This window comes from Gordonia sp. Z-3 (assembly GCF_036233855.1).
Classification (GTDB): domain Bacteria; phylum Actinomycetota; class Actinomycetes; order Mycobacteriales; family Mycobacteriaceae; genus Gordonia; species Gordonia tangerina.
Window position 1 is genome coordinate 1 of the sequence record NZ_JAZARS010000015.1, and the last position, 57,671, is coordinate 57,671.

Here is a 57,671-nt window from a genome sequence, read left to right on the forward strand (position 1 = left end):
GCCGGCAACGACCCGATGCTGGTGTGTGGTGAATACGGCCACGGCCGCACCACCGCCTTCACCTCCGACCTCGCCCCACACTGGGCCCCACCGGAATTCCTGCACTGGAACCACTACCCAACCCTGTTCAACGCCATCCTCACCTGGACCTCACGACAGGACGAGACGTCGAGCACACCCGGCGACCCTGCCGGAACGACATCGAAGGAGTCGGCACGATGAACTTTCACGGACTGCTCACTGTCAACGATTCCGGTCGGTTGTCGACCGCGTTGACCAAGCTGGACGAAAATGACCTGATGCCGGGAGAAGTCACGATCTCCGTCGACTACTCGACGATCAACTACAAAGACGCCATGGCGATCTCGGGACGAGCCGTGGTGATCCAGAGCTTTCCTCTCGTACCCGGGATCGACCTGGCCGGAACTGTCGAAGAGTCCAGTTATCCGGGCATCGCTCGTGGTGACCGGGTGGTCGTCAACGGCTGGGAACTGGGCCAGACTCACCACGGTGGCTACGCACAGTTCGCGCGCGTACCAGGGGAATGGGTGGTGCGCCTTCCGGACCGGTTGTCGACGATGGAAGCCATGGCGATCGGCACCGCCGGATACACCGCGATGCTGTGCATTCTGGCTCTCGAGCACGGCGGCATCGAGCCCTCATCAGGGACCGTGCTGGTCACCGGCGCCAGTGGCGGCGTGGGCTCGATTGCCGTCGCTCTCCTGTCGCGACTCGGCTATCGCGTCACCGCATCGACCGGCCGGATCGAGGAGTCCACCTACCTTCGATCGCTCGGCGCTTCCAAGATCATCGACCGCGCCGAACTCTCCTCTCCCGCAACCGATCCCCTGGGAACTCAGCGATGGTCGGGGGCAATCGATTCCGTCGGCAGTCACACGCTCGTCAATGTGCTGTCCCAGACGCACGATCGCGGGGTGGTGGCGGCCTGCGGCCTGGCCCAGGGCACGGACCTACCCGGAACAGTTCTTCCCTTCATTCTGCGCAATGTCACGTTGGCCGGTATCGACTCCGTCCATGCGCCGCGAGAGCTGCGGGAGTTGGCGTGGTCGCGACTGGCGGATGACCTGGACCGCGAAAAGCTGACCCAGACGATGCAGACAGTCGGTCTGGGTGACGTTCCAGGAATGGTCGAGACGCTGCTGGCCGGGCGGATTCGAGGACGAACAGTGGTCGATGTCAACGCAATTCCCCGGTCGACAACCGGCACCGGAGTCGTGACATCGTGATCGTGCAGATCAACGCATACAACGATGTTCATGTCATCGAACCAGAGGTCGAGGCGGTGTGCGTGATCACCCACCGTGCCCTTCTGCCGTATCTGCCGGGCATCCTTCGCCTGACCGGGATCGGGTACCTCGAGGACCAGACCGTCCGGCTGGACCCGGAATGGTCAGGTTGGAGCGCAGTCGACCGAGGGAAGCGGACAGAGCTCCCCCGCAGCGCATCCATCCACGTTCAGGCTGCCTACTGAGTCCCGAGGACCAACTGGCTCTCCATACCCGGGGGTTGCGCAGCGGTTGGATAAGCGCCACCCACAGTTGGCGATTGTCGAGTGAGACCCATCGCACCGGCGCCAAGGCGCACTAGGCCCCCAGTGCCTCACGCAAATCCATCCAGGCGTAGCGAATCGGCGACCTGGTCCGGCGAACGCTCGACCAGGTCGGGCGAACGCTCGATGTACACGCGACTGGCGCAGAACCACCGGCGACGACCGCATCTCCTGCCGAAGATGGAAACCTCGACCCGCGGGAGCATCTATAGTATTGCCGCACACCGACACGAAGCAGGTCGGTGACACCCGGACGATCGCGGTGCGGCCGGTAGCCGAACCCCCGTGATGGCCTTCGCCACCGTTGCCGTTGCCGGAATGACTGTCGAAACAGTGATCGTCAGTACCTCCACACGCCTCAGCAGGTACTGACAGACCCTCCCCAGATACGCCGCTTCGTCCGTACGCTCGTATCGGCCGCCACCCCCGTGCAGCAACGCGCGGGTGACGCCGCCCTCCGCACAGCCGCCGAGACTGAGCGATCGAAGAACATCCGGGCGGATCGAGGACGACAATGGCGCAGCACAATCACCCGAGCAGAGGAGTCCACAGTGATCGGACTTGAATTCGTGGTTGTTGTGGGCGCCGTCATCCTGGCATGTGGCGTGCTCTCCCGCCGCACCGGTGTGGCCGGCCCGGTACTGCTGCTCCTCGCTGGAATCGCGGTTGGATTCGCGCCGTCGTTGCGCGACGTTCACCTCTCGCCCGAGGTGATGCTGCTGGTCTTCCTACCGGTTCTGCTCTACTGGGAGGCTCTCACGACCTCGCTGCGGGAGATCCGGGCGACGTTTCGTGGGGTGGTGCTGACCAGCACCGTGCTGGTGGTCGTCACCGCCGCCGCCGTGGCTGCGGCGGCCCACGCGCTGGGGCTGACGTGGGGCGCGGCGTGGGTGCTGGGGGCAGCGCTGGCACCCACCGACGCCACTGCCGTGGGTGTGCTCGCACGGTCTCTGCCGCGGCGGCAACTCACCGTCATCCGCGCCGAAACCTTGATCAACGACGGCACGGCATTGGTGCTCTACGGCGTTGCTGTCGGCGTCACCGTCGGCGAAGAGACCCTGGCGCCCGTTCACATCGCCGGCCTGTTCGGCGTGTCCTACATCGGTGGGATTGTGATCGGCGCGGTCGTCGGCGCACTTGCCATCGTGACGCGGAGCCGGCTGCACGACACCATGCTCAACAACGTCGCCGTCATTCTAACCCCGTTTTGCCACCTATCTTTTCGCCGAACTCATCGACGCCTCCGGGGTGCTGGCAGTGGTGGTGGCAGGCCTGATAGGCAGTCAGTACGGCCCCCGGGTGGGCTCGGCGGTAGCCCGCCAACGCAGCACCAGTTTCTGGACCGTGACCACCTACCTGATCAACGCATCGCTGTTCGTCCTGGTCGGGATGGAGCTGAACTCGGTCGTGCGAAGTCTCGATGGGTCACAGCTGCGGACCGGGATCATCGGGGTCGTTGTCGTGTTTGCCGTGCTGGTGGTGGTCCGCTACCTCTTTCTCGTTGCTGCCGCCTACACCATTCGACTACTGGACCGTGGTCCGTCCCAACGTTTGCGGCGTGTCACCAACAGAGCGCGTGTCGTCTCGACGATGGCGGGGTTTCGCGGCGCCGTCTCCCTCGCTGTGGCTCTGTCCGTGCCGGAAACGCTGTCATCGGGCGACGCGTTCCCCGACCGTGACCTCATCATCTTCATAACCGTCGGCGTGGTGGCGACAACACTGGTGGTGCAGGGCTTGCTGTTCGCGCCCACCATCCGTTGGGCGAGGCTGCCGGTCGACGACGGCGTGGCAAGCGAGCAACAGCTCGCCGAGATCACCGCGTGCGAAGACGCCATTGCCGCGATCTCGCCGACCGCCGAACAACTCGGCGTCGACACGGCCGTCGCCGACCGCGTTCGCACCGAATACGACGAACATCTCACCGTGCTCCGCGCTCGCGGAAACCCTTCGGACGCCGCCGACGACGCAACCGTCCAGTTCGACGACGAGTACGCAGAACTCCGACTCACGCTCATCGGGTACAAGCGGCGCACCATGATCCGGCTTCGCGACCAAGGCGACATCGACGACACGGTCTTGCGCCGAGTGCAGGCTCGACTCGATGTCGAAGAATTGCGGCTCGGTGGAGTTGACATCGAATAGTGTTACTGGATAGCGGTTCTCGACCATTTCGATATGCCGACCCAGGCCGCGCTGGTTGAGACGTGTGCAGCGATGACAGAAATTCGGTGGCCACCGGCCGAACCGAGACACCCGACAGAGCCGAGTCACTACGATATGTTCATGCACCTTCCTGTTCTGCACGCGACCACACCCCCAGGCGCAATCCACGTCGAATCGCGGTTTTGATGAGCCCCCGCGCCGACGACCACGCCACTTCTGTCGAAGCAGCCTATGCAGCGCTGCGCGACGCGATGACCGACGGTGACACGGCGACACTGGACGATCTGCTCGACCGCGAGTTCACGTTGACCCACATGACGGGTCTGGTACAGCCGCGTCGAGAATGGTTACAGGAGATCGACAGTGGGTCGATGACCTATCACACGATCTCGGACGTCGACATCACCGCCCGAGAAGACACTCTGGGTCTGCCGCAGCTGACGGTACGAACACTGACCGATGCGACCATCTGGGGCACGCGACACACGTGGCGCCTCGTCCTGGAGGTACATTTCGCCCCTCTTCGCGAGGGCTGGCTCATCACCAATGTGGTTGCCTCGACCTGGTGACGGTCTGATCCATCGGGCCCTCGGATGCGATCAACCGGACCGCAGGCCGGATGCACGCAGCCAGCGACACACGGCAAGCCGGGCATCGGCCACTCGTTCACCCTGAACCGCCAGCGGTTCTCCGACGGTCGATGATTCCGGCAGCGCCCGCGTGTACTCGTCGACAGCGGAACCGAGTCCGCTCACTGCGTAGGTGACCACCGGGTGGACGGTCAACCCCTGCAACGCGACACCGTCGATGAAGGTATGCATGATCATCGGTGGGCGCACATTCCAGATCGGGCTGGCCAGGATGACAGTGCAATACTCGGAGAGATCAGGAAGCTCTCCGGCGATGGCCGGACGTGCGTCGTCATGCTGTTCGCGAACGTTTCGCTCGACCGTCGCGTCGTAGTCCGCGGAATAGTCGACCTCGGGCACGATCTCGTAGAGATCGACGGACGACATGCTCGCGATCATCCGCGCCAAGACCTCGGTGTTGCCCACTTCGAGCTGTGTCCGGCCGCCGTAATAGTAGTTCTCCCCTGCTCGAGAAAAATACGCCAACAACACTTTTCCCGCCGGTCGCGGGTCCGTCGATGACGGGTTCGACCCCGAGGCCGGTGTCGGGGTCGATGAACAGCCACCTACGCTCGCGGTAACCGGCACCACCGCAGCAAGTGCGGCGATCTCCAACAATGACCGACGGCTCAGTACCTCATGCACTGTCCCGACACTATCCGCTTGTCACAACGTGTGGGAGGCACAATCCTTACCCCCTTTGAGACGGAACGCCCTCACACAAGCGACACGCTGCACTATTTACACGGAACCACACCACCCGTTCAACGTCGTTCGAAACGCCATGCGAGATCTGATCACTCGAGACCGAGGTGGCACCATAGCATTTCTGGCATGTCGTCGACGCCGAACCGCGCAGCCGGAGATCATGTCGTCTCCGATACCGGCATGCAGCTGGTGGCCCGGGCATTGCGGTTCAGCGATGACGCGGCCATGAATGAGTTGTGGACCCGATTCGACGGGCTCGGTGCGCTCGCGCAGGTTTCCGAACGAGTCGGCCTCCGGCAGATGGGACATCTGTCGGCAACAGCGCCCATCGCCGCAGACGGATTCGGCCAAGGAATACGGCTACTCGCCCCCGCGGCCACAGCCGCCAGTGGAGTCCACGTGGGACGAGACGGTGACGCTGGTCGGTTGATCGACAAGGAGAAAGGAGCGCGACGCGAATGCGAGGAGGTCGTCGTCCATCGCTATCGCGGCTCCACCGATTGGAGCGCGGAGGCACGCTCGACGACGGTGACCGTCACGTCGTCGTGGCCGAATGTAGCGGCCGTCCCGCGGGCCGGCGATCCATCCACCGATACGACGGAAGACCCGCCGGTCCCCACACGGTCCCGCGACACTCAGGAATCAACGGCAAGCGACGACGAATCGACGACGAATCGATAGCGCACGTCCGAGGCCAGAACCCGCTCGAACGCCTCGTTGATCTGCTCGGCCGCCACAAGTTCGACCTCGGCGGTGATCTCGTGTTCTGCGGCGAAGTCCAACATCTCCTGGGTTTCGCGAATCCCGGCGAACTGCGAGCCGGCAATCACCCGGCCGTTCTCCATCAGTCCGAAGGCGCTGTACGACAACGGTTCGGTGGTGACGCCCACATTTGCCAGGATGCCTTCTCGCCGGAGCATGCCGAGGTATGCGTTCACGTCGATCGGCGCACTCACGGTGTTCAGCACGATGTCGAATCGATTGGCGAGAGCGCTGAACGGCGAGCCATCGCCTGTGGCGACGTAGTCGTCGGCACCGAGCGCGTTCGCCGCATCGCGCTTCGACTCCGAGCGCGACAGCACAGTAACCTCGGCACCCATGGCCTTGGCCATCTTGACTCCGAGGTGGCCAAGACCACCGAGGCCCACCACGGCTACTCTCTTGCCCGGGCCTGCGTGCCAGCGCTTGAGCGGAGCGTACACGGTGATGCCGGCGCAGAGCAGCGGCGCAGTCAGTGCCGGGTCCAGGCTATCCGGCACGCTCAGGACATAGTTCTCGTTCGCGACTATCATCTGCGAGAAGCCGCCTTGCGTGTAGCTGCCATCGCGGTCCGCACTGCCGAAGACAAGGGTGTGCCCCTTGAGGCAGTACTGCTCTTCGCCGTCGCGGCAGTTCTCGCATTCCCCACACGAATCCACCATGCAACCGATACCGACGCGATCACCCACGCTGTGTTTGGACACGGACGAGCCCACTTCAGTGACGACACCGACAATTTCGTGGCCGGGAACCAGAGGTTCTACCGGCAGCGGACCGAAATCGCCCTGCGCAAAGTGGATGTCTGAGTGGCAGATACCGCAGAACATGATATCGAGCTTCACATCATGCGGTCCGACGTCGCGGCGGTCGAGTTGCACCGGGATCAGCTGCTCACCGGCAGTGGGAGCACCGTATGCGTTGGTCACGGTCATGTATATCTCTCATTCACTTGATCTGATTGGCCTACACACGAAGACGAGGACCGTCGAAAAGTGCATCGGCGACCCTCGTCCTGCGATTGGAAATGTCTGTCAGGGATTCACCAAGACCTTCAGCGACTTCCGAGAATCCATCGTCTGGTAGCCTTGGGCGATGTCGGCGAGGTTCACCCGGTCATCGAAGACCCGTCCCGGGCTGATCTCGCCATTCAGCACGCGCGGGATCGCTGCATCGATGTACGCCCGGACCGGAGCCGGCCCACCGGTGACGGCGGCGTTCTTGCCGAAGATCGACCCGAAGCCAACGGGAGCCTCCTCATATTGCGGGACCCCGACGCGCGAAATGATGCCGCCGGGGCGAATTACCCCGTAGGCCTGCTCGTAGGCCGGCATGTGCCCCACCGCCTCGATGACGACATGGCTGCCCTCGCCCCCGGTCAGGTCCATCACCTTGGCAACACCTTCGTCACCACGTTCGGCAACCACGTCCGTGGCGCCGAAATCGATGCCGAGGTCGGTGCGGTCGGTGTGTCGCCCCATCAGAATGATGCGTTCGGCACCGAGTTGCTTGGAGGCAAGCACCGCGGACAGGCCGACTGCGCCGTCCCCGATCACAGTGACGGTCTTGCCGGCCTCGACCTTTCCGAGGTGCGCGCCGTGATAGCCGGTGAGGTACACGTCCGACAGGGTCAGCAAGCTAGGGATGAGTTCGCTGTTTTCGGTCACCTCCGGCACCGGCACCAGGCTGCCGTTCGCCTGCGGCACCCGGATCAGTTCTGCCTGAGCGCCTGGCACATCGGCAGTTCCGTACCAGCCACCGTTGACGCAAGCGGTCTGAAAACCTTCTCGACAAAACACGCATGTGTTGTCCTGGAACGCGAAGGTGCCGATGACCAGCGTCCCCTTGGGTACCGTGACATCGGCACCGGTCTCCTCGACGATACCGATGAACTCGTGCCCCATGGGCACTCCGTCGGCCGTCGCATCCATCGAGTGGTATGGGTGCAGATCTGACCCGCACACACACGTCTGGACCACGCGAACGATGGCGTCGGTGGACTCGTGCAGTTTCGGGTCGGCCACCGTCTCGATCCGGACGTCGCCGGGGCCGTACATGTATGTTGCTCGCAACTATTGCTCCTCATTTGTCTGAAGTCGTCAACGGTCTCGGGTGGTCGGTCGCGGATCTTTCTGTCCGCGGCCGAGGACGGTCTCACGCCTCCGGGATGTCTCGACCGAATGCTTCGAGGGTCACCTGTTCCGGCTCTGGTCCGCCCCGGATTCCCGTCTCGAGTGAATCGATCTGCGACAGTTCCGCCTCGGAGAGTTCGAAGTCGAAGATGTCGAGGTTCTCGGCGATCCGGGCCGGCGTCACCGACTTGGGAATGGCTTGGCGGCCTTGCTGAAGGTGCCACCGCAACATCACCTGTGCCGCCGTCTTGCCATGGTTCGCAGCGATCTTCCCGATCGTCGGATCGTCCAACGTCGATCCCTTGGAACCATCGCGGTAGAAGGTGATACCGCCGATCGGCGACCAGGCCTGCGACAGCACACCATGTTCGGTGTCGGTGGCCAACACGTCGCGTTGCTGGAAGTACGGGTGCACCTCGACCTGGTTGATGGCGGGCACCACCGACGTCGCCTCCAGCAGTCGGGACAGATGATCCGGCATGAAGTTGCTGACGCCGATGGCGCGTACACGTCCGTCTGCGTAGAGCTTTTCCAATGCGCGGTAGGCGTCGATGGTTCGCTGGAATTCCCCGGGCAGGGCCTGATGGAGGATGAGCAGGTCGATCTGCTCGACGCCGAGTTTGCCGGCACTCTTGTCGAAGGCGTGCAGCGTTTCCTCGTAGCCGTAATCGCTGATCCAGATCTTGGTCTCGATGAAGACCTCGGACCGGTCGAGTCCGGATTCGGCGATCGCGGTGCCCACCCCTCGCTCATTCATGTAGGCGGCCGCGGTGTCGATGTGGCGGTATCCCACCTCCAACGCGGACCGCACGGCCGAAGCGGTTTCTTCCGGCGGCGTCTGGAACACGCCGAAACCCAGCGCGGGGATCTCGACGCCATTATTCAGAGTCATTGTTGGAACACTCATGGCGACCACGTTATGGGTCGACGGGCACGTGTGGGAGTGCTCGTCATAACAGGTAATGGCAGTACCCCCGTCATGGTGCGCGATCGCCCAGATAGGCACGTGGCCGGCTCCGACCTGCGCGCGACTCATCAGCCGGTAGTCTCGGATAGCTGGAAGCAGGTGAGATGACAGGCTCGGAAGCGCACGACCACACGAACCCGCAAGCGCGGCCGCGGCCGACCATGGCCGACATTGCGGCGCATGTCGGCGTATCTCGGCAACTCGTGTCGCTGGTCATGCGCGGCCAGCCGGGCGCGAGCCCCAGCACCAGACAGAAGATCGTCGCTGCCGCCAAAGAACTCGAATATCATCCCGATGGCGCGGCCCGCCTGCTGCGGCGCACCCGCAGCGGCCTGCTGGGTGTGCTGTTCACCGGCCAGCACCCGTTCGAACTCGCCCTCGTGGAGAACATGTATCCGGCCGTCGCCGAATCCGGTTACGCCATCACACTGGGGACGATTGCGCCCACCCACGAGGTGGCCGAAGCGCTCGACGAGATGCTGAGCTCGCGCATCGAAGCGCTGATCCTGGTGGGACCACAGCTCCCGCCGCAACGCTTGACATCCCTTGCCGCACAGATGCCCATCGTCGAGGTAGGACGACATCGCGGTACCACCGGAATCGACGCCGTCTACTCCGACGGAGAAGCCGGGATGCGGTTGGCGGTGGATCATCTGGTCGGACTTGGTCATCGACGCATCGCCCACGTCGACGGCGGCACGATGCCCGGCGCCGCCGATCGTCGCCGAGGGTACATCGATGCCATGACCGCGCAGGGGCGCGCCGCCGAAATTCAGATCATCGACGGCGACTACAGCGAGATGTCGGGGTATTCAGCTGCGCAGCAGATCCTGGAGTGGTCCCGGCGTCCGACCGCCGTGATCGCAGCCAATGACCGTTGTGCCCTCGGTGTGCTCGGCACGCTGGTGCGAGCCGGCATATCGGTCCCCGGGGAGATCTCGGTAATCGGGTACGACGATGACCGGACCTCACGGCTACCATTCGTCGATCTGACCACGGTGCGTCAGGACGCCGCAGAGATCGCGCAACGCGCTGTCGGGGCCGTCGTCGAACGGCTTGCCGGGCAACGCACGGACACCGTCGAGATAGTGGTGAGTCCCGCTCTCTGTGTCCGTGGCAGCACGGGTCCCGTCCCGGGCGTCGGACCTGAATCCTAGCTCCGATCCAAGTATGTCCGGACAAACTCTTGACATCCCCAGTGATGTGGGTCATAGTCATTAGCACGTGCTAATAGCACGAGCCAGCCAGTCGCTCACGAACCGTCACGATGAGCGATTCGGCACCTCGCCACACCACAAAACGCACGCCGTCGGGCGGCATCGCCGCGGGGCTTCAGTGCGTAGACAGGATCGACGATGTTCGACACCCCACAATCGACCGGAAGCCGAACCACCGCTCCCTCGTCGACGTCCCACCCGACCCTGCCGGCCGATCATCCCGGCCCCCACTCGAAGCGTCTCGGTTACATCGCCGTCATCGCCACCTTCGGGGGGCTGCTGTTCGGCTACGACACCGGCGTTATCAATGGCGCGCTGGAACCCATGCGTGAGGACCTGGGCCTCACCGCAACCATGGAGGGGTTCGTGGTGAGTGTGCTGAACTTCGGCGCCGCCATCGGCGCGTTGATCGGCGGCCGCATGGCCGACAGCCAGGGTCGTCGACGCAACATCCTGATGCTGGCGACCATCTTCATGGTCGGCACACTGGGTTGTGTACTCGCCCCAAGCTGGGAGACGCTCGGCATCTTCCGATTCATCCTCGGATTGGCGGTAGGCGGAGCGTCGGCCACGGTGCCCGTCTACCTCGCCGAGATGGCTCCGGTGGAACGGCGCGGCAGCATCGTCACCCGCAACGAGGTCATGATCGTCTCCGGCCAGTTCGCCGCCTTCGTCATCAATGCGATCATCTTAAACATCTGGGGCGAACATGACTCGGTCTGGCGGTACATGCTGCTGGTCGCGCTGGCTCCGGCGATCGGACTGTTCGTCGGCATGCTCCGAATGCCGGAGAGCCCGCGGTGGCTCTCGTCGAAGGGCCGCGACGACGAGGCCCTGGAGGTGCTACGCCAGGTCCGCTCCCCGGAGCGCGCCGAGGCCGAACTCGCCGAAGTCCAGGCTCTCGCGCTGGAGGAGAAGGAATCGCAGACCGGCGGGTGGTCCGATCTGGCCACACCGTGAATCCGTCGACTGATCATCGTCGGGATCGGGATCGGGGTGTTCTCCCAACTGAGTGGCATCAACGTCATCATGTATTACGGCACACAGCTTCTCGAGAACGCAGGCTTCTCGAGCAACGGTGCGATTCTGGCGAACACAGCCAACGGACTCTTCAGCGTCCTGGGCGTCACCGTGGGCATCTTGATGATGAACAAGTTCAACCGCCGCGCGATGATCATCACCGGCTACACGCTGACCACAACATTCCACCTACTCGTCGGCATCTTCGCACTCGCCATGCCCGACAACTCGCTCAAGCCCTACGTCATCATGGGGCTGGTCATCGGATTCGTCTTCTCGATGCAGGCGTTGATCGGGCCGCTCACCTGGCTGCTGTTGTCGGAGATCTTCCCACTCAAGATCCGCTCGTTTGCCATGGGGGTCAGCGTGTTCACCCTGTGGATCGCTAATTCCATTGTGGCGTTTGGCTTCCCGCCCACTGTCGACGCACTCGGCATCTCGTCGACCTTCTTCGTGTTCGCAGCACTAGGCGTCCTCGCCATCATTTTCATGTGGCGTATGGCTCCCGAGACCCGCGGCCGTACCCTCGAGCAGTTCGAGGACGACTTCCGAATCCAGCACTCCTGACCACCGTTGCGACTCCGAAAGCAGCTGCCATGTCCGTTCTTGTAGCCGTCCCCGACAGCGCCGAAGGCCTCGCCGCACTCACCGCCGCAGGCGAGGAAGCCACGCTCCTCGGCACCGACCTCGTGATCATCAACGTCGGGCTGTCCGCGCTCCCAAAGACTCTGATACCCACCGATGTCGTCGTCGAACTGATCGAACGTAGCGGCGCCGGACAGCGAGACCCGTTCGACACGGTTCTCGACGAGGTCCGCCGGCGACGGGTCCATCGCCTCGTCATCGGCGTGCGCCGGCGCTCTCCGACCGGTAAAGCCTTGCTGGGCAGCCTGAGTCAACGACTGTTACTCCAAGCACCGGTGCCGGTACTTGCCGTCAAGATCAACGAAGAATACGCGACCGAGATCTAATGAAGAGTAACGGCGCCGACGATCATCCGGGCCAGCGTGCCGCCAACGCCGAGAGCGTGCCCTCGATTCCCGCGCCGTTCTTCTTGTCGTAGCCGAGCAGGTCGATGATCTTGGGCACCTTGATCGTCGAGTAGTCGAAGGTCTCGGTGACCCGCGTCTGAGAGGGCGACACCGCCTCGAACTCCCACCGCCACCTGTGCCCCATCGGGTGTTGCCATTCCACCAGCTCGTCCTCGGTGAACGAGGTGACCGTCGAGGTGATCTTGTAGGGCACGCCGTATTGCTTCATCCCGACGCTGAATCGCGCGCCGGGGCCGAGCCTGTCGGGCCCCGTCACCGGCGTGTCCCGAACGGTGCCCGACCCGTCGAGTTGCGGATGACGGTGCGGATCGGCCACCAACGCGAACACCTCGGCAGCGGAGGCGTGCACGATGACCTGGCGGGACACCGTGTGCGGCCCGCGGTCGACGCTGGTGACGGAATGTTGTGCCATGGGTCCAACGTACGCCGATCGCCGCTTTTCAGGCTGTCGCAGCCGCGGCGTCGCGGCCCTGTAGAGCCGAGACCACCAGATTGTTCTTCTCACTCGCCGTGCCGGAGTCCACCGCAGCGATCCACTTCTCCGTGGACGTCACGGCGGCGAAATTCGACTGGAACAGCACCATGAGCGTGTCGTGCAGAGTCTGCGCGGAGACTGTTCCGGCCTCGTTGGCGAGGTGGATGGCACCGGTTGCGTCCGAAAGGATCTCGGCAGTGAACCCCAGCCCCTCGGCCTCTACCGCGGTTGCGAGATCACAGTTGTTGGCCATGTGGCCGACGATCGTGATCGTGTCGATGTGGCGCTGACGCAGCCAATCGTCGGCGTCGGTACCGGCGAAGACACTGCCGTACAACTTGTGCACGCGTTTGGCCGCCGCGCCCGCCCGCCGGTCGATCTCCGGGTGCAGCTGCCAACCATCGGTTCCTTCGACGAACACCGGTGCGCCGTAGGGCATCTGATGTTGAACGAGCACCACCGGGACCTCGTGGTCGGTCGCGGTGTCGATCGCCGTGACGATGTTGGCCAGCGTGTCGTCGCGCGGCGGGTACTGGATCTCAAGCGGACCGTCGAAGTAGTCCTGTTGGACGTCGACGACGATGAGTGCGCGGCGCGGTCATGATGCTTCCTCCTGTGTCAGCGGGTGAACGGTGTTGATTCTTCGCTCCACCCCTTGCCCGCGCGAGTGGCACGAATGCATACTTTCGATGAGTTCAGGCCAATGAGGAAGGTGACGGTCATGCGGATTGCGATCCACGCTTTCGACGGAATCACCATGTTCCACCTGGCCGCGCCCTTGATGGTGTTCGGCGAGATCGACCGCCTGGGCATCGCCACCGATTGGTCAACGACACTGTGGTCGGATCACGCCGGTTCTATTCGCACTGCCGAGGGGTATTCGATCGGAGATGTGGGTGGTCCCGAGACCACCGACGATGCCGACATCGTGATCATGCCGTCGTGGCCGCTGTCGTTACCCGGCCTCGAACCCACATTGCGGCGAACGATCACCGACGCCCATGATCGCGGAGCCACCGTCGTCGGCCTGTGCCTGGGCGCCTTTCCCGTCGCCGATGCCGGGCTGCTCGACGGCCGTGGCGCGGTCACCCACTGGGAGGCGATGGACCTGCTGGCACAACGACGTCCGGGTCCTCAGGTCGACTCGTCGGTGCTCTACATCGATCACGGCGACGTTCTCACCTCCGCAGGCACCGCGTCGGCGATCGACGCCTGTGTGCATCTGGTCCGCACCCATCTGGGATCGGCTGCGGCCGCACGGGTGGCGCGGTCACTGGTGGTGGCCCCGCACCGCGAGGGCGGTCAGGCGCAATACATCGAGCGGCCATTGTCTCGGCCGGCGCACAACAGTGCGATCGGCGATGTCCTCGATTGGGCAATGGCCCGGCTCGACGGTCCACTGACCGTCGACATCCTGGCCGCGCAGGCGCGGATGAGTCGGCGCAGCTTTGTCCGGCACTTCCGCGACGCCACCGGAACCACCCCGGCACGTTGGATCCTGGAGCGCCGTCTCGAGGAGGCACGCAAGCTCCTCGAGACCACCGACTGGACCGTCGAAGCCGTTGCCGCCGCCTGCGGATTCGGCAGCGGCGTCACACTGCGACAGAAGTTCGCCGGCGCCTACCAGGTCACGCCGCGCGCGTACCGCAAGCAGTTCGCGGTGGGTGAGTCCTGATCACGCGCACCGGCATGTCTCACCGACGCACCACGAAGTGCACCACCAACGCCACAAACACGATCGAACAGCCGATCGCACTCAACGCCAGCGCGAGCACGATGCCGCTGTTGTCCGGGAAGGTGCCCAGCCCGGGGTGGGCGGCCAGCACCGCCCCCGACAATGCGCTTCCGCCGGCACCGCCGACGGTTCGCAACACCTGATTGAAACTGACCGCACTGCCGAGCTCCTCGGTGACGACGGTGCGCGCGATCAACGCGGGCATCGCGGCGTACGCGGTGCCGAGGCCGACGCCGAACAGGAACATCCCGATCAGGATCTCCCACAGCGCGTCGTGCGCGAACAACATCAGAAACGCCGCGACGGCCATGGTCGCGGTGCCCACCCGCAGCAGGGTGGGTAGGCCGACGCGCGCGGCGAGCAGTCGGACCACCCGATTCGCGCCGAAACTCCCCACCGACAGCGGCAGCATCACAAAACCCGCCCACAGCAGCGGCAGGGCGATGCCGTAGCCGGTGTCGGTGGGTGCCTGCGCGATGAGACTGGCGACGGACAACCCGATGTAGAGGGCCGCACCGAGTCCGATCGCGGTGCCGTTGGCGAGGATCACGTCGGTGTGTCGGAAGATGCGCAGGTTGATCATCGGATGCGGAGTGCGCAGTTCCACCACTCCCCAGCCGACGAGCACCGCGACACCGACGGCGAACGCCCCGATGGTCCGCACACTCAGCCACCCCCAATCGGGACCTTCACTGACGGCGAGCAACACCGCGGACAGGCCTGCGCCGAGAAGTACCGCGCCGGGCACGTCGAACCGTTGCCGGGGAGCACGTTCGTCGGGCCCGGAGGGCACCACCGCCCAGACCGTCACCATCGCGGTGACGAGGAAGATCGCGGCGGCGACGAACGCCATGCGGAACCCGAATCCGGACGCGAGCACACCGGTCAGCGGGTAGCCGACGCCCAGCCCCGTGGCCACCGTCACCGACAGCGCCGAGATCCCCGGCCGCACCAGGTCGTCGGAGAGATAACGGCGTGCGAGCGCGATCGTGACAGGCACGATGCCGTACGACAGTCCCTGCAGTGCGCGGCCGGCCAGGAACACCGCGAACGTCGGCGCGACCGCGGCCATCACCGATCCGAGCAGGATCACCGCGAGCGCACAGATCAGCAGACGTTTCTTGTGCGGGCCGTCGCTGAGCCGTCCCATCACGGGCGTGGTCACCGCGCCGACCAGCAGGTTGATGGTCAACATCCACTGCGCGGTCCCGACGGCGACGTCATATTCTTCAGCGACGCTGGGCACCAGCAGCATGCCGAGCGAACTGACCACGGCCGTGGTCAGTGCTGCGTAGACGAGGCCGGGAAGCAGTCGCGTCGAGGTTCCGGCCATCCGGCCACCCTATCGAGTAGGCGGCCGTCGGCACCGGGTGGAGTCTGCGAACTCCGGCCCTCAGGCCTTCTCAAGACGGGTGACCAACCCGCGGTCCGCGTCCACCCGCACCCGGTCGCCGGTGACGAGTACCTGGGTGGCGATGAGGGTGTTGACGACGCAGGGCAGCCCGTACTCGCGGGCCACCACAGCTCCGTGTGAGACCGAACTGCCGATGTCGGTGACGAGAGCGGCGATGACGGTGAAGTACGGCGTCCATCCGACGTCGGTGACCGGAGCGACCAGGATCTCGCCGCGCTGGACGTCGCGTGCCTGCGCGATGGTCTTCGCGACACGCACCACGCCCTCGGCCACCCCGCGCCCGGCGGGGCGGCCGACAATCGCATCGTCACCCACCAGCCGTGGCGGTGGCGCGATGCGCGCGGTGGGCCGCCCGATCGACACGTCGTCGATTTCCAGCGCGTCTTGGTAGGCCAGGGCCGCGCGACGCTGCTGCGCGCGTGTGACGAGGCCGTCGATGTTCTCTACGCCGACGATGCGGTGCAGTTCGGCGCGGTCGAAGAAGAAGACGAGGTCGGCGTCGGGCAATCGCCCTGCCGCGGCGAGGACCTCACCGAGGTGCCGATAGCCGAGTTTGAGCGAGTGGGCCATCAGCGCCATCCTCGACTTCGTCTCCTCACGTCCGCGGGCACCGGCCTTCGCCCATCTGGCGAGCAGTCGGATCGTTGCGGATGTGGGCGCGTCGACCTGCACTCGGGTCGGGGCGCGCTCTGCGCGATCGTGCGTGGCACGCAGCATGGCCTGCATCATCGTCCCCAGTCCGGCGGGGTCCTCCGCCCAGGACGGGTCGCGCATGCACAACTCGCGGTAGCCGCGGTGTCCGTGACGACTCAGGAAGTGACGCAACGCCGATGCGGCCTCATCGTCGCCGGCGCGCACAGCGGTGACGGCACGCTCGGGCGTGACCGAGAGGAACGCGTCCGCCGCCATGGGGTCGGCGGCAATCAACCGGACCACCGCATCGAGTTCGCCGAGCATGAGCGCGCTCTCGACATCGCTGGCGCCGGCCATCAGCTGCGCGGCCTCGGTCCGCCCGTCCTCCTCGGTCTGCCCCTGTTGTAGCGCCCGCCGGATCAGCACGCTCTCCAGGATGTTGGCGGCCACTGCGGCCCGCGACGAGGAGCGCACATGGGTCAGCGTGACATCGCAGTAGCGCTCGACGCCGGACTCCAACTGTTGCAGGATGCTTCGCGGATCGTTGCCAGTTGGTATCTCGAACTCAGCGATCTGGGCACCCAGGTGCCGGACCGCCGGCCCGACGGACAGGGCATGGGCGCTGAGTCGAATGGTGTTGCCGAGCTTTCGGCGGAATGGTTGCGGCGGTTTCGGTTTCAACTCGTCGATCACCCGCCCACAGATCGACGTGGAGAACTGTTCGAGGGAATTGCCGAGGATGCCCGAGCTCAGAGCCGTGCCCTCGGTGAGGTTGAGAAACATGTGCCCCGAGAAGTAGCCGACCTGCAGCCACGGCCGTTCGTAGCCGGGCTGGGCTCGCGCGACCACTTGGATCTGCTGCATCGCACGGTCGATGGCGTACCCGGACACCGCCGCGGTGAGCGGGCAGAATGCGCCGGGCATCATCTCGCCGATGTTGCAGCGCGTGTAGACGTGATCGGCTCCGGCAACCGGCGAGTCCATCTCGCCGAGATCGCCGGGCAGGGTGGTGATGGGCCGGGCCTGCAGCCACCACAACCGTCCGTCGTGGTCGATCGCCCATTCGAGGTCCATCGGCTCACCCCAGTGGTGTGCGGCACGCAGTGCGCCGGTGCGGATGTCGGCGATCTCGGTGGATGACAGAACCGGTTGCGCCCCAGCGAGTTCGTGCACTATCGGTGTACCAGTATCGTCGAGGATGGTGTGGTCGGGTGATGCCGAGCCGTCGACCAATGACTCACCCAGACCCCCGACGGCGTCGATCACCACCAAATCACGACGTCCGGTGGTCGGGTCCGCGGTGAATACGACACCGGCTGCGCGCGCGTCGACCATCTGTTGGACAACCACATTCATAATGGCGTCCTGATCGGCGCGGTACGCGGTGGCCCGCCGCGAATGCACGGAGGCGGCACACTGTTGGACCGCCGCGACGAAGTCGTCGACCGAATCGACGCCCAGCACGGTGTCATACTGCCCGGCGAAGGACTGCTCGACGCCGTCCTCGCCGACCGCGGACGAGCGCACCGCCACCGGGACCTGACCAGCCGCAACCATCTGCGAGAACCGTTGCACAGCGGTATCTGCGGAGGCTTGAGCAGTGACCTCGGCAATGACGAACCCCGGCGGCACCGGTAGTCCGACGCGGCCGAGTTCGGCGAGTCCGGCGGCCTTTCCGCCGTAGCGGACGTCGGCGACGTCCGCGAGTTCAATCGTGATCGGCGACATGGTCAGGTCAACGCGTCGACGATCTCGGCCAACGCATCGGGGTCGATCGGCCCCGGTTGATAGAGGCAGATCCGATCGGATACCCCATCGGCGCGGTCGCGGATGTGCGTGGCGATCTGGGTCGGGGTGCCGCAGGCTGCGATGGTGTGCAGTATGTCGTCGTCGATCAACGTGGCCATGTCCCGCCAGCGTCCCTGCTTGGACATCGCGTTGAGTTCCGGCTGCAGTTCGCCCCAGCCGTGGGCGTCCAGGACTGGCCGGTAGGCGGGGGTAGAACCGTAGAAGGCCAACAGCATTCGAGTCGAGGTATGGTCGTCTCCGACCGAGACGATGATCTCCGGCACCACCTCGAAATCGTCGTCCGCGCGTCCGGCGGCGGACAGGCCGGCGCGGACGGCCGGCATCGTCACCTCGTGGAGGAATCGCTTGGTGCCGAACGGCATCACGAGTAAGCCGTCGGCCACCTCGGCAGTCATCCGGGTCATCCGCGGGCCCGGCGCCCCGAGATAGATCGGTGGCGGACCGTACGGGTTCGGCCCGGGCACAAAGGTCGGGGTCATCAGGGTGTGCCGGTGATACTCGCCGCGGTAGTCGAGTCGTTCATCGTTCTGCCACGTGACGAAGATTGCGCGCAGCGCTCCCACCATGTCCTTCATCCGCGCCACCGGGTGGTCGAACTCGGTGCCGTAGCGCTTCTCGATCTGGGCGCGCACCTGGGTGCCCAGGCCCAGGACGAACCGACCCTCACTCAGTAGTTGCAGGTCGTTGGCCTGGTGAGCGAGTTGGATCGGGTTGCGGGGCAGTCCGATCGCGACGTTGGACATCACATCGAGACCGCGCACCCCAGACGCCAGCACCAGCGGGGTGAACACGTCGTGCGGGCCTTCGAAAGTGAAGACGCCTGACGCGCCGGCCTCCTGCAGAGCTCGTGCGCGGTCGACGGCGTCGGTGGGCCCGAACAGGGCTGTCATGACCTTCATCGGCTGCCTACTTCGCTCCGTCGGTCCAGTCGGTGAAGCCCGACGGATGATGTGGCCCGAGGACACCGTGTTCGAATGGTCCCGCACCATGACACTTCCGACCGTCGGGTTCGGTGCACACTGCTTCGGCGACGTGGTCGATGAGGCTGAACGGAGCCTTGGCCATCACCTCGGGATCGGTCAGGTCGAAGCTGACGCGTTCGACGAAGGACTCGCCTTTCCAGGTGCCGTGCGCCCAGGTCGCGTCACCACCGTACCCCGCACCAAAAGCGATGGGTGCGAACAGCTTCGATTCGATGTCGAGCTGAAACCGATCACCGTCGCGGTTCTGGAACTCGACGTGCGCACCGTAGGGAATCCGAGTGCCCGACGTGTAGTGGACGGAGACGCGTACCCCGTCGAGCTGTTCGACTCGGCCGTCACGCCATCGTCGGGTGCAGTCGTAGAGGCTGCGATGACCGTCCGGGTCCTCCTGCAGGATCAGGAACAACTGATAGTCGTCGAACGCCAAAGGCAGGTACAACCACCACATCCCGCGGAAGGATGTGTCGGGACGTCCACCCGGTTCGGCCTCGCCGACCGGACGGATCCCCCACGAACGGTCGCGGCTGGCCACGCTGGCATCGTGCTCGACGATCAGCCGTTCACCGTCGACGTCGATCCACCCCTCCCAGCTACCGAGTTGGGCAAACCGGCACGCCTGCAGGGTCACTCGACGGTCGGTCAGCATGTCGTGTGGACGCTCGAGCGCAGCGGAGAACAAACCGCGCCACGTGAGGTCCGCGGCGATACCCTCCGTCTCGTCCATCGTCAGATGTATCTGCTGTAGGGGTTCGATGACGTCGAGGCGGTAGTCGTTGACGTGTTGATTCAGCCGATCGTCGTCGATGGCGTCGCTCAGATGCACCGCGGTCTGCGTATCGCCGTGCCGGACGACGAAATAGGCGTCCTTGACACCGAGCCGCGGGTAGTAGCCGATGCCGGTGAGCGCCATGAACCGCCCGCCACGGTCGAGCACGTTGAAATACGAGCGGTCGTAGAAATTTCGATCGGACGTGGCCGGCCAGGAGACCGGAGTCGGCGTCTGATGGATCGGATACTCGTCGAGCGGGCTCAGCTTCACCGACACTCCCTCAAATACGATGCACACTGTATTGGAACTAAGGTGGAACTCATGACAGCAGAAAGCGTCAGCCGAGGCAAGGGGTCTGAGACAAGCGCGCCCGCCTCATCCCCACCGGGCCGTCCCCGCGACAGCCGCATCGACGCGGCGATCGTCACGGCGACACGGGAGTTGCTGCTCGAGTCGGGCTATTCGGCCCTGTCACTGTCGGCGATCGCCGCACGAGCCGGAACCACCACCGCCGCCATCTACCGACGCTGGGCCGGCAAAGCCCAACTCGTGCACGAGGCGGTCCTGCCCACCGACTCGATCCCGACCCCTCTCAGCTCCGGCGACATCCACGCCGACATCCGATCTGTGGTCGACACCGTCCGCACGATGTTCGACCGGCCCGAGGTGCGCATGGCGCTACCCGGCCTGATCGCCGACACCGTCGCCGACCCCCAGGTCCACACCATGATGATCACCCGGCTGGCCGGCAACCTCGGCGCATTCGAAACGCACTTCGGCCAGGAACGCCGCGCCGACGACCACCTCCCCATGCTCGCCGAAGTGGTGGCAGGCACCGCGATCTTCCGCATCCTCATCCGCCGCGACGCCGCACTCGACGAGGAGTGGGTCGACGCGATGACGGAGATGATCACCGAGCGGTGGCCGGCGGGGGTGAAACGGTGAGGAACAGGTCGGATCTCAGCATCGCCGCGTCACGTTCAACGACTTGATCTGTGGGCTCGGGTTCTGAGTTTCACCTCAGACCTTCGGTTCCCACGGGTTGACGCACCGGACGCCGAGCGGCTCGAGATGCTTGGTATTGCGTGTCGCCACGGTCATCTGGGTGGCATGGGCGATAGCAGCGATGACAGCATCTTCGAACGGAGCATGCTCGGGCACCCGATAGGTCGCCAAGACCCGTGCTGCGGGCAGATCGAACGGCAACACACGGTCGGCGAATGCAGGCAGGACCCGTTCCTCGAACCAACGGCGCAATACTTCTCCCTGCGCTGGGTCGGATCGCTCCTTGGTGACCACGCCACACTCGAGTTCTGCCATGGTCATCGCCGTCACGAACTGGTCGGTCACCGATACGGACGCCGCCCAGATCTCGACCTGTCGGTTGCGTCCCCGGACCCTCAGCGCGGATACCACGTTGGTATCCAAGACGTACTTCACAACTCGGCAGATCGGACAGTCAGACCGAGGCGTTCGGGCTCGAAATCGATGTCCGCACCCTCATCGGAACTCAGCAGGTCGACGAGCGTGACCGGCTCCCGCTCAAGCGCTTCGGCGAGGATCTCGCGAGCCTCCGCCTCTACCGACCTGCGATGCTGCTCGGCACGCGCCCGCAGGGCGGCCTTGGTCCCCGCGGGTAAATTGCGGATGAGGATCTGTTCCATTTTTTTGCCACCTCCGATATCAGGCACATGATATCGACGGTGTGCGCTTGGACGACACCCGCACATTCTTGTTTGTATGACAAACAAGAATGTGCGACCCTCATCACATGACCACGTCACGTCGCGGTAGTCGCGAAGCCGGCAAGGCCACCCGCGACTCCCTGCTGCGCGCGGCGGCCGAGGTATTCACTGAGCAGGGAGAGACGGCGTCGGTCGCCCAGATCTGCCACCGAGCTGACGCCTATCCGAACCAGGTCACGTACTACTTCGGATCCAAAGAGCAGTTGTTCACCGAAGTCGCGTGCACCGCGGTACTGCGCGCCGGCCGTGCCGCAGAAGATGCCGCCGGCGCGGCCACGACGGTTGGCGATTACACCCACGCCCTCATCTCGACGTTGCTCGGTGAGCAGGCGCGCAAGGTCGAGTTGTTCACGACCGCGATGTCGATGGCGTCGCGTCGTTCCGACCTTCGACCGCAGATCGCGGACACGTTGCAGGTGTTGCACGAGCGCGGCGCCGAAGCGTTGATGCGGACTCTGGTGCGGACAGGGTGGGAGCTGCGGGCACCGATCGACGTGGAGGCAAAAGCGTTCTGGTCGGCCATCTTCGGGCTCGTCATCCAGCAGGCGGCCGTCGGCGATCACCTCGGGGATCGGCTCGAGGACGCGGTCGCGATCGTGTTCACCAACCTGCAGATCCCGGATCGGGTGTTGGCGCATGCCATTTGACGTGGTCTCGATACGGTCACTCACTCCGTTCGCGACCTACTCCTTGGATCGAGTAGGGACCGAGCTTGCGAGGGCCTGTATCGAGATCGACCAGCGGGGGGTCACTTACTCCGTCGCGACCGAGCTTACGAAGGCCTGCATCGAGACCGACCAGCGAAAAGAACAGCAGTCGGAACAAACGAGCATACGCCTCCCCCGTCGCTGGTCGAGTAGCCGTCGAGCCCCTAGGCGAGACGGCGTATCGAGACCAGTTGCGCCGCTTCGAAAGGACAACCCATGACACACTCCACCGAGACCACCACTCAACCGCAACCGCATCTCACACACACCGTCCTCAACCAGTCCGCTCCGCGTGTCGACATCAACGAGTTCGACATGAATACCGTTCTTGTCGAAGCGATCCGACGCCACGACGCGGGCTGGGCGGAAGATGAGCTCCGGGCGATCGGCGCGCACGTGGGCAGTGCGCAGTTTCAGCACGACGCGCACCTGGCCAACACCATCACCCCGGTGCTGCACACCCACGACCGCTGGGGCAACCGGATTGACGAGGTCGAATACCACCCCGCCTACCACCGGATCATCGAGGCGTCGGTGGCCCACGGCTCGCACACACGCTGCTGGGCCGACCCGCAGCCCGGCTCACACGTCGCCCGTGCCGCGGGTTTCATGTTGTTCGGGCAGATCGAACCCGGTCACGCCTGTCCGGTGTCGATGACCCACGCGGTGATTCCGTCACTGGAGCTGCAGCCCGACGTCGCCGCGCACTGGGTGCCGAAAGCACTGTCACGCAGCTACTCCCCCGATCTGTCGGCCACCAAGGAATCGGCAGTCTTCGGCATGTCGATGACGGAGAAGCAGGGTGGCTCCGATGTGCGCGCGAACACGACGGTTGCCACACCGGTCGGCCGTGGCGGGCCGGGCGCCGACTATCTGCTCACCGGACACAAATGGTTCTGCTCGGCACCGATGTCGGATGCGTTCCTGGTCCTCGCGCAGGCGCAAGGCCCCGGCGGCGAGGGACTCTCGTGCTTCCTGCTGCCCCGCGTTCTGCCCGACGGCACCCGCAACGTCTTCCGCATCCAGCGACTGAAAGACAAGCTCGGCAACAAGTCGAACGCGTCGTCGGAGATCGAACTCGACGGCACCGTCGCGGTGATGGTCGGCGAACCGGGCCGTGGCGTGCGCACCATCATCGAGATGGTTGCGCAGACCCGTCTGGACTGCGTCCTCGGCAGTGCCGCCGGAATGCGACAGTCTGTGGCCGAGGCGGTGTGGCACGCTCGCCACCGGGCCGCCTTCGGCGCGACGCTGGCCGATCAGCCGGCGATGACCGCCGTGCTCGCCGACCTCGCCCTGGAATCGGAAGCCGCCACCATCACCGCCATGCGCCTGGCTCGCGCCCATGACGAGGACGCCACCGATCAGGAGAAGGCGTTCCGTCGCCTTGCCACCGCGGTCGCCAAGTACTGGATCTGCAAGCGTGGACCCCACCACTCCTACGAGGCGCTGGAGTGTCTCGGCGGCAACGGCTACACCGAGGCATTCCCCCTGGCCATGCGCTACCGCGAGCAACCGGTCATGGCCGTCTGGGAAGGCTCCGGGAATGTCATCGCACTCGACGTGCTGCGGGCCATGACCCGCGAGCCGGAGTCGATCGCGGCGTTCGACGCCGAGATCAACATCGCACTGGGAGCCAACCGCACCCTGGACCTGCACCTCGAACGGCTGCGTGATCAGCTGGGTGAACTGGTTCGCGCCGACGCGGCAACGGCGCAACGACGCGCCCGCGGAGTTGTTGAATCCATGGCCTTGGCGCTGGAAGCCTCCCTGCTGGTGCGGTTCTCCCCGGCCGAGGTGTCCGATGCGTTCATCGCCGCGCGGCTGGGCGGCAACCGCGCGTTCGAGTACGGCGCGCTGCCCGACGGCGCGGATCTCGCGGCGATCCTGGAACGGCACTGAGCGCGGTGGCCGTCGTGGACTCGACTGTCGCGCAGTAACGCGGCGCCAACCCCTCACCACCCGCGCCAGCGATGTACGTTCTACAATCGCAACTTGAAGAACGTGTCCCTTTCATGGGGGTCTGACGGAGTCGCGTTCGTTGTCAGCAGTGCACAGGGGCGGGACGCGAACGGTGTTTGTCGATGAGAATCGGTCTGCAGGCGTGGGGAATCTTGGGGAGGCGACCCACGCCGCGCGGACCAAAGCGTACGAGGATCCTCGATATGTCATGGATCAGATCGAGATCTCCGAACGGCTACCCCGATATGGAATAGCGGGCCTGACGCTGGCCATCGGCCTGTTGGGTGTCCTGGCGGTGACGTCGCCGGATGGTGCGGCGGGGAGCCCGGTTCGGATGGGCGCGCTCATCGCCATCAGCGCCACCACGGTGCCGGTCGCGATCCTCATCGCGCGCATCGATCTGCGAACCATTTGGTTGTCGGAGACGATGCCTATGCGAGGCGCCAACACCGCCTTCGTCATCTACGCCGACCTCGGACTGACCGCGGCGCTGGCCACGTTCCAGACGCCGGTCATGGCACTGCAGGGCACGGCGCTGTTCGCGGTCATCGGCGGCTACGTCGCGCACTTTCTCCGCATCCAGGCGATGGTCTGTCATGTCGTCTTCTCGACCGCCGTGATCGTCACCATCGGCGTGAGAGCGCTACTCGACGACACGCTGCCCGGATCGACCGCGCTCTACGGGATCATGGTGTCGTTGCTCGCGGCCAATGGCACCGTGGGCCTGATAGCCATCTACAGCGCGGAGTCGAAACGCGCTCTACGCCTTCAGATCGAGTCGGCCAACACCGACCCGCTGACCGGCGTGCTCAATCGGCGCGGGTTCCGTTACATAGCGAAAACGGCAGCCCGGCAGACGACGCGGCCCTTCACGATCGTCGTGGTGGACATCGACAACTACAAGGCCATCAACGATCGCCACGGGCATGCCGTTGGCGACGACGTTCTCGAACGGTTGGCAGCTGTGCTCGTGGATGCCGTTGGGAACACAGGGGTGGTCGGGCGCCTCGGCGGCGACGAGTTCGCGATCGCCGGCTCCCTGGACCGCGTTTCGGCCAACGGACTGGCCAATCGCATCCGGGCCGCCCAGATCGGCCTGCCCTGCGAGCCTCGCATCACCGTGAGCGTCGGCGCGGTCGTCTATGAGGGCAAGCACCGCCCCGCCACCGACGGCGCGCTCGTGGACCTGGCCCTGAAGACTGCCGACCGCGCGCTTTTCGAGGCGAAGAACGCTGGGCGGGACACGTACCGAGTGGTGTGCGGCGACCCTTCGTGACGCCCGAGGACGTCCGGAGCGCTAGCGGCGGATCGTCACGAAGGGCAGCCCATCCGGGCCAAACCGGCTCATCCCAATCGGGGGTGTAGGAGTTGGGGTCTGAAGCCGCCGGTCTCGAGCAGGCTTCGGGCGATGTAGTTGGTCAGGTTGCGGAACCCGAGTGCGGAGCCGCGCAGGTGTTCGAGCCGTCCGTTGAGCGCCTCGGTCGGCCCGGTGCTGGTGCCGGGTCGTTCGAAGTAGGCGAGCACGTCAGCGGCTCGCTTCTTCAGGGTCCGGCCCAGGGTGGTGAGCTCGGTGAGCACCTTGGGGACGCCGGCGCTGAGGTCGGTGATCAGCTTCTCCATGAGCTCGCGGCCACGTTGCCGGTCCTCGTGGCGATAGGCGGCGATCATGCGCTGGTAGACACCCCAGGTCGCCTCGACCTCGACGTGAGCGTCATCAACGAACAGCGCGCATAGCCTGTCGCTCTGCTTGTCGGTGAGCAGGTCCGCGCCGGTGTGCAGCGTGCGCCGCGACTTGTAGAGCGGGTCGTCCCTGAACCCACGGTGCCCGTGGATCGCGAGTTGGACCCGGCGCCGGCACCTGTCGAGGGCGTCACCGGCCAGGCGCACGACGTGGAAGGGATCCATCACCGTGACCGCGTCCGGGATCTCCTCTGCAGCGGCGGTCTTGAACCCGGTGAAGCCGTCCATCGCGACCACCTCGACCGCGTCACGGAAGGCGTCGTCGCGGTCGGCGAGCCAGGTCTTGAACGCCGCCTTCGACGGCCCTCGACCATGTCCAGCAGCCTTGCTGGGCCGGCGCCATCGCGGACCGGGGTGAGGTCGATGATCACGGTGACGTACTTGTCGCCACGCCTGGTGTGGCGCCAGACGTGCTCATCGACGCCAATGACCTTCACGCCCTCAAACCGCGTGGGGTCGTTGATCAGCAGCCGCTTGCCTTCAGCCAGGACCGCGTTGTTGGCGGTGTCCCACGCGACCCCGAGTCCCTCGGCGACACGGGCGACGGTGAGGTGTGCGACCACGATCCCTTCCAGCGCCCACCGCAGCCCGGTGCGCGAGAGCTTCGCGCGTGGCTCCGCCGCGGCGCTGGTGTCTTGGCGCCACACGTGTCCGCAGTCGGCACAGCGGTAGCGGCGCACTACAACCTCCAGCACGGTCGGTCGCCAGCAGCGCCTTCGCTGCCGCACCGTCGGCACCACTGGTCTGGTTCCACCACGCGGCACGCGAGGACCGCACGATCCGGTTCAAGTCGTTGTCCGGTCACGCTCAGACCGAGGCCGTCGAGTCGAGCGAAGGCGGTCAGGTCAGGGCGGCCGAAGCCGGCCGGCGGGGTAGCGTCGGACACGTCGAGGTCTTTCGGATGGATGGCTTCGACGCCGCCGCAAGCTCCGGTGAAACGGTCGGTACTGGTCGGTCGTCGTCGGTCACCACCGGATGGCGGCGTCCCCCACGCTCGGCGTTTGCGCAGGTCAGCGGCTCGTTGGCCCAGTGGGCGCATCAAGCGATAGACGCAAAGCCGACGTGATTAGGTCGTCGGTTCGATTCCGACAGGCGGATCCGGCGAACAGCCCCTGACCTGCGGAAACGCAGGGCAGGGGCGGTTCGGTTCTGGTGGTCGCGCGATGCACTGGCCTCACGGCTCTGCCCGACACCGACGTCGCTCTCCTCTGCGACGGACCCCTCGCCGGCTGAGCGCTCGCGGCCGGCATCCTGTCCGTGTGCCGATAGGCCTCGCACCGCTCGGCAACGCAGCGTGGCGTTGCGTTGCGTCGCGACCTGGCGACGGCTCGGCGGGGCGCGGTCGTCTCGTGCGTTGGCGGACTACGGGAGCTTGGACGCGAGGACGTCGGCCGCCAGGATCTCGGGTGCTGCGCCGAGGAGGTGTTGGTTGGCCATCAGGGCTGCGACGATGGCGCCGTTGGCGTGGGCGTCGCGAGCGGCCTCGTCGGGGAATGCATCGAAGATCCAGAAGGTGTCGGCGTGGGTCCTGACCGCGAACCAGACAATCGTTCCTACTTCTTCGTTGGCGAGCGCGACAGCGCCGGCGAGCAGATCGGCGAGCGCGTCGTGCTGTCCATCGGCCGCGACGATCTTGGCGACGAAGGCATACGGAAGTGATGCGGGTGTGGACATGAGGGGTTCTCCTAGGTGTCGAGGTCTCTTGGTGAAGCGAGTTCAGCGTATGACGAGCGAGGGCATGTGAGAAGTGGCGTATACGGCAGTATTGCTATTGTTTACGCCATGCGTATCGGACTGATCGCGATCGACGGCTGCTTCGGTTCGGCTGTCGCGTCGGTCATCGACATCGTGCGGGTGGCCGACGGAGCCCGCGGCGATGTCGACCCGCGGATCGACCCGATCGAACTCGCCATCCTCGGACCGAAACGGAGAGTGACCACGACGGCATCGATGACCCTGTCGGTGGACCACCCGCTGTCGGAGTCCGCAGAGTTCGACGTGGTCGTCGTCCCTGCGCTTGGAACCCTCACGGCCGCCGCTACCAACGACGCCCTCCAGAGCCGAGATGCTCGTTCGGTCATCGCCTCGCTCGGGCGCCTCGACGACGCGACCACCCGGATCGCCGCGGCGTGCACCGGCGTGTTCGCTGTCGCCGAGACCGGACGGATGCATCATCGGCGGGCGACGACCAGCTGGTTCCTGGGGCCGGAGTTCCTGAAGCGCTATCCGACCGTCGCCCTCGATCTCGACACCATGGTCGTGGTCGACGGGAACCTCGTCACCGCCGGCGCCGCGTTCGCCCACATCGACCTCGCGCTCTCACTCGTGCGATCGATCAGCCCCGACCTGGCCCAACATGTCGCCAAGCTCCTCATCATCGACGAGCGTCCGTCGCAGGCGGCCTTCGTCGCCTACGAACATCTCCGGCACGAGGACCCGATCGTCGTCGAGTTCGAACGCTTCGTGCGCGCCCGCCTGGACGAACCGTTCAACGTCGCCTTCGTCGCGCAGTCGCTCGGCACCAGCCGGCGCACCCTCGAACGACGAGTCCGTGCGGCGCTCAACCTCACTCCGCTCGGCTTCGTCCAACGGCTTCGCATCGAACGAGCTCGGCACCTCTCAGCAACCACGGACCTCACCTCCGCCGAGATCGCGCTACGGGTCGGCTACGCGAACGCCGAGACTCTGCGCTCCCTCCTGCGTAGGGAGCGACGCCGTTCCTGACCTATCGCCATGCCTGTAGCCGGTGTCCTAGTGCTCGACTGGAACCACCTCTCAGCACGTCGCGTCGACGCTCCTGCGTCGCCCCTGGACGACCCACTCGACACGCCCGCAGCACAGGCCATGTGACGTGTCCCGGCTTCCCGGACGGTCGGGGTTGGGTGGCTGTGATGTCGCTGCGTTCTCGTCGAGGGGGTCAGCAGACTCGATCAGGGTCGATTGGGATGAGACGCGAAGGCGGTCAGGTCAGGGCGGCCGAAGCCGGCCGGCGGGGTAGCGTCGGTCACGTCGAGGTCTTTCGGATGGATGGCGTAGGAACCTCCATCGTCGGGAAACCTCGACGTCCACCTGCGGACCGACGCGCCCGGCCGACCTACACCCTCATCTGGGAAGAGCCGCCAAACCTACAGCAGCACACCGGGGTTGAGCAGACCGTGCGGGTCGAGAGCTTTTTTGATGGTGGCGGTCAGTTCCATCACGTCGTCGCCGACCTGATTCGGCAACCACGCCTTCTTCAGCCGACCCACTCCGTGTTCGCCGGTGATGGTGCCGCCCAACGAGATCGCGAGATCCATGATCTCTCCGAAGGCTGCCTGCGCGCGGGCGGCCTCGTCGGAGTCGGTTGGGTCGAACACAATGAGCGGATGTGTGTTGCCGTCACCGGCGTGTGCGATCACCGAGATCATCACGTCGCGTGCCGCCGCGATTCCCGCGACCCCGTCGATGAGCGCGGGCAGTTGTGGCAGCGGTACCCCGACATCCTCCAGCAACAGCGATCCCAGCTTCTCGACCGCCGGGATCGCGGCACGACGAGCGGCGGTGAACGCCTCCCCTTCCTGCGCGTCATCGGTCGCGAAAACCTCGCTGGCGCCGTGCTGTTCGAAGGCGCGCTGGATGATCTCCACCTCGGCCGCGCCGGCGGGTCCGGGCGCGTCGGATTGGGCCACAAGGAGCGCACCCGCCTCGCGATCCAACCCCATCCGCAACATGTCCTCGACAGCGTTGATCGACACCGCATCCATGAATTCGAGCATCGCCGGACGAATCTGCGAGGTGATCGCGAGGACAGCCTCACTGGCCTGGTGCACCGACCCGAAACTGCCGACCACCGTGCACGCCGGCGCCTGCGGAGGGAGCAGTCGCAGCGTCACCTCGGTGACGATGCCGAGCAACCCCTCGCTGCCGACGAAGAGTTTGGTCAGGGGCAGCCCGGCTGAGTCCTTGAGCTGTTTGCCGCCCAGTCGTACCGCCCGCCCGTCGGCCAGCACCACCTCGAGTCCGAGAACATAGTCGGTGGTGACGCCGTATTTCACGCAGCAGAGCCCGCCGGCGTTGGTGGCGACGTTGCCGCCGATCGAGCAGATCTCGAACGATGACGGGTCGGGTGGATACCAGAGACCGTGGGCCGCCGCGGCCGCTTTGACCTCGGCGTTGAACAGTCCCGGCTGCACCACTGCAGTACGCGTGGCGGTGTCGATGACGAGATCGCGCATCTTCTCGGTGGACAACATGATCGCGCCGTCGACCGCTGTCGACCCACCGGACAGGCTGGTGCCGGCTCCCCGTGTGACCAAGGGAATGCGGTGGTGTACACACCATCGAACCGTGGTCTGCACCTCGGCGGTGGTCGTCGGACGGACCAAGGCCAGCGGAGTGCCGGCGGCGGGATCCTGCGCCCGATCCTGCCGATAGGCCTCCAGAATGTCGGGGTCGGTGACCACCATGCCTTGTGGGAGGTCGGCGGCCAGCGACTCAGGACTCACGACGTCGGTCATGACCTCACTGTAGGACGCCGTCGGCCCGTCGCCGGTGTTCTCTCATACCGAGACCTCCCAGCAACCGCACAGCTGAACTCCCGACGACGGGCAGGTCCGGTTTGTACGTTGTGTCCATGCAGCGCCACGATGAGACACACGAACACGACCGAGGTCTCCGCTACGACCTGCGTTCGCTGAGCCGCCGCCGAGCGCTGATGCTGTTGGCCACCGGCGCGGTCGCCACCACCGCCGCCGCCTGCGGCACCGACACCTCAGGGTCCGGTTCTGCGGCATCCGGCACAGCCGGGGCATCGTCCACCGACGCGGCCGGCGCCACGGGTACGGCCGACGGCTGCGTGGCGGCCGCGCCAGGGGAGACAGCCGGCCCGTACCCCGGCGACGGCAGTAACGGACCGAACGTGCTGATCGCGTCGGGAATCGTGCGCAGCGACATCCGGTCGAGTTTCGGCGATTCGTCGGGCACCGCCGAGGGTGTGCCGGCCACCCTGACCATCACCCTGCAGGACTTGGTCGACGACTGTTCGCCGGGCGAGGGTATGGCCGTTTACGTGTGGCATTGCGATCGCGAAGGCAACTACTCCCTCTACAGCGACGCCGCTGCCGACGAGAACTACCTGCGCGGCGTGCAGGTCGCCGACCCCGATGGCGTCGTTCGGTTCACCACGATCTTCCCGGCCTGCTACGCGGGCCGGTGGCCGCACATCCACTTCGAGGTCTTCGACTCCCTCGAACAGGCCGTCGCCGGCTCGGATGCCCGACTGACCTCGCAGATCGCGCTGCCCGAAGACGCCTGCACCGAGGTGTTCGATTACGACAGCGGCTACGCCCGGAGCATCTCCAACATGTCGAATGTGACGCTGGCTTCCGACAATGTGTTCGGCGACGGATGGGACGCCGAACTCGCGACCGTTACCGGGTCCCCCACCGACGGCATGGACATCTCGATCACCATCGGCGTGGCGGCAAAGGAAGACAATCAGCAGAGTATGGGTGCGCCTCCGTCGGGTGGGCCGGGCGGTCCGGGTATGCCACCAGGTGGGTCGGGCGGGCCTGCGCCACGGCAACAGGGGTGATTCAGCCGGCGGGTCGTCGGGCGTCCGAATGACGTCGATGGCCACCGCCGCACCGCCAAAAGCCCAGCAGAACGCAGGTTTACCCGCGCGGACCGAGTAGCTCTACTCATGTGCCACGGAGCGTCGCCGACGACTCTTGAGCCATGAACCAGACCCCGGTGAACCAGACCACCGCCCACTTGCTGACCAGGATCTCCGGCGAGTTCGCAGACATGTCTCGGCAGATGCACCGCATGTCCGACGACTTCGCCGAGCTGCGAGCCGTCCTCGTCGAACCGACGACACAGACAGCGTCGCAGCCGTCGCCGACGATGGAGTCCCCGCCGCCGGGTCGGCAGGTGCCGCCGATGACCGGTCCGATAGTGCCGACACCGCCGATGATCATGGTGGACGCGACGTCCACGCCCGCAGGAGCGCCGGCGACGTGGATGCCGGCGCCGCCGATACCCGGCCAGGCCATGCCCAACCCAGCTGCACACAACCAGGCCGCACCCAACCCAGCGGCACCAAACCCCAGGCGCAACCCGGCGATGGCCACTCGGGCGATGCCGCCGAACCCCACCCACCTGCCCGCCGGCTACTCGCCGCCGCCTCCCGCTGCACCACCACCGTGGCCGCCGAGCCCGCAGCGGTCGACCCGTCCGGCACTGACCGACCGCATCGCGACGGCCTTCCGCAAGGGCACGGTGGCGAGTGTGCTGGCGGCCGCCGGCGTGGGTGTCACCCTCATCGGCATCGTGCTGCTGCTGGTGCTGGCCGCCCAGGCCGGCATCCTGCGGCCGGAGGTTCGGGTGGCCGGCGGCGCCGTCTTCGCGATAGCGCTGGTGGTGGCGTCGACGTGGTGGCATCGTCGGCCCGCCGGACACACCGGCGCCGTGGCGCTCGCCGCGACCGGCGTGGCGGCCGGCTATCTGGATGTGCTGGCGGCCACTCGGTTCTATGAGTGGCTGAGCGTGCCGGCCGCGCTGAGCGCGGCAGCTGTGATCGCCGGAGCCGGGCTGGCGCTCAGTCGCATGTGGAACAGCCAAGCCCTCGGAGTACTGGTGGTTGTCCCGGTGGCCGTGCTGGCCCCGGCTCTGACCCAGGGCGTCGACATCGTGCTCGTGTCGTTCATGCTCGTGCTGGCAGCAGCGTCCGGTTGGGTTCAACTCGGACGTGACTGGACCTGGCTGTACCTCGTCCGGATGGCGGCGCCGACGTTGCCGTTGGTGTTGATCGCCGTCCTCGCAGGCGTGGGGGTCGGACCCGACACGACGATGTGGACCTACGCCCTGGCTGCTGGGCTCACCGTGGTGATCGGTCTGGGCAGCGCCCTCGTCGCGCTCCCGAGTTCGTCGCAGCCGGCGTTGCTCGCGACCATCACCGCAGCCACGTCCGCGCCGGTCCTGTTGTCTGGCGCCCTGGTCGACGACCTGTCCGCGGCCTCGCTGATCGCCACCTGCGCCGCAGCGCTACTCCTGCTGGTGGTCAGTGGCCCGCGGATGCCGGGTGTCACCACGGCGGTCCGCGAGATCTGGTCGATGACGGTGGCGCTGCAGACGCTGGTCGCGGTCGCCACGGCGTTCAACGGCGGCATCGACGTCGCGGTGATCCTCGGGTTCGGCACGGTCGTCGCGATGACCGCGCGGCGCAGTACGTCGATGGCACGCATCATGCGCGGCATCGCGACCACTTTCGTGACGATCGGGGGCATCGGCACCCTCGCGACGGCGCCGCCCGCCGACCTCGCCGTCGCCCGCGTCATCGATCCGGCGATCGCGGCAACGACGCTGGTTCAGTGTGTGCTCTTGGTCGGTGCCGTGTGGGCCCTCGCCGGCATGTGGATCAGGGCGAGCCGAACCCGGCAACGGAGCGACCGGTCGGCCGAACAGCTGTGGGGACTGACGCTCGGAGTGGTGGCGTTGTACGCAGTCACCGAATTCGCCGTCACGACCGGGGTACTGGTCGCGGGAACCGAGGAGGGCTTCTTCGCCGGACATCTGATGGCCACCATCACGTGGATGATCGCCGGCGGCGCAACGCTCGCCCACGCCAGCCGGTTGCCGTCGGCGGCCCGCACCCCGCTGCTGGCCGGCGGCCTGGCCGTGGTCGCCGCGGCGCTCGCGAAGTTGTTCCTGTTCGACCTCGCCACCCTCGACGGCATGTTCCGCGTGCTGGCGTTCATCGTCACCGGACTGCTGCTACTGGCCATGGGTGCGTGGTTCGCGCGGAGTCTGTCCGACGATGCCGACACATCAATTCCGCATCCGGGCCCCGCGACGAGCTCGCCGGGGCAGAATAGGTCGACGTGACCGACGACGCCACCGAGCCCGATGGAAGGCGACGGTGCAGGTCGTGACCACTTCGAGCCGCCGCGCCGATCGGACCGGGCCCGACTACGCTGACGTTGTGTACGGGGCGGGCGACGAGGTGGCGGGATACGTCATCGACAGCTTTCTGGGCAGCGGCAGTAGCGCCGAGGTCTACCGGGCTCGCCACATCGGCGAGCCCGGATCGGTCGCGCTCAAGGTGCTACACACCCGGCCCAGCGACCGGCAACGCGTGCGGGAGCGTTTCGAGCGAGAGTTCACCATTGCGTCGTTCCTCGACCACCCGAATATCGTCGACATGTACGCCCGTGGTGAGATCGACCCCACCGAGGAGTCGGACGAGACCCGGACGCGCGCAACGATTCTGTGGATGGCGATGGAGTACATCGATGGTCGGCCGGCGAACGACCTGGTCGGACCACATCCCACCGAAGACGACGTCGAGACCATTGTCGCGATCGCAACCCAGATCGGAGCTGCACTCGACTACGCGCACGCGGCGGAGGTGCTGCATCGGGACGTGAAACCCGCCAACATCATGGTCGCAACGGGGTCCGAACGACCGCGGGCGGTGCTCACCGACTTCGGTATCGCACAGTTGCTCGACGACGCCCGCCCACTCGCCCGCAACGGCCGCGTCCAAGGTTCTATCGCCTATGCGGCACCGGAACTGCTGACCGCCCAACGACTCTCCGCCGCCACGGACCAATACGCCTTTGCCGCAGGGCTGTTCGAACTGTTCACCGGCGAACCCCCGTTTCCCCGCGCGACCGCGTTCGCGATCACCTATGCCCATCTGCATGATCCGGTGCCGCGGTTGACCAAGGCGCAACCCTGGCTGCCATCGTCATTGAATTCGGTGTTCGCGAAAGCCCTGGCGAAGAATCCCGCCGACCGCTACGAGACATGTGCCGAGTTCACCGACATCATTCGCCGTGCGTTGCAGGATGTTCCGGTTCCCACACCATCTCGCCGACGGTGGTGGCCATGGGCGCGTCAACCCGCCGGCTGAGCCGCGGTTCACGCTTGCGCCCTCGCCGGTGAAGCGGTGACAAGCGAGTTTACAAACAGGCCCCGTCGCCGGTTGAGTAGCGGCGTGCTGCCCCTGCCACCGGTTGAGTAGCGGCGTGCGAGCTTGCGAGCCCGCCGCGTATCGAAACCACCCCACCCGCACAAAAGTCTTCTGCACTATTTTCAAGAATTTCCTTGACGTCGAACTGATGTTCGACCATAGTGGAGTCATGGGAGCTTCGGGGGATCTCACCACCATCACTGATTCTGTTCGTGACCTGCACTTGGGCGACGATATGTCGGGGCGTGCAGCGTTCGATGCGATGACCGCTCTGGTCACATTGCGCAATCTGATCGACCATCACGCTGCGACGGTGGTCGGCCATCTGGACCGCCTCGGTGTGGCCCGCGATCATGGCCGCAAGTTGAGTGAGTTGTTGATCGTGATGGGGTTGGCCCCGGCGGTCGCCTCCCGTCTGATCCGTATCGCTACAGCACGCGAGCACCTGCCCACTCTGGCCGCGCATGCCGCCGATGGGGCGATCTCGGCCGAACATGTGGATGCGGTGGGTAAAGGGGTCGAGCATGTCGGGAAAAGATCAGCGGAACCGATCGACGATGTGGCGCGTCTAAACATCGTGACCGAACTTCTCGCCCAATTCTTTTCCGGCGCCACCCCCGCCGACATCGGCAAACGTGCCCGTCGTCTGGGTAACCAGGCCGCTGAGGACACCGGTGGGCTACCCGCCTCCGAAGACCGCAACCTCAACACGCTCGCCCACGATGTCGACGGTGACGGACGGCTGCAGGTGCGCGCCGACCTCAACACTGAAGTCGGCGAAAAATTCTCGGCCGCAATGGAAGAGTTGGCGGCACCCCGCCCCGAACCCGACGGTTCACCGGATGCGCGTTCCACCGAGCGCCGGCATGCCGACGCCCTCGAAGCGTTGCTGGATATCGCCGCCCGCAGCGGTGATGCGGCCTCGGCACCACGTCACCAGATGCTGGTGTCGGTGCCCGCCGATACTCCTGATCTGGCCGAGTTGCCGTTCATGGGGTCAATCTCCGAAGCCATGCTGCGCACGTTGACGTGCGACACCACCGCGACGGTCGCGATCGTCGACGGTGAGGCGGTGCCGATGGAGATGAGTAAAGACAAACGCCTGTTCCCAGCCCATCTCCGTAAGGCGTTGCACAAACGCGACGAGTGTTGCATCAAATGCGGCGTGGCGGCCTCCCGCTGCCAAGGCCACCATATTGTCCATTGGGCTGATGGTGGAATCACGGTGTTGGACAACGGATGTCTGCTGTGCCCGTCGTGTCATGCCGACATCCACCACAACGGGTGGGAAGTGATCATGGGCCACGACCGACATCCCTGGCTCATCCCACCCGCCGCTGTCGACCCGCACCGGCGGCCGATACCGGCCTACAACCGACGCACGATGAACCTCGACAACCTACCCGCCGCCGCCTGAGCCACGCTGACTGGCGAGTAGGTCACGCAGCCACGTCTTCCCACGCACCCGACCCCGGTCGGGACCGCAACCGTCCCTTGACAACTCCATAGAGTTAACCCTCCGGCACCACAGTGGTGTCGCGTACCCGACGGCCACATCGGTTGCACAGCAACCCTTGTGGTGCGCGGTACGCGACCCCACACGCCGGCCAGGACATTCGCTCAGCCGGGTGTCTCGATCTTATAGACGCGTAAAGCATTGTCGCGGAACACTTTACTCAATGCGTAGTCGCCGCCGAGCGGCGCGATCAGATCGACCAGTGCGCCGACGATCATGTCGAACGATACGTTGGGCTTGTCGATGGGGAAATTGGAGCCGAACATCACGCGGTCGGCACCGAAATGGGTGAACACATGGTCGACCAGCGGGCCGACCATCTCGGTCAGTGTCGCCCGGCTGCCGACATTGCCCCACCGCTCCCGTCCGTAGCCCAGAACCGGCAGCCCGAGTCCGGACAGCTTCACCATCACGTTCGGGTAGGCCGCCAGGGTGACCATTCGTTCGCGCCACAACCGCATGATGTCTGCGCGCGCACCCGCAGTGGCACCGGTTCGCGCGCCGACGGGTCCGAACACCCCGACCGGCGCCCCGACGTGGTCGACGACGATGGTGACCTCGGGATACTCCCGCACCAGAGTCACCACGTCGTAGAGCTGATGAGAGTAGACGAACGCGTCGAACACCAGGCGTCGGTCGGCAACCTCGGCGAAGCCCTTCAAGAACGACGGGGAGGACAAGATGCCATCAGCATCGGCCCCATTGCGGATCTTGGGGTCTGGGTGACGGGTGGTGATCCACCGAATGCCACGAAGTCGGTCGGTCAAGGCGGCATGTTCGTCGATGAGTTCGGCGAAACGCTCGGCCCGCGGGTCGGCGTGGGCAACGATCGCACCCAGTTGAGGCAACGAATCCGCACCGAACGGCAGGGTCGTCACGTACCGCGTCTCCTCGACGGCCGACCTCCCCGCGGGAGTGTCGACGCGGCCGGCGGTCTCGTCGCCGCGCCAGTGCGACTCCATGTGCACCACGGTGTCCACCCGCACACCGGCGGTCTTGAAGACCGGGGAGGTGTCGGCCAGGTACTGCATAGGCTCGTACACGCGCGCGACGGTGCTCGGGGTGAGAACGTACTCCCGGTCGGCCTGCGACACCACCATCGGGAAAACCCGGTCGCCGAATGCGGGCACGAACCGATACAGCCGCGAGAGCCGATTCGCCGCCCACGGCGTGCTCCGCGGATTCCACTGGTGCAGATGAGCGTCGACAATTCCCCTGACAACACCATCGAGCGAGCTCACGTACCCGAGGTTGCCACAGTCGTCGCGAACCCGACATCGATTGATCGATCGCAAGTCGCCGTCGATGGACCGCTAGGCTCTCTGGGGCGGGCATCGATCCCGCCGACCATGCGACACGCTCAGGGGAGGTGACCGGCCCGTGGCCAATCATTCGCGACACGTCCTCCACCAGCTCCGCGAGCTGATCAACCGCGACCCCGACCGGTTCTCGGCCAACATCTACACGCGCATGTTCGCCATCGATCCCGATCTTCGCGAACTGTTCCCGGCGGTCATGTCCGGTCAGCGCGATGCGTTCTTCCGGGTCATCGACCACGTCCTCGACGTGATTCCGCAGGCAGATGGCCACCCCGAGCTCGTGGAGTTCCTCGCCCAACTCGGCCGTGATCACCGCAAATTCGGAGTCCGCCCCGAGCACTACGGTGTCATTTATCGGGCACTGATCGCCGAGTTCGCATCGCTGCTGGGTGACTACTGGGATGACGAAACCGCCCAGACGGTAACCCAGGCGATGATGCTGACCACCGGCGTGATGCGCGGCGCCGCCGAGACAGCGCCGTTCCCGGCGCTCTGGTCGGCGGAGGTGGTGGAGAAGTTCCGCATCACCCGCGACCTCGCGGTGGTGCGGCTGCTGTCCAAGGCACCTCTACGGTTCGCCCCCGGCCAGTACCTCGAGGTGCAGATTCCGCAGCGCCCGAAAGCGTGGCGAAGTCTGTCGCCGGCGATCCCGCCCAACCCGCGCGGTGAGCTGGAGTTTCACGTGCGGGGCGTGCAAGGCGGCACTGTGAGCTGCGCCATCGTCGGCGAGACGCGGGTCGGCGACGTCTGGCATTTCGCACAAGGGCACGGCACCCTGCACATCGAACCGGACCGCCCGGTGGTGATGGTGGCCGGCGGGTCCGGCCTGGCGCCGCTGCGGGCGCTGCTCATCGAAATGTCCAAGCGCGCCGATACTCCGCCTACCCACATCTTCTACGGCATGCGCTATCCGGGCGAACTCTACGACCTCGTCGTATTGCGTCGAATTGCGGCGACCAACCCTTGGCTGCGCGTCACCGCGGTTTCCGAAGAGACCACCGATCCGTGGTGGATCACCGCGGTGGCCACCCCCGAAGCGCTGGACATCGAGCACCACATCGGCACCCTCGCCGATGTCGCCGCAGCCGCCGGCCCGTGGGACGAGCACCAGGTGCTCATCGCCGGATCGGCGAAGATGATCGAGGCGACTCGCCGGCGAATGCTCATCGCAGGTGCTCGGGCGAGCCTCATCCAGCACGACCCCGTGGTCTGACGAAAGACTCGGACCTACGGGCCGGGAGTCTGACCGGCGACGGACACGGTGGTCGTCTCGGTGACCGTCTCAGTCGGCTGCTCGGTGACCGTCTCGGTCTCCGTCGACGTCTCCGTCTCGGTTTCGGTCTCCGTCGTGGTGCTCGTGGCATCGCGCGATTCGGTCACCGTTGTGGTGGCGACGCGGGTGCGGACCTCGGTGACCGGCGCAGCGGTGCGGGTCACCGTCGACGCTTCTGCGGTCTCGGTGACCGTCGTAGTTGGTGTCGGCTCCTCTTCGGTGGCGTCCACACCGGCGAACACCGCGGACGCCGCAATCGCACCGAGGGCCAGTGCCGCCGCCATCGCCGCGCCGATGAGCCACCAGCGACGCGTCGACGGGGTACGCACAACCGCCCCCGGCCGCAGCGCCAACACCGCCGCGCCGACCGCCGCCGCGAGCGCCGGTTGATCAACGACAGTGACCGGTCGCGCCAGCGCATACTCGAGAGCCGCCGACGTTCCGGCCACCTCGGCGCCGGGGCCGGTGAGAACCACCGACGTGACGGCAGACCCTCCGGGTGCCGCCATCACCGCGTCGGCGACAGCGCCCGCATGGGCGGGATCGGTGACCGGGCCGGGCGACCCGTACGCGAACTCGGCCGTTCCAAGGACCTCGCCGGTTGCCGAATCGAGGTTGACGACCGACGAACCCGGCGACGGGACGGCGTCACGATCCAGATCAATCGCAGCGACGATCCCGGTACCGGATGCGGCAGTCCGGGCCACCTCTGCCAACGCCGCCGGCATGTCGGTGACGGCCACCTTGTCGTACCAGGCCGGCCGCGACGTACCCGGCGCCAGATTGGCCTGCAGGTAGCTCTGGGTGGCGGGTCGGGCGCAGGCGACACCGATGCGATTGATCTCGTACGGCACCGAGTCGACGAGTTCGTGGATGGCGTTCTCGGCGCTCTGCGCCGACGGATCCGGAAGGTCGACGAGGTTGCTGGCGATGATGTCACCGTCGGCACCGCGCACCACGGAGGCGACCCGATCCTCGACCACGGAGATCCCGAGGACCGATCCGTCCGAGTTCGAACCGCCCCCGTACTGGGCGCTTCTGGTCTCGGCCATGTCCTCGTCCTGTCTACAACGACGCTTTTGTCCCGAGTCAGGGTAACGGGTGGGCCTAGGTGCCGATCAGTCGGTCTTGCGCTTGCGGCGGGGCTGCCACACCACCAGTGCGCTGGTCCGCGGCACCGGCACCAGCTCGCCGCCCCTACGAGCCGCGCCGCTGTCGACTTCGGATTGCAGCTCGCGGATGCGCTGCTGCAGGGCGTCGACCTGGTTCTCCAGATCGATGATGCGTTTGATGCCGGCGAGGTTGACGCCCTCCTCCTGCGACAGGCGCTGGATCTCGCGCAGCACCTCGACGTCGCGTGCGGAGTACCGCCGACCACCGCCGGTGGTGCGCTGCGGCGTGACCAGTCCGAGCCGGTCATAGGTCCGCAGCGTCTGGGCGTGCATGCCGGCCAATTCCGCCGCGACCGAGATCATGAAGGTCGCGGCGGCTTCCCCGTCGAACTTGTTGCGTTCGTGGTTACCGGCCACCATCATCGCCCCCAACCGGCGCGCGGATCGAATCCGGCGGCCTTCTCCGCGGCGGCATATCGACGCATGGCCTCGACCGCGTCGTCGTCGAGCTTCGGCGGCACGGCGACCTTCACCGTCACCAACAGGTCGCCCGCCCCACCCGAACGTTTCGGCACACCTCGTCCGCGCACGCGCAGGGTGCGCCCGTCGCTGGTGTTGGCGGGAATCTTGACCCCGACGCTGCCGTCGAGGGTCGGCACCGACACGGTGGCCCCGAGCACCAGTTCGGAGATGCTGACCGGCAATTGCACCTTCAGGTCGTTGCCGCTGCGGGTGAACACCTTGTCCGCGGTCACGTGAACCACCACGTACAGGTCACCCGACGGGGCACCGCGGCGACCTGCCTCGCCCTGGCCGGCCAGCCGGATACGCTGTCCGTCCTCGACGCCCGCCGGGATACGCACGTTGATGGTGCGGGCGCGCACCTTCACGCCACTGCCGTCGCAGTCGGTGCACGGATCGTCGATCCGTGACCCGGTGCCCTGGCAGTCCTGGCACGGTTCGCTGAACCCGAACGCGCCCTGGTTGCGGCTGACGAATCCGGACCCGTTGCAGTTCGGGCAGACGCGCGGACTGGTACCCGGTTTGGCACCACTGCCGTGGCAGGTGGTGCACGGCGCCGGGCTGGTCACCCGAAGCGGTACGGTCGTGCCGGTCGCGGCATCCTTGAACGTCAGGGTCGTCTCGGTCTCGAGGTCGTTGCCTCGCTTGGGCCGCGTCGCCGTGGAGGTTCGCGGACCGCGATTGAACAGCCCGTCGAATAGGTCGCCGAAACCGCCCGCCGACTCGCCGCCGGCGCCACCACCACCGCCGAACAGGTCACCGATGTTGAAGTCGGCCCCCGGCGTCGTCGTGTAGTGCGTTCCACCGCCTCCCGAGAAACCGCCGGGAAAGCCATTGCCCCCGCCACGGAATCGCCCACCGGCGAACATCGCGCGGGTCTCGTCGTATTCTTTGCGCTTCTCTGGATCGGCCAGCACGCTGTGTGCTTCGGACACCCGCTTGAAGCGTTCTTCGGCCGCGGTGTCGCCCGGGTTCGCGTCCGGATGGAGTTCGCGGGCGAGCTTCCGGTAGGCCTTCTTGATCTCTTCAGCCGAAGCGTCAGAAGCAACGCCCAGGTCCTTGTAGAAGTCGTGTTCCAACCACTCCCGTTGTGGAGCCACCAGACGTCACCTCCTTCGATATCTCAGTTGTCTGGATGAAGTTGTGTGGAGCGGGCCACGAAGGATTGCCGTGCACAACCCTTCGTGGCCCGTCGTCGGTGCGCTTATTGTGCACCAGTCTGTTCGGCCGCATCGCTCGGTACGTCCGACGGATCGGTGACCGTGACCATCGCGTGACGGATCACCTTCTCGCCGAGCCGGTAGCCGGTGCGATAGACGGCGCCGATGACGGGTTCGGCCCCATCACCGTCGTGCTGGACGGCCTCGTGCAGTTCCGGGTCGAACACATCGCCCGGCGCACCGAACGTGGTGAGGCCCTCGGCCGACAGCGCGGCGACGAGTTTGTCGGCCACGCTGCGTAGCGGCCCCTCGTCGAGGTCACCGTGCTGGCGGGCACGATCGAGATCGTCGAGCACCGGCAGCAGTTTGTCGATGAGCAGCTGCTTGCCGTAGAGGACCGAGCCCTGCTTCTCTTCTGCGGCACGCCGCCGGAAGTTGGCGAACTGGGCACGCTCCCGCTGCAGATCTGCCGTCAGCTCGGCGACGCGCTCGTCGGCGAGATCACTCACCTCCGGCTCGCCGTCGGCCTGCGGATCGGCGACGGGTTCGGCCTCCGCAGGGCCGGGCCCGGCGGCCGGCTCCTCGCGCACCTCGCCCGTCTCCGGGTCGATGCGACGACGATCGGTCACCGTGACCGGTTCCTGCTCCTGGACGCCTTCCGGCTCACCTGCGGTCACTTGTTGTCTCCGGAGGAGGACGGTTCGTCGACGACCTCGGCGTCCACGACATCGTCGCCACCGGCGTTGTCACCCTGCGGCGCCTCACCGTTGGGCGACTCGGCGGCCGACGCGGCGTAGATCGCCTGACCCATCTCCTGGGACTCGGTCGAGAGCTTCTCCACCGCGGACTTGATGGCCGCGATGTCGGTGCCCTTCAACGCCTCCTGCGCTTCGGAGATGGCCGCGTTGACCTTGTCCTTCACCTCGCCGGGAACCTTGTCCTCGTTGTCTTTGAGGAACTTCTCGGTCTGGTGCACCAGCGACTCGGCCTGGTTGCGGGTCTCTGCCTCTTCACGACGCTGACGGTCCTCGTCGGCGTGTGCCTCGGCGTCCTTGATCATCCGGTCGATCTCGTCCTTGCTCAGGCCCGAGCCCTCCTGGATGCGGATGGAGTTCTCCTTGCCGGTGCCCTTGTCCTTCGCGGTGACGTGCACGATGCCGTTTGCGTCGATGTCGAAGGTCACCTCGATCTGCGGGACACCCTGCGGCGCAGGCGCGATGCCACCGAGCTCGAACGATCCGAGCAGCTTGTTGTGCGAGGCGATCTCGCGCTCACCCTGATAGACCTGGATCTGCACCGACGGCTGGTTGTCCTCGGCGGTGGTGTAGGTCTCCGACCGCTTGGTCGGGATGGTGGTGTTGCGCTCGATCAGCTTGTGCATCACGCCGCCCTTGGTCTCGATACCGAGGCTCAGCGGGGTGACGTCGAGCAGCAGCACATCCTTGACCTCGCCGCGCAGCACGCCGGCCTGCAGTGCCGCGCCCACGGCGACGACCTCGTCCGGGTTGACGCCCTTGTTGGGCTCCTGGCCACCGGTCAGTTCCTTCACCAGCTCGGTGACGGCAGGCATACGGGTCGAACCGCCGACCAGCACCACGTGGTCGATGTCGCCGACGGCGATGCCGGCGTCCTTGATGACCGCCTGGAAAGGCGAGCGGGTGCGCTCGAGCAGATCGGAGGTGATCTTCTGGAACTCGCTGCGCGAGAGCTGCTCGTCGAGGAACAGCGGGTTCTTCTCGGCGTCGACCGTGATGTAGGGCAGGTTGATCGAGGTGCTCTGCGAGGCAGACAGTTCGATCTTGGCCTTCTCGGCAGCCTCACGCAGACGCTGCATGGCCATCTTGTCCTTGGTCAGGTCGATGCCGTTCTGGCTCTTGAACTTCTCCACGAGCCAGTCGACGATGCGCTGATCCCAGTCGTCACCACCGAGGTGGTTGTCGCCGGAGGTCGCGCGGACCTCCACGACACCGTCGCCGATCTCGAGCAGCGAGACGTCGAAAGTACCGCCACCGAGGTCGAAGACCAGGATGGTCTGTTCGCTCTCGCCCTTGTCCAGGCCGTAGGCGAGTGCCGCGGCGGTGGGCTCGTTGACGATGCGCAGCACGTTGAGGCCGGCGATCTGGCCGGCTTCCTTGGTGGCCTGACGCTGGGCGTCGTTGAAGTAGGCCGGCACGGTGATGACCGCGTCGGTCACGTCCTCACCGAGGTAGGACTCGGCGTCGCGCTTGAGCTTCTGCAGCGTGCGCGCGCTGATCTCCTGCGGGGTGTACTTCTTGTCGTCGATCTCTACGGACCAGTCGCCCTCGCCCATGTGGCGCTTGACCGAGCGGATGGTGCGGTCGACGTTGGTGACCGCCTGGTTCTTCGCCGGCTGCCCGACCAGTACCTCGCCGTTGCGCGCGAACGCGACGACCGACGGGGTCGTGCGGGAGCCTTCGGCGTTGGCGATGACGGCGGCCTCGCCGCCCTCGAGCACGGACACCACCGAGTTGGTGGTACCGAGGTCGATTCCAACTGCACGAGACATGTGTGTTCCTCCTAGTTCATGGGTGTGCACCCAAGTTCGTGTCGGGTCCGAGGGGTGTCCGCGAACTAATGCCTGCGAACGGACCTCGGATGATGCTGTCGAAACCCTCGTCGGACCCGAACTTCAGCGCATCCGACTCATGTCTTACTGAAAGAATCAGCCGGAGTCAACTGAGTTGAGCGATATTGACTCAAGTTTCTCGTAGTCTGCAACGGCAGTAGGCGCTGGAATGTTCCCGGTGCCGCAAAGATCATCGACACAGGCGCCGCGCGGGCGCCGCCGCCCACACTGACGCCATCAGCCACGGACACGGCGTGACCGACGTCGCATTCGCTGGATGTAACGACGGGTCACCCTAAAGTAGACAAAGGAACCAAGCACCGGGCGCTGCGCTGGCCCACGATCCACGGCAGATTCGGCGAAGGAGGAACGTTCCCATGGTGGAGTCGAGGCAACGCCGCGGTGGCGAACGCCGGACCAAGTTCGGCGAGACCGCTGTCGAGATCATCGCGACCCAGTGCCTGCACGCCCTGACCCATCGCACGGTCGACGAGACCGCCGGCTACCCACCCGGCTCGATCAACTACTACGCCCCCACCCGCAGCCGACTGCTCGCGCTCGCCCTGGAGACGGTGCACGCGCAGCTTCAGGTCATCGCCTTGGAATCCTTCGGCCCCCTGCTGACCCCGGGCCCGCACACGCCCGACGACGTCGTCGAGTGCGGCACGCAGTTCGTCGAACTGTCACGCACCCAGGGCCGCAAGACCGTGACCGCGCGACATGCTTTGTTGATCGAGGCACAGTTCCATCCCGACCTGGCGGAGATGATCGAGGCGCACCGCCAGGAACTCGTCCACCTGTCGGTCGCGGTGGGTGCACCGTTTCGGCCCGAACACCCGGAAGAAGCGGCCAATCTCGTCGTCGCGCTGATGGACGGGCTCGTCCAGCAACTCGTGCTCGGCAAACTCGACACGGTGACCCGGCCGATGGTCAAGATGGCGATGTCACATATCTGCACGATCGGCAGCGAGACATCGCAGTGGACGGCGATCACGCCATAGCCACGTTGTGCTCATCGCCGGCGAGAGTGAGTGGTGGCAGCGTTGACGTTGTCGCCGGCCCCGGCCGTTCAGAGCGCTTCGGGGCGCAACGCATCGCCCGGGAATCCACGTCACGGCTGACACCAGAGCGGGCCGCGACAACGATTATCGTCGTCGTGGCCCGCTGTGGTGTCAGTTGTGCCGATCAGGCGGCGGACACCGCGTGATCCGACGCGCCGTGTCCCGACGTCGCGTACTCGGCCGCCGGTTCCAACGCCTGCGCGAGGATGTCGGCGACATCGGTCATCGGACGCACGTCGAGCGCGTCGAGCACCTCGGCCGGAACGTCGTCGAGGTCGGGTTCGTTGCGCTGCGGGATGAACACCGTCGTCAGGCCGTTACGTTGCGCGGCAAGCAGTTTCTGCTTGACCCCACCGATCGGCAGGACCCGCCCGTTGAGGGTGACCTCGCCGGTCATGCCCACCTCGGCGCGCACTTTACGGCCGGTCGCCATCGACACCAACGCGGTCACCATGGTGACGCCGGCGCTCGGACCGTCCTTGGGCACCGCCCCGGCGGGCACGTGCACATGGATGGTCTTGTTCAGCATCTCCGGGTCGATACCCAGCTTTTCGGCGTGGGCCCGAACGTAGGACAGCGCGATCTGCGCCGATTCCTTCATCACGTCACCGAGTTGGCCGGTCAGCTTGAGTCCGGGTTCGCCGTCGACGCTGTTCACCTCGATGAACAACACGTCGCCGCCCATCCCGGTCACGGCCAGCCCGGTGGCCACGCCCGGCACCGCGGTGCGCTCGGCCGATTCCGGGGTGAACCGCGCCCGACCGATGTAGTCCTTCAGATCGGCTTCACCGATCGTGATGGGTGCCTGCGACTTTCCGGACTCCAGGTTCGTCGCGGCCTTGCGCAGCAGCTTGGCGAGTAGCCGTTCGAACTGTCGCACACCCGGTTCCCGGGTGTAGTTCGCTGCGATCTCCCGCAGCGCGTCGTCGCTGACGTCGACCTCGTCGGCGATCAGTGCGGCCCGTTCGGCCTGCCGCGGCAGCAGGTAGTCGCGGGCGATGGCCACCTTGTCGTCCTCGGTGTAGCCGTCCAGAGACACCAGTTCCATCCGGTCCAGCAGCGCCGACGGGATGTTCTCCACCACGTTGGCGGTGGCGAGGAACAGCACGTCAGACAGGTCGAGATCGAGGTCCAGGTAGTGATCGCGGAAGGTGTGGTTCTGGGCGGGGTCGAGCACCTCGAGCAGCGCCGCCGCCGGATCGCCCCGGTAGTCGGAGCCGACCTTGTCGATCTCGTCCAGCAGCACAACAGGATTCATCGATCCTGCCTCACCGATGGCCCGCACGATCCGACCGGGCAGAGCCCCGACATAGGTGCGGCGGTGACCGCGGATCTCGGCCTCGTCACGCACACCACCGAGAGCGACGCGCACGAACTTGCGGCCCAGCGCCCGGGCAACGGACTCGCCCAGCGACGTCTTGCCGACACCGGGAGGGCCGGCCAGCACCATGACGGCACCGGAGCCGCGGCCGCCGACGACCTGCAGGCCGCGCTCGGCGCGACGTGCGCGTACCGCCAGGTATTCGACGATGCGGTCCTTGACGTCGTCGAGACCGTGATGGTCGGTGTCGAGGATCTCGCGAGCACCCTTGATGTCGGTGGAGTCGTCGGTTGTGACGTTCCACGGCAGTTCCAGCACGGTGTCCAGCCAGGTGCGGATCCAACTGGTCTCCGGCGACTGATCGCTGGCGCGTTCGAGTTTGCCGACCTCGCGCAGTGCGGCCTCGCGCACCTTGTCGGGTAGGTCAGCGGCCTCCACGCGACCGCGGTAGTCGTCGGCGCCGTCGGGTTCGTCCTCGCCGAGTTCCTTGCGGATGGCGCCCAGCTGCTGGCGCAGCAAGAACTCCTTCTGCTGCTTCTCCATGCCACTGCGCACGTCGTCGGCGATCTTGTCGCTGACCTCGGTCTCGGCGATGTGTTCGCCGGTCCACTCGATCAGCCGGGTGAGCCGTTCGGCAATGTCCGGGGTCTCGAGCAGTTCACGCTTCTGCTCGTCGGAGAGCCACGAGCTGTAGCCCGAGGTGTCGGCGAGATCCGACGGGTCGGTCATCTTGTTGACCGCGTCGATGATCTGCCACGCCTCGCGACGTTGCAGCATGGCCAGGACGAGTTTCTTGTACTCGGCGGCCAGGTTCTTCACCTCGTCGGTGACCGCGGGGTCATCGACCTCGGTGACCTCCACCCAGAGAGCGTTGCCGTTACCGGTGGTACCGGTACCAATGTGGGCCCGCTTCTCACCCTTGATCACCGCAGCGGTCTGCCCGCCAGGGATGCGGCCCACCTGCACGATCGAGGCCACCACACCGTAGGTGGGATAGCGGTCATCGAGGCGCGGCGCGACCAGCAGCTTGCCGGACTCGCTGGCACGTGCAGCGTCCACGGTCGCCTGAGCGGCGTCGTCGAGTGGGACCGGCACCACCATGCCGGGGAGGACGACCAGATCGGGAACGAACAGGACGGGCACGGAATATGTGTGCGACATCAAACCTCCAAAAAGTTCAGTCTGATGGGCTCAACCTTGCTGGCTGGATGTTTGTTCCCGGTGATATTTCGCCAGGAGCGGACAGTTCGTGTGGCACCGATTACATTCGACATCACAACGACCCATCCGCCGCTCAGTCCCAGACGAATGGAGCACGTATGGGTCCGTTCTGCTGTCTCACCCGAGGAGTGCGTCTATGACCATCTCGACCTTCGCCCGCCGCGCCGCGGTGTCGATGGCCTGCCTGGCCACGGCACTGAGCGGCGGACTTGTGTTCTCGAATGCCCCGGCCGGCGCCGCGTCCTGCGCCGACGTGGAGGTGATCTTCGCGCGCGGCACCATCGAACCGGCGCCGCCGATGGGATTGACCGGGCTGTCGTTCTCCGAGGCGGTGCGCTCGCAGCTGCCCGGCAAGACGGTCAGCAGCTACGGCGTGAACTATCCCGCCAGCGACCAGTTCAACAATCGCCTCGCCATCGCGAACTCGGTGGCCGTGGGCGTGCGGTCGGCGCAGACGCGCATAAAGTATCTTGCCGCCACGTGCCCGGACACGAAGATCGTGCTCGGCGGTTACTCGCAGGGCGCGGCCGTCGCCGGGTTCACCACCGCGACCGGCATCGACGTCCCGAACGAGTACCGCCAGTACCGCAACCAGGTGCCACCGCCGCTGCCGGCCGACGTCGCCGACAACGTCTCCTCGGTAATCCTGTTCGCGCCGCCGTCGGACCGCTTCCTGCGTGACATCGGCTCGCCGGCCATCCAGGTCGACAGCGAGTACCGGGCCAAGACCAAGACCTATTGCATACCCGGTGACAACATCTGCGACGGGTCGCCGGTTGGCCAGCCCAACGGTCTGCACGTGCTGTACTCGGTCAACGGGATGACCCTCGACGCCGCCAACTATGTGAAGGCGCACCTCTGACCCAACCGAACGAGCCATCGCCGCCCCGCCGACCGACCAGGTCGCCGGGGCGGCGATGATTTACGCGGCGCCGCTCGGTCTGCATCAACATGACCCGAATCATCGCGGACATCTCGATGTCGGTCGACGGCTTCGTGACCGGCCCCGACCCGGGGCCGCAGAACGGGTTGGGCACCGGCGGCGACGCCCTGCACACATGGGCATTCTCCGACGATCCCGGGGATCAGCGCATCCTGCAGACGGCGACCGCCCACTCGGGTGCAGTGGTGATGGGCCGGAATCTGTTCGATGTGGTCGACGCACCGCGCGGCTGGGACGACACCGTCGGCTACGGCGCGACCGAAGCCGCCACCCCACCATTCGTCGTGGTGACCAGTACGCCCCCAACCGACATCCGACTCACCCACCTCGACTGGACATTCGTCACCTCCGGACCATCCGATGCCGTCGCCGTCGCACGCGATCGAGTGGAGGCCGCGGCGAGCGACAACGATCTCGATGTGGTGCTCATGGGTGGCGGCGCGCTCATCGGGTCCGCCCTGGCGGCAGGGCTGGTCGACGTGCTGTCGCTGCATCTCGCGCCGGTGGTGCTGGGGTCCGGAACACCACTGTTCACCTCTGCGCCGTGCGGCCTGGAACAGCGGAGCGTGATCGCGACGTCAACGGCCACCCATCTCACCTACGACGTCACCCCAACCGGCGCCAGGTGACCGCGATGCCCACCGACGACACGACCAGCGCCACGCTCATTGTTGCGGCGGCGGTCGACCGTGTTTTCGCGGTGCTGTGCGACCCCGGGACGCATGCCGCCATCGACGGCACCGGCTGGGTGCAGGCATCCGTCGATCGTTCTCCCCTCGACCACGCGGGACAGGTGTTCCGGATGTCGATGTTTCACCACAATCACCTTTACGTTGGAGTACGTCCGGGGCGGTCGCCTCGGACGCTCGTCCGCGGTTCGGGGCGTGGCTCGACAATCACCTGTGTGCCCTCGGTGGCTCGGCGTGGAAGGCCACCCCGGACCGTGACGGGTCGTTTCGGCCGCTGATTGAGAAGTGTTCGCGAACTTGTCGCTGTGTAAAGGTGCGCCGGCGAAACAACCCCTGACGAGGTCAACAGGTTCGAGCAGAGAGGTTCATGTGGTCGAAACAATCTGGGTAGGAATCGATGTCGGCCGTCACGCACACCACGCCGCCGCTGTGGACGACGCGGGGACGGTGCTGTGGTCACGTCGGGTACCGAACGATCAGGCGGCCATCGAAGCGATTGTGGACCAGGCGTGCCGTGTCGAATCGGTGGTGTGGGCGATCGACATGACCGCGCCGGAATCGGCCCTCCTCCGAGGGGTGTTGTCCCGCCGCGGCCAACACATTCGCTATGTACCTGGTCGCGTTGTGCACAGCATGACCGGCGCTTTCGCCGGCGAAGGCAAAACCGACGCCCGCGACGCGGTGGTGATCGCCCAGACCGCGCGCCTGCGTGGTGATCTCGCGACGGTCGCGGTCCCTGATGACGTCGCGATCGAACTCGACCTGTTGACCGGGCATCGCCGCGACTTGGTCACCGAACGCACACGAGGCATCAATCGACTGCGCGGCCTGCTGACCCGCATCTTCCCCGGTCTCGAACGGTGCTTCGACTACTCGACGTTGACTGGTTTGGCGTTCGTCACCCGCTTCACCACACCGTCGGCGATTGATGGGGTCTCCGACGAGGAGATTTACGACCACCTACGCGGTCAAGGAGTCCGCCGGCCGACCATCCCGAAGATGATCAGCAAGGCGCGTGCCGCCGCGGCCGCGCAGACCGTCGCTCTGCCTGGTGAGGCGACCACGGCATTGCTGGTGCAGCAGGCGGCTACCTCGCTGATGGCGCTCACTCGCCAGATCACCTACCTGGATAAACAGATCGCCGAGGTGTTCCGCCGAGACCGCCACGCCCGGATTCTTGAATCCGTACCCGGTATCGGCACCCGAAGTGGTGCCGAACTCATCGCGTTCACTGGTGGCGACCTCACGTCGTTCGGCTCGGCTGCCAAACTGGCTGCCTACGCCGGTCTTGCTCCCGTCCCGCATGATTCAGGTAACCGGCGGGGCACATTGCGTAGACCGCAGCGCTACCACCGGGGTCTGCGGAAGGTGTTCTACATGGCCGCACTCAACAGCTCGCAACGCGACGGACCATCACGGGAGTTCTACCAGCGCAAACGACGCGAGAACCGCTCTCACGTGCATGCGCTCATCTCGCTGGCCAGACGGTTGATTGATGTTGTGTGGGCACTCATCCGTGATGGCCGAGAATGGACTCCGAGGGGCGCCGGCCCGCCCATCGCGGAGGCTGCCGCCTAGCCCCTGAGATCATTCAGACGCCGCTGCACGCACCGCCGCGGTGAGGTCGTCGATCGTGTTCGGTTGTAGCCGATTCTCGTCGAGGAAGAATGTGGGGGTGCCTTGGACCCCGAGAGCCAGACCGTCAGCGACGTCGGCGCGGGATCCGTTCGAGCGTGGCCGGGCTGTTGTAGACCGTGTCGAAGGCCGCCATATCGAGATCGAGGTCGACGGCGAAGCTACGGAACAGGTCGTCAGCGGGGACTTGCTGTTCGCCCCAATGGGTTTGGGTGGTGAACATGCGCTGGTACATCTGCTCGAACCGCCCCTGCTGGGCGGCGGCTTCGACCGCGCGAGCAGCACGTTCGGCGTTGAAGTGTCCGGGCATCGGAAAGTAGCGGACGACGAACGTAACGCGGTCGCCGTAGGTTCGCCGCAGATCCTCGATGACCGGTAGATGGCTCCGCAGGCTTCGCACTCGAAGTCCAGGAACTCGACGAATTGCGCCCGGCTCTGCGCAGGCGACGTCAGCCGATGACTGTCGGGCCGGGCCACCAGATCAGACACCGCGGCGGTATCGGACGGGGCGGGTGTGGAAGTGTCCTGATCGACGAGGACGGCGACTCCGATACCGACGATAATGGTTACGAAGAACGCCCACGCGAACTTGGTTGGTCTGGTCATACGTTCAACGTAGAGGCGATGTCGGCGGGAATGAGGATCGGTCTCATCAGGCCGGGGGTTGCCTTCGGGGTAGCGCCCGGAATGTATGAACCTGATGTCTGTTCTCAGTCTTCATGGGTGCGCGCTACAAGCGGATCAGATTCTGTATCCGGCAGCGAGGAGTCTCTGGCGTTTCCTCTGGGAGCGGACCATCGAGACTCCGGGCAGACGGTGAGCCGGGCAGTGACCAGCGCGGCCAGCCGGGCCCTGCGCCGGATCGGGGGGGTCCCTATGGTTCTTGTCAAGCAGCTGATGCTGCTGGTTGGCGGTAGAGCTCTCGGTTTCTGAGCATGGCGTGGAGGACGTCGCAGCGTCGTCGTGCCAGGCAGATGAGGGCGGCGTTGTGTTTCTTTCCTTCGGCGCGTTTGCGGTCGTAGTAGGCGCGGCTGGCGGGGTCGTGCAGTGCGGCGAATGCGGAGAGAAAGAAGGCGCGTTTGAGTTTGCGGTTTCCGAATCGGGCGGGGTGCTCGCCGCGGATGGATGTGCCGGATCGGTGGGTGACCGGGGCGATGCCGGCGTAGGCGGCCAGGTGGCCGGCGGTGGCGAACGCTGAGCCGTCACCGACTTCGAGAAGGATGCGGGCTGCGGTCCTGACTCCGATGCCGGGCATTGAGGTCAGGACTACGGAAAGAGGGTGCGCATCAAGCATCTCCTCGATCTGGTCGGCGATCGATTTTCGTTGCTGCAGTGTCTCTTTCAAGGTGTCCGCGAGTTTGGGTAGGACGGTGTCGGCTGCGGTGGTGCCGGGCACGGTCACTGTCTGCGTGTCGAGCGCGGTGAAGATGTCGTCGACGAGGCGGGCGCCCATGCGGGGTGCGTGCTTCGTGGCGATGGTGGTCAGTTTTCGGCGCCCAGCTTTGCGTAGTCCTTGTGGTCCGCCGTGACGGGAGAGGATCTCCAGCACTGCCGGGTGGGTGACACGTGGTCCCAGGGCGCGTTCGAGGGAGGGATGGATGCTGGTGAGTAGCCCGCGGATGCGGTTGCTGATCCGGGTGGCTTCACCGGCGAGGTCATCGTCGAAACCGACGAGGACTTCGAGTTCGGCCAGCGTCTCGTCACCGGTGTCGACGCGGCGCAGGGTGTGGGGCATGGTGCGGGCAGTGTCGGCGATGATGAACGCGTCGCGAGCATCGGTTTTGGCGCTACCTGGGTACAGATCAGCCACGCGCCGCATCGACAGTCCCGGCAAGTAGCCGACATCATGCCCGCAGGCCCGAGCTACGGTGACTGGCAGCGCCCCGATCGTGTTCGGCTGATCCACAACCATCAGAATCGGGCCGTGACCGGCGATACGGTCGAAGACCGCACGCAGCTTGGTTTCGTCGTTGGGTAGCGACTTGTCGTAGACACGGGCGCCATCGGCAGTCAACGCAACCGCGTGATGCTCGGATTTGCCCACGTCAATGCCGCAGAACACGGCGTAGTCGGTGTTCATTTGGTCCCTTCTCGTCGAACGAGAACGGTCGCCGATCTGACGTCCATGCCCGGCACCCACGTTACGAGGAGACCTGCCTTAAAGTTCGAGCGGCCGTGTCCCTATCAGCGGTCCATCGACGTCCACCACACCCGGCGACACCACCCCCCGGATCATGCGTACAACAGGGGCAAGAAGTCATACCGGGTCTGGCGACCGTAGCCCTTGTTGAAGAGCTACGAAGAAGGTAACGGGTCAGCGCTCGGGTGAATGCTGCGCTCGTTCGTCGGGACTCCTGAATGCGGTGAGGGTGATCAAGATGGCAGCGCCGCCGACGATGAATGTGTCAGCGAGGTTGAACGTTGGCCACCAACCGGTGTGGAGATAGTCAGTGACCACTCCGTCGGGGAACCGATCGATGAGATTGGCGCTTGCCCCGCCGAGGATCGCTGCTAACCCCAGCCGCCCGAGGTGCCCGGTGCCTGGCGCCATCCGCCAGGAGGTGACCGCGACGATGAAGGTGATGATTCCGGTGACTGTGGGCAGCACCCATGCCGGGGCATCGGCGGCGATCGAAAACGCCGCGCCCGGATTGAATGCCAGCCGCAGCTGCACCGGCCCCGTTCCGATGACTGCGCCGTCCGCGAGCGCGCTTGTGGCCCATGCCTTGACGGCCAGATCGGTGGCCGCGAGTCCGACAGCGACGGCCAGCAGCCCGCACCTCCGTGTGAGGCGTACGCGGCGGTGCGCCACCGGAACCGCGGTGATCACTGCCCGACCGTCACTACGGACGGAGTCCGCTGGCCAGTTCCGGTCCTCGCCCGGGCTAGCGCTTTGACCCGGCCGGCGCGGACTCCGTTGGCGATGACGACGATCTCGGCGAGTTCGTGGACGGCGACGACGGCGGCGAGGCCGAGTATCCCGAACAGCGCGAGAGGGATGAGGATCGCGATCAGAGCGAGGGACAGGCCGACGTTCTGCAGCATGATCTTCCGGGCGCGTCGGGCGTGATCGAGTGCCTGCGGGAGGGTGCGGAGGTCTTCGCCCATGAGGGCGACGTCGGCGGTTTCGATCGCTACGTCCGATCCCATGGCGCCCATGGCGATGCCGAGGTCGGCGGTGGCCAGGGCGGGAGCGTCGTTGACGCCGTCGCCGACCATCGCGGTGAACGAGTTCGTTCGGAGGTCGCCGATGATGCGGGCCTTGTCTTCGGGGCGGAGGTCGGCGTGTACGTCGTCGATGCCGGCGATCTTCGCCAGCGCGTTGGCGGTGGCGGTGTTGTCGCCGGTGAGCATCGCGACCGTGGCGCCGCTGCGGTGCAGGTGCTCGATTACCGCGCCGGCTTCGGGGCGAAGCTCGTCACGGACGGCGACCGCGCCGATGACCTGACCGTCGTGTTCGACCAGGACGGCGGTGGCGCCGCCGGCCTGCATGGCCGCGACCCGCTCCTCGAGCGGGCCGGACTCGATCCAGCCGGGACGGCCCAGCCGCGCGGGCCGTCCGTCGACGAGGCCGGTCAGGCCGGCCCCGGGAACAGCCTGCACATCGCGCGCGGCGGTGGTCTCGCCGTGGGCGGCGAGGATCGCGCGGGCGAGGGGGTGTTCGCTGTGCGCTTCCAGCGCCGCGGCGACGGCGAGCACCCGCTCCTGGCCCGGAGTGCGCTCGCCGCCACCGACGCTGCTCCCGGGGCTGGGAGCAGCGGTGTCGGTGGTGGCGATGTCGACGACGGTGGGCCGGTTCGCGGTCAGAGTGCCGGTCTTGTCGAGGGCGACGGTGCGGACCCGGCCGAGGGCTTCGAGGGCGGCACCTCCTTTGACCAGGACGCCGATCTTGCTGGCGGCGCCGATCGCCGCGACCACGGTCACCGGCACAGAGATCGCCAGCGCACACGGCGACGCGGCGACGAGCACGACCAGGGCCCGTTCGATCCACGTGGCCGGGTCACCGAGCAGGGCGCCGAGGATCGCAATGGCGGCAGCGAAGATCATGATCGCCGGTACCAGGGGCTTGGCGATCCGGTCGGCGAGGCGCTGCGCGTCGCCCTTGCGGGACTGTTCGGCCTCGACGATCTGCACGATCTTGGCCAGCGAATTGTTCTCCGCCGTGCTGGTGACCTGCACGCTCAGGGCGCCGGTGCCGTTGATCGACCCGGCGTAGACCTGCGTGCCGGGTCCGGCTTCGACAGGCACGGATTCACCGGTGATCGCCGAAACATCCAGTGCGGTGCGGCCTTCGGTAATGGTGCCGTCGGTGGCGATCCGCTCGCCGGGTTTGACCAACATCAGGTCCCCGACAGCCAATTCCGACGGGGAGACGGTGACCGGGGTGCCGTCGCGGAGCACGGTCGCGGAGTCCGGGACCAGATTCAGCAGCGCCCGCAGCCCGCGGCGGGTGCGCGAGACCGCGTACTCCTCAAGGCCTTCGCTGATGGAGAACAGCACAGCGAGCATCGCGGCTTCACCGACCTCGCCGAGGATCACCGCGCCGACCGCAGCAATCGTCATCAGGGTGCCGACGCCAATTTTGCCCTTCGCCAACCGACGCAGGGTCGAGGGGACGAATGTCCACGCCCCGATCAGCAGCGCCACCCACTCCAGGGCGAGCGCGACCGGTTCGGAGCCGCCGGACCAGCTGACGATGTACGCGGCGAGCAGGAACACCGCGGCCGCGGCGGCAGCCTGCAGCTCCCGCACCTGCCACCAGTGCTCCGGAGCCTGCTCGTCCTCACTGGCCGGTTCGTCGTGCCCGCATCCGCATGCGTCGCTCATCGCCGCACCCCCGCCTTCGTGTCGCCCGTTGTGCAGCAGGAGGTGGTGGCGTCGGTGCCGTAGTTCGGGCACAACACAACCGCGTTTCCGGTCGCTGCCAGGAGGGTTTCGGCGGCGGCGAGCACGTCCATCAACTCCGGACGGGCCAGGCTGTAGAACACCTGCCGCCCCTGCGGGCGGCCTTCGACGAGCCCACAGTCCCGTAAGCACGCCACGTGCGCCGACACCGTCGACTGCGCCAACCCCAGCTCCGCCATCAGATCCGCCACCCGGGCCTCGCCACCGTGCGCGAGGCGGGTTGCGATCGCCAGACGGGTCCCATCGGAGAGGCTGTGGAACAACGCCACCGCGGGATCGAGGTCCGCCCCAGTCGCCACCAAACACTCATTCATCGTCATATGACGATGATAGCGGCATTGTGTGCTGTAATCGAATCATCACGAAGAAGTGGCAGCAGGCGCGGCCGGGCGAGATGGTGGGAGCTGTTGGTATGCCGTCGATGTCGACGATCGAGTCTCTGTTCTGCCGCAGCGCACCGTGGCAGGCGGCCACCGGCAGGTGGGTACTCCCGTGGGCGCTGCAAGGCATCCATCCCCGAGGCCGGGTCCTTGAAATCGGTGGCGGCGCCGGCGCGATGACCGAACAGATCCTCACCACCAACCCCGACGAACTCGTCGATGTGACCGTCACCGACTTCGACCCGGTCATGGTCGCCGCCGCCAGCGATCGGCTGCAGGGTTTCGGGGCCCGCGCCCACGCCCAGGTCGCCGACGCCACAGCCCTGCCGTTCGAGGACGGAAGCTTCGACACCGTCGTCTCGTTCATCATGTTGCACCACGTCATCGACTGGGAACGCGCACTCGCCGAGGCCGCCCGAGTGCTCGCGCCCGGCGGAATGCTGGTCGGCTACGACCTGCTCGGCAGCGCACCGGCGCGGCTGCTGCACAACCTCGAAGGGGCACCGCACCGGTTCATCCCCCGCGGCGAACTCCGCCTGCACCTGACGTCCCTGCCTCTGACCGACATCACGGTCCGCGAGAACCCTGCGCTCGCCCGGTTCCGTGCCCGCCGCGCCGGTGACCGATGACCACGCCACCACTGCACGGGCATCACCATGGCCCTCCCTCGGACGAGCTCGCCGAGCTCGAGCAGCGTGACGTCGCGGTGGCGTTCGTCGACCTCGCCGGATACAGCGTGTTCACCGAGTTCTGCGGCGACCAGGAAGCCGCAGAACTGGCCATACGGTTGGCCTCTCAGACCTGGCAGGCAGGCTCTACGACCGGGCACGCGGCTGGTCAAGGCCATCGGCGATGCGGTGATGCTCACCGCCGACGCCCCCCAAGTGA

General features: G+C 66.0%; 49 protein-coding genes and 4 pseudogenes. 26 read left to right on the forward strand and 27 right to left on the reverse strand.

The features are described from left to right. The 6 genes and pseudogenes from VX037_RS17080 to VX037_RS17105 form a co-directional block, all read left to right on the forward strand. A partial coding sequence (locus VX037_RS17080; protein WP_328715053.1) for a glutamine amidotransferase occupies positions 1–222 on the forward strand: 222 nt, incomplete at its 5' end. Then, entirely contained in the window at positions 219–1,247 is a 1,029-nt protein-coding gene (gene acuI / locus VX037_RS17085) for an acrylyl-CoA reductase (NADPH) (protein ID WP_328715055.1), read from the forward strand. The genes VX037_RS17080 and acuI, both read left to right, overlap by 4 nt. A 2-nt stretch (positions 1,248–1,249) precedes the next feature. Continuing rightward, positions 1,250–1,492 (forward strand): hypothetical protein, encoded by a 243-nt coding sequence (locus tag VX037_RS17090; protein WP_328715056.1) that lies wholly within the window; start codon positions 1,250–1,252, stop codon positions 1,490–1,492. 704 nt (positions 1,493–2,196) lie between these two features. Further along, positions 2,197–2,715 (forward strand): annotated as a pseudogene (locus VX037_RS17095) (cation:proton antiporter domain-containing protein); the annotation flags it as partial. A gap of 118 nt (positions 2,716–2,833) precedes the next feature. Then, complete coding sequence (locus tag VX037_RS17100) at positions 2,834–3,712, forward strand: cation:proton antiporter domain-containing protein (protein WP_328715058.1); 879 nt, start codon at positions 2,834–2,836, stop codon at positions 3,710–3,712. Between the two features lie 206 nt (positions 3,713–3,918). Next, on the forward strand, positions 3,919–4,302 hold the full coding sequence (locus VX037_RS17105; protein WP_328715060.1) for a nuclear transport factor 2 family protein: 384 nt from the start codon (positions 3,919–3,921) through the stop codon (positions 4,300–4,302). Positions 4,303–4,332: 30 nt separating this feature from the next. Here VX037_RS17105 and VX037_RS17110 read toward each other — a convergent pair whose 3' ends face one another. Further along, the gene (locus VX037_RS17110; protein ID WP_328715061.1) at positions 4,333–5,007 is read right to left on the reverse strand and encodes a flavodoxin; all 675 of its coding nucleotides are present in this window, start codon (positions 5,005–5,007) and stop codon (positions 4,333–4,335) included. 189 nt (positions 5,008–5,196) lie between these two features. Between VX037_RS17110 and VX037_RS17115 the strand changes: the two genes are divergently transcribed. Then, the gene (locus VX037_RS17115; RefSeq protein ID WP_328715063.1) at positions 5,197–5,751 is read left to right on the forward strand and encodes a hypothetical protein; all 555 of its coding nucleotides are present in this window, start codon (positions 5,197–5,199) and stop codon (positions 5,749–5,751) included. Here VX037_RS17115 and VX037_RS17120 read toward each other — a convergent pair. The 3 genes from VX037_RS17120 to VX037_RS17130 form a co-directional block, all read right to left on the reverse strand. After that, complete coding sequence (locus tag VX037_RS17120) at positions 5,706–6,761, reverse strand: NAD(P)-dependent alcohol dehydrogenase (protein ID WP_328715065.1); 1,056 nt, start codon at positions 6,759–6,761, stop codon at positions 5,706–5,708. The two genes, VX037_RS17115 and VX037_RS17120, sit on opposite strands and share 46 nt — an antisense overlap. A 99-nt stretch (positions 6,762–6,860) precedes the next feature. Next, complete coding sequence (locus VX037_RS17125) at positions 6,861–7,898, reverse strand: zinc-binding dehydrogenase (protein ID WP_328715067.1); 1,038 nt, start codon at positions 7,896–7,898, stop codon at positions 6,861–6,863. 82 nt (positions 7,899–7,980) lie between these two features. Beyond that, positions 7,981–8,865, reverse strand: coding sequence for an aldo/keto reductase (locus VX037_RS17130; RefSeq protein ID WP_328715068.1), 885 nt, complete (start codon positions 8,863–8,865; stop codon positions 7,981–7,983). 164 nt (positions 8,866–9,029) lie between these two features. Between VX037_RS17130 and VX037_RS17135 the strand changes: the two genes are divergently transcribed. The 3 genes and pseudogenes from VX037_RS17135 (at position 9,030) to VX037_RS17145 (ending at position 12,133) form a co-directional block, all read left to right on the forward strand. Further along, entirely contained in the window at positions 9,030–10,082 is a 1,053-nt protein-coding gene (locus VX037_RS17135) for a LacI family DNA-binding transcriptional regulator (RefSeq protein WP_328715070.1), read from the forward strand. A gap of 198 nt (positions 10,083–10,280) precedes the next feature. Continuing rightward, positions 10,281–11,729 (forward strand): annotated as a pseudogene (locus tag VX037_RS17140) (sugar porter family MFS transporter). 29 nt (positions 11,730–11,758) lie between these two features. Continuing rightward, positions 11,759–12,133, forward strand: a complete 375-nt coding sequence (locus VX037_RS17145) for a universal stress protein (protein WP_328715071.1) — start codon at positions 11,759–11,761, stop codon at positions 12,131–12,133. A gap of 22 nt (positions 12,134–12,155) precedes the next feature. On the opposite strand, the gene VX037_RS17150 is transcribed toward VX037_RS17145, so the two are convergent. Continuing rightward, complete coding sequence (locus VX037_RS17150) at positions 12,156–12,626, reverse strand: SRPBCC family protein (protein WP_328715073.1); 471 nt, start codon at positions 12,624–12,626, stop codon at positions 12,156–12,158. 28 nt (positions 12,627–12,654) lie between these two features. Next, positions 12,655–13,272 (reverse strand): isochorismatase family protein, encoded by a 618-nt coding sequence (locus VX037_RS17155; RefSeq protein WP_328715178.1) that lies wholly within the window; start codon positions 13,270–13,272, stop codon positions 12,655–12,657. Between the two features lie 138 nt (positions 13,273–13,410). Between VX037_RS17155 and VX037_RS17160 the strand changes: the two genes are divergently transcribed. After that, on the forward strand, positions 13,411–14,364 hold the full coding sequence (locus VX037_RS17160) for a GlxA family transcriptional regulator (RefSeq protein ID WP_328715074.1): 954 nt from the start codon (positions 13,411–13,413) through the stop codon (positions 14,362–14,364). Between the two features lie 19 nt (positions 14,365–14,383). Here the strand turns inward: VX037_RS17160 and VX037_RS17165 are convergent, their stop codons facing one another. The 4 genes from VX037_RS17165 to VX037_RS17180 are packed head-to-tail and all read right to left on the reverse strand — an operon-like array spanning position 14,384 to position 20,302. Next, positions 14,384–15,757: an MFS transporter gene (locus VX037_RS17165; RefSeq protein WP_328715076.1), complete on the reverse strand. Its 1,374-nt coding sequence runs from the start codon at positions 15,755–15,757 to the stop codon at positions 14,384–14,386. Between the two features lie 60 nt (positions 15,758–15,817). Continuing rightward, positions 15,818–18,199, reverse strand: coding sequence for a PEP/pyruvate-binding domain-containing protein (locus VX037_RS17170; protein WP_328715078.1), 2,382 nt, complete (start codon positions 18,197–18,199; stop codon positions 15,818–15,820). Positions 18,200–18,201: 2 nt separating this feature from the next. Beyond that, positions 18,202–19,179 carry a TIGR03617 family F420-dependent LLM class oxidoreductase gene (locus VX037_RS17175; RefSeq protein ID WP_328715079.1) on the reverse strand — a complete coding sequence of 326 codons (978 nt, stop codon included), beginning with the start codon at positions 19,177–19,179 and terminating at the stop codon, positions 18,202–18,204. Positions 19,180–19,186: 7 nt separating this feature from the next. Then, positions 19,187–20,302 (reverse strand): hypothetical protein, encoded by a 1,116-nt coding sequence (locus VX037_RS17180; RefSeq protein ID WP_442903695.1) that lies wholly within the window; start codon positions 20,300–20,302, stop codon positions 19,187–19,189. A 51-nt stretch (positions 20,303–20,353) separates the two neighbouring features. Here VX037_RS17180 and VX037_RS17185 point away from each other — a divergent pair, with 51 nt between their 5' ends. Beyond that, a complete protein-coding gene (locus VX037_RS17185; RefSeq protein ID WP_266063064.1) occupies positions 20,354–20,977 on the forward strand; it encodes a TetR-like C-terminal domain-containing protein in 624 nt (207 codons plus the stop codon). Positions 20,978–21,052: 75 nt separating this feature from the next. Here the strand turns inward: VX037_RS17185 and VX037_RS17190 are convergent, their stop codons facing one another. Both VX037_RS17190 and VX037_RS17195 read right to left on the reverse strand, forming a co-directional pair. Next, positions 21,053–21,472, reverse strand: coding sequence for a type II toxin-antitoxin system VapC family toxin (locus VX037_RS17190; RefSeq protein ID WP_328715082.1), 420 nt, complete (start codon positions 21,470–21,472; stop codon positions 21,053–21,055). Beyond that, positions 21,469–21,696: a FitA-like ribbon-helix-helix domain-containing protein gene (locus tag VX037_RS17195; protein WP_235721964.1), complete on the reverse strand. Its 228-nt coding sequence runs from the start codon at positions 21,694–21,696 to the stop codon at positions 21,469–21,471. Before VX037_RS17195 ends, VX037_RS17190 begins: the two co-directional genes overlap by 4 nt. A 107-nt stretch (positions 21,697–21,803) precedes the next feature. Between VX037_RS17195 and VX037_RS17200 the strand changes: the two genes are divergently transcribed. The 3 genes from VX037_RS17200 to VX037_RS17210 all read left to right on the forward strand — a co-directional run bounded on the left by VX037_RS17200 (position 21,804) and on the right by VX037_RS17210 (position 25,722). Further along, positions 21,804–22,424, forward strand: a complete 621-nt coding sequence (locus VX037_RS17200; RefSeq protein ID WP_328715084.1) for a TetR/AcrR family transcriptional regulator C-terminal domain-containing protein — start codon at positions 21,804–21,806, stop codon at positions 22,422–22,424. 276 nt (positions 22,425–22,700) lie between these two features. Continuing rightward, positions 22,701–24,386 carry an acyl-CoA dehydrogenase family protein gene (locus VX037_RS17205; RefSeq protein WP_328715086.1) on the forward strand — a complete coding sequence of 562 codons (1,686 nt, stop codon included), beginning with the start codon at positions 22,701–22,703 and terminating at the stop codon, positions 24,384–24,386. A 268-nt stretch (positions 24,387–24,654) separates the two neighbouring features. Then, the gene (locus tag VX037_RS17210) at positions 24,655–25,722 is read left to right on the forward strand and encodes a GGDEF domain-containing protein (RefSeq protein ID WP_328715088.1); all 1,068 of its coding nucleotides are present in this window, start codon (positions 24,655–24,657) and stop codon (positions 25,720–25,722) included. A gap of 68 nt (positions 25,723–25,790) precedes the next feature. On the opposite strand, the pseudogene VX037_RS17215 reads toward VX037_RS17210, so the two are convergent. Both VX037_RS17215 and VX037_RS17220 read right to left on the reverse strand, forming a co-directional pair. Beyond that, positions 25,791–27,072: pseudogene (locus tag VX037_RS17215) on the reverse strand (ISL3 family transposase). 476 nt (positions 27,073–27,548) lie between these two features. Continuing rightward, entirely contained in the window at positions 27,549–27,860 is a 312-nt protein-coding gene (locus tag VX037_RS17220; RefSeq protein WP_003941073.1) for a putative quinol monooxygenase, read from the reverse strand. Between the two features lie 108 nt (positions 27,861–27,968). On the opposite strand from VX037_RS17220, the gene VX037_RS17225 reads away from it, so the two are divergent. Beyond that, positions 27,969–28,910, forward strand: a complete 942-nt coding sequence (locus VX037_RS17225) for a GlxA family transcriptional regulator (RefSeq protein ID WP_003941078.1) — start codon at positions 27,969–27,971, stop codon at positions 28,908–28,910. Between the two features lie 401 nt (positions 28,911–29,311). On the opposite strand, the gene VX037_RS17230 is transcribed toward VX037_RS17225, so the two are convergent. After that, positions 29,312–30,682 (reverse strand): FAD-binding oxidoreductase, encoded by a 1,371-nt coding sequence (locus VX037_RS17230; RefSeq protein ID WP_328715089.1) that lies wholly within the window; start codon positions 30,680–30,682, stop codon positions 29,312–29,314. Positions 30,683–30,798: 116 nt separating this feature from the next. On the opposite strand from VX037_RS17230, the gene VX037_RS17235 reads away from it, so the two are divergent. The 4 genes from VX037_RS17235 to VX037_RS17250 all read left to right on the forward strand — a co-directional run bounded on the left by VX037_RS17235 (position 30,799) and on the right by VX037_RS17250 (position 36,556). Further along, positions 30,799–31,758 carry an intradiol ring-cleavage dioxygenase gene (locus VX037_RS17235; RefSeq protein ID WP_328715091.1) on the forward strand — a complete coding sequence of 320 codons (960 nt, stop codon included), beginning with the start codon at positions 30,799–30,801 and terminating at the stop codon, positions 31,756–31,758. Positions 31,759–31,901: 143 nt separating this feature from the next. Further along, positions 31,902–34,049, forward strand: a complete 2,148-nt coding sequence (locus VX037_RS17240; RefSeq protein WP_328715092.1) for a DUF2339 domain-containing protein — start codon at positions 31,902–31,904, stop codon at positions 34,047–34,049. A gap of 97 nt (positions 34,050–34,146) precedes the next feature. After that, positions 34,147–35,079, forward strand: coding sequence for a serine/threonine-protein kinase (locus tag VX037_RS17245; RefSeq protein ID WP_328715180.1), 933 nt, complete (start codon positions 34,147–34,149; stop codon positions 35,077–35,079). Between the two features lie 229 nt (positions 35,080–35,308). After that, entirely contained in the window at positions 35,309–36,556 is a 1,248-nt protein-coding gene (locus VX037_RS17250; RefSeq protein ID WP_328715093.1) for an HNH endonuclease, read from the forward strand. Between the two features lie 203 nt (positions 36,557–36,759). Here VX037_RS17250 and VX037_RS17255 read toward each other — a convergent pair whose 3' ends face one another. After that, positions 36,760–37,896 carry an amidohydrolase family protein gene (locus VX037_RS17255; protein ID WP_328715095.1) on the reverse strand — a complete coding sequence of 379 codons (1,137 nt, stop codon included), beginning with the start codon at positions 37,894–37,896 and terminating at the stop codon, positions 36,760–36,762. Between the two features lie 139 nt (positions 37,897–38,035). Between VX037_RS17255 and VX037_RS17260 the strand changes: the two genes are divergently transcribed. Then, positions 38,036–39,187, forward strand: a complete 1,152-nt coding sequence (locus VX037_RS17260) for an FAD-binding oxidoreductase (protein WP_328715097.1) — start codon at positions 38,036–38,038, stop codon at positions 39,185–39,187. 14 nt (positions 39,188–39,201) lie between these two features. Here the strand turns inward: VX037_RS17260 and VX037_RS17265 are convergent, their stop codons facing one another. The 5 genes from VX037_RS17265 to dnaK form a co-directional block, all read right to left on the reverse strand. Next, the gene (locus VX037_RS17265) at positions 39,202–40,299 is read right to left on the reverse strand and encodes a hypothetical protein (protein WP_328715098.1); all 1,098 of its coding nucleotides are present in this window, start codon (positions 40,297–40,299) and stop codon (positions 39,202–39,204) included. A 66-nt stretch (positions 40,300–40,365) separates the two neighbouring features. Continuing rightward, complete coding sequence (locus tag VX037_RS17270; protein ID WP_328715099.1) at positions 40,366–40,782, reverse strand: heat shock protein transcriptional repressor HspR; 417 nt, start codon at positions 40,780–40,782, stop codon at positions 40,366–40,368. Beyond that, entirely contained in the window at positions 40,779–41,981 is a 1,203-nt protein-coding gene (gene dnaJ, locus VX037_RS17275; protein WP_328715100.1) for a molecular chaperone DnaJ, read from the reverse strand. Before dnaJ ends, VX037_RS17270 begins: the two co-directional genes overlap by 4 nt. A 104-nt stretch (positions 41,982–42,085) precedes the next feature. Continuing rightward, positions 42,086–42,718, reverse strand: a complete 633-nt coding sequence (gene grpE, locus VX037_RS17280; RefSeq protein ID WP_235721950.1) for a nucleotide exchange factor GrpE — start codon at positions 42,716–42,718, stop codon at positions 42,086–42,088. Then, positions 42,715–44,568: a molecular chaperone DnaK gene (gene dnaK / locus VX037_RS17285; RefSeq protein WP_266063051.1), complete on the reverse strand. Its 1,854-nt coding sequence runs from the start codon at positions 44,566–44,568 to the stop codon at positions 42,715–42,717. The genes grpE and dnaK overlap by 4 nt, the downstream gene beginning before the upstream one ends. Before the next feature lie 437 nt (positions 44,569–45,005). Between dnaK and VX037_RS17290 the strand changes: the two genes are divergently transcribed. Then, positions 45,006–45,629 (forward strand): TetR/AcrR family transcriptional regulator, encoded by a 624-nt coding sequence (locus VX037_RS17290; RefSeq protein WP_328715102.1) that lies wholly within the window; start codon positions 45,006–45,008, stop codon positions 45,627–45,629. Between the two features lie 184 nt (positions 45,630–45,813). Here the strand turns inward: VX037_RS17290 and lon are convergent, their stop codons facing one another. After that, entirely contained in the window at positions 45,814–48,171 is a 2,358-nt protein-coding gene (gene lon, locus VX037_RS17295; RefSeq protein ID WP_328715104.1) for an endopeptidase La, read from the reverse strand. Between the two features lie 196 nt (positions 48,172–48,367). On the opposite strand from lon, the gene VX037_RS17300 reads away from it, so the two are divergent. The 3 genes from VX037_RS17300 (at position 48,368) to VX037_RS17310 (ending at position 51,441) form a co-directional block, all read left to right on the forward strand. Beyond that, the gene (locus VX037_RS17300) at positions 48,368–49,093 is read left to right on the forward strand and encodes a cutinase family protein (protein WP_328715106.1); all 726 of its coding nucleotides are present in this window, start codon (positions 48,368–48,370) and stop codon (positions 49,091–49,093) included. Between the two features lie 89 nt (positions 49,094–49,182). Further along, positions 49,183–49,803 (forward strand): dihydrofolate reductase family protein, encoded by a 621-nt coding sequence (locus VX037_RS17305; protein WP_328715108.1) that lies wholly within the window; start codon positions 49,183–49,185, stop codon positions 49,801–49,803. A gap of 429 nt (positions 49,804–50,232) precedes the next feature. After that, positions 50,233–51,441, forward strand: a complete 1,209-nt coding sequence (locus tag VX037_RS17310) for an IS110 family transposase (protein WP_005193666.1) — start codon at positions 50,233–50,235, stop codon at positions 51,439–51,441. 9 nt (positions 51,442–51,450) lie between these two features. Here VX037_RS17310 and VX037_RS17315 read toward each other — a convergent pair. From VX037_RS17315 to VX037_RS17335, 5 genes and pseudogenes are all read right to left on the reverse strand, one after another. Next, a pseudogene (locus VX037_RS17315) lies at positions 51,451–52,104 on the reverse strand (DsbA family protein). Between the two features lie 280 nt (positions 52,105–52,384). Continuing rightward, positions 52,385–53,578, reverse strand: coding sequence for an IS110 family transposase (locus tag VX037_RS17320; protein ID WP_328715110.1), 1,194 nt, complete (start codon positions 53,576–53,578; stop codon positions 52,385–52,387). Positions 53,579–53,812: 234 nt separating this feature from the next. After that, positions 53,813–54,328, reverse strand: a complete 516-nt coding sequence (locus VX037_RS17325; RefSeq protein WP_005193672.1) for a signal peptidase II — start codon at positions 54,326–54,328, stop codon at positions 53,813–53,815. Continuing rightward, positions 54,325–56,325: a heavy metal translocating P-type ATPase gene (locus VX037_RS17330; protein WP_279101604.1), complete on the reverse strand. Its 2,001-nt coding sequence runs from the start codon at positions 56,323–56,325 to the stop codon at positions 54,325–54,327. The genes VX037_RS17325 and VX037_RS17330 overlap by 4 nt, the downstream gene beginning before the upstream one ends. Beyond that, a complete protein-coding gene (locus tag VX037_RS17335) occupies positions 56,322–56,723 on the reverse strand; it encodes an ArsR/SmtB family transcription factor (protein ID WP_328715112.1) in 402 nt (133 codons plus the stop codon). Before VX037_RS17335 ends, VX037_RS17330 begins: the two co-directional genes overlap by 4 nt. 92 nt (positions 56,724–56,815) lie before the next feature. Between VX037_RS17335 and VX037_RS17340 the strand changes: the two genes are divergently transcribed. Next, positions 56,816–57,412: a class I SAM-dependent methyltransferase gene (locus VX037_RS17340; protein ID WP_328715114.1), complete on the forward strand. Its 597-nt coding sequence runs from the start codon at positions 56,816–56,818 to the stop codon at positions 57,410–57,412. Positions 57,413–57,671: the final 259 nt, after the last annotated feature.

Excerpts from the sequence above, each read along its gene's own strand:
- acuI (WP_328715055.1), top strand. The coding sequence starts at position 219 with ATGAACTTTCACGGACTGCTCACTGTCAACGATTCCGGTCGGTTGTCG.
- VX037_RS17105 (WP_328715060.1), top strand. The coding sequence starts at position 3,919 with ATGAGCCCCCGCGCCGACGACCACGCCACTTCTGTCGAAGCAGCCTAT.
- VX037_RS17115 (WP_328715063.1), top strand. The coding sequence starts at position 5,197 with ATGTCGTCGACGCCGAACCGCGCAGCCGGAGATCATGTCGTCTCCGAT.
- VX037_RS17120 (WP_328715065.1), bottom strand. The coding sequence starts at position 6,761 with ATGACCGTGACCAACGCATACGGTGCTCCCACTGCCGGTGAGCAGCTG.
- VX037_RS17130 (WP_328715068.1), bottom strand. The coding sequence starts at position 8,865 with ATGAGTGTTCCAACAATGACTCTGAATAATGGCGTCGAGATCCCCGCG.
- VX037_RS17135 (WP_328715070.1), top strand. The coding sequence starts at position 9,030 with ATGACAGGCTCGGAAGCGCACGACCACACGAACCCGCAAGCGCGGCCG.
- VX037_RS17145 (WP_328715071.1), top strand. The coding sequence starts at position 11,759 with ATGTCCGTTCTTGTAGCCGTCCCCGACAGCGCCGAAGGCCTCGCCGCA.
- VX037_RS17150 (WP_328715073.1), bottom strand. The coding sequence starts at position 12,626 with ATGGCACAACATTCCGTCACCAGCGTCGACCGCGGGCCGCACACGGTG.
- VX037_RS17160 (WP_328715074.1), top strand. The coding sequence starts at position 13,411 with ATGCGGATTGCGATCCACGCTTTCGACGGAATCACCATGTTCCACCTG.
- VX037_RS17165 (WP_328715076.1), bottom strand. The coding sequence starts at position 15,757 with ATGGCCGGAACCTCGACGCGACTGCTTCCCGGCCTCGTCTACGCAGCA.
- VX037_RS17170 (WP_328715078.1), bottom strand. The coding sequence starts at position 18,199 with ATGTCGCCGATCACGATTGAACTCGCGGACGTCGCCGACGTCCGCTAC.
- VX037_RS17175 (WP_328715079.1), bottom strand. The coding sequence starts at position 19,179 with ATGAAGGTCATGACAGCCCTGTTCGGGCCCACCGACGCCGTCGACCGC.
- VX037_RS17185 (WP_266063064.1), top strand. The coding sequence starts at position 20,354 with ATGACAGCAGAAAGCGTCAGCCGAGGCAAGGGGTCTGAGACAAGCGCG.
- VX037_RS17195 (WP_235721964.1), bottom strand. The coding sequence starts at position 21,696 with ATGGAACAGATCCTCATCCGCAATTTACCCGCGGGGACCAAGGCCGCC.
- VX037_RS17200 (WP_328715084.1), top strand. The coding sequence starts at position 21,804 with ATGACCACGTCACGTCGCGGTAGTCGCGAAGCCGGCAAGGCCACCCGC.
- VX037_RS17205 (WP_328715086.1), top strand. The coding sequence starts at position 22,701 with ATGACACACTCCACCGAGACCACCACTCAACCGCAACCGCATCTCACA.
- VX037_RS17210 (WP_328715088.1), top strand. The coding sequence starts at position 24,655 with ATGGATCAGATCGAGATCTCCGAACGGCTACCCCGATATGGAATAGCG.
- VX037_RS17220 (WP_003941073.1), bottom strand. The coding sequence starts at position 27,860 with ATGTCCACACCCGCATCACTTCCGTATGCCTTCGTCGCCAAGATCGTC.
- VX037_RS17225 (WP_003941078.1), top strand. The coding sequence starts at position 27,969 with ATGCGTATCGGACTGATCGCGATCGACGGCTGCTTCGGTTCGGCTGTC.
- VX037_RS17230 (WP_328715089.1), bottom strand. The coding sequence starts at position 30,682 with ATGACCGACGTCGTGAGTCCTGAGTCGCTGGCCGCCGACCTCCCACAA.
- VX037_RS17235 (WP_328715091.1), top strand. The coding sequence starts at position 30,799 with ATGCAGCGCCACGATGAGACACACGAACACGACCGAGGTCTCCGCTAC.
- VX037_RS17240 (WP_328715092.1), top strand. The coding sequence starts at position 31,902 with ATGAACCAGACCCCGGTGAACCAGACCACCGCCCACTTGCTGACCAGG.
- VX037_RS17250 (WP_328715093.1), top strand. The coding sequence starts at position 35,309 with ATGGGAGCTTCGGGGGATCTCACCACCATCACTGATTCTGTTCGTGAC.
- VX037_RS17265 (WP_328715098.1), bottom strand. The coding sequence starts at position 40,299 with ATGGCCGAGACCAGAAGCGCCCAGTACGGGGGCGGTTCGAACTCGGAC.
- VX037_RS17270 (WP_328715099.1), bottom strand. The coding sequence starts at position 40,782 with ATGATGGTGGCCGGTAACCACGAACGCAACAAGTTCGACGGGGAAGCC.
- dnaK (WP_266063051.1), bottom strand. The coding sequence starts at position 44,568 with ATGTCTCGTGCAGTTGGAATCGACCTCGGTACCACCAACTCGGTGGTG.
- VX037_RS17290 (WP_328715102.1), top strand. The coding sequence starts at position 45,006 with ATGGTGGAGTCGAGGCAACGCCGCGGTGGCGAACGCCGGACCAAGTTC.
- lon (WP_328715104.1), bottom strand. The coding sequence starts at position 48,171 with ATGTCGCACACATATTCCGTGCCCGTCCTGTTCGTTCCCGATCTGGTC.
- VX037_RS17300 (WP_328715106.1), top strand. The coding sequence starts at position 48,368 with ATGACCATCTCGACCTTCGCCCGCCGCGCCGCGGTGTCGATGGCCTGC.
- VX037_RS17305 (WP_328715108.1), top strand. The coding sequence starts at position 49,183 with ATGACCCGAATCATCGCGGACATCTCGATGTCGGTCGACGGCTTCGTG.
- VX037_RS17320 (WP_328715110.1), bottom strand. The coding sequence starts at position 53,578 with ATGAACACCGACTACGCCGTGTTCTGCGGCATTGACGTGGGCAAATCC.
- VX037_RS17330 (WP_279101604.1), bottom strand. The coding sequence starts at position 56,325 with ATGAGCGACGCATGCGGATGCGGGCACGACGAACCGGCCAGTGAGGAC.
- VX037_RS17335 (WP_328715112.1), bottom strand. The coding sequence starts at position 56,723 with ATGACGATGAATGAGTGTTTGGTGGCGACTGGGGCGGACCTCGATCCC.
- VX037_RS17340 (WP_328715114.1), top strand. The coding sequence starts at position 56,816 with ATGCCGTCGATGTCGACGATCGAGTCTCTGTTCTGCCGCAGCGCACCG.